The organism is Pseudomonas sp. SJZ079, from assembly GCF_007993865.1.
Classification (GTDB): Bacteria; Pseudomonadota; Gammaproteobacteria; order Pseudomonadales; family Pseudomonadaceae; genus Aquipseudomonas.
Genome location: NZ_VIUH01000007.1, coordinates 1 through 55,847, shown reverse-complemented (window position 1 = coordinate 55,847; position 55,847 = coordinate 1). Strand labels below are relative to the sequence as shown.

The window sequence follows — 55,847 nt, the reverse complement described above, 5'->3', positions numbered from 1 at the left end:
CGTAACGGCCAGGTGCAGGCGGACCTGTCCCTGAATGGCCCGCTGGCCGCGGCGATCCCCGGCCTGCCCGCCGCGCTGGTGGAACTGGCGCAGCGTTTCGGTCGCCTGCCCCTGAAAGACAGCCTGACGCCCGCCATACGCCTGGCGCGTGACGGCGTGGCCATCGACCGGGTCTACCGTGAACGGGCCAGCTGGCGCCTGGCCGCGCTGCGCGACGATCCCGAAAGCGCACGGCTGTTCCTCGACCAGGGCGAAATCCCCGAGGAATTCAGCCTGCTACGCCAGCCAGAACTGGCGCACACCCTGCAGCTGCTGGCTCGCGAGGGTCATGCCGGTTTCTACGCCGGGGAGGTCGCCGAACGACTGGTCAGCGGCGTGCGCAAGGCTGGGGGCATCTGGTCGCTGCGCGACCTCAGCGAATATCGCATCGTCGAGCGCCAACCCCTGCGCATCGGCCTGGACGAAGGCCGCGAGCTGATCAGCGCGCCGCCGCCCTCGGCCGGTGGCCTGGCCATCGCGCAAAGCCTGCTGATGCTGCAACGCCTGCCCTGGCGTCAGGCCGAGCCGGTGCAGCGCACGCATTTCGTGGTCGAATCGCTGCGCCGCGCCTATCGTGATCGCGGCCTGCTCGGCGACCCCGATTTCGTGGCGAACCCGACGGCGCAGCTGCTGGAGCCCGACTATTTAAAGCGCCTGGCGCTCAGCATCGACCCGCAACAGGCCACGCCCAGCGCCAGCCTGCCGCCCGCCGGCAGCTGGAAAGAAGGCAATCACACCACGCATTTCTCGGTGCTCGACGCCGCCGGCAACGCGGTGGCCGCCACCCTGTCGGTCAATCTGCCGTTCGGCGCGGCCTTTACCGTGCCCGGCACCGGGGTGCTGCTCAACGATGAAATGGACGATTTCGCCGCCGACGTGCAGGGCGCCAACGCCTACGGCCTGGCCGGCAGTCATGCCAACGCCATCGCCGCCGGCAAACGCCCGCTGTCGAGCATGAGCCCGACCTTTATCGAAAGCCCCGGCGAGTTCGCCAGCTTCGGCACCCCTGGCGGCAGCCGCATCCCGAGCATGGTGCTGCTGGCCATCCTCGAATACCTCGACGGCCAGCCCATCGCACGCTGGCCCAGCGTCCCGCGCTATCACCACCAGTACCTGCCGGACCAGATCCAGCACGAGCCCGACACCTTCAGCCCGGCGCAAATCGCCGACTTGCAGGCTCGCGGCCACCAGCTCAAGGCCCTCGACCGGAGCTACGGCAACCAACAGGTGCTGTTCTGGAACAAGCAGAATAAGCGGGTCGAGGCGGCCAGCGACCCACGCGGCATTGGCACCAGCGCGATCCTTCCCGAATGAGCCAACAGACCCTGCAGAACAGTTTCCGCGCCATCACAGCGTCTGCCAGATAGGGCGCTCAGCCAATTTTCAGCCACAAAAAAGCCGGCGTCGTAGCCGGCTCTTTTGTTCAGGTGTTGCCTCAGTCGCGGTTATAACCGCTGCTGGTGCAGCCCAGGCAGCGCACGAACGCGGCTTTTCCAGGCTCGACCACCAGAGACTGGGCGGCCTCTTCGACGTTCCCGCCCAAGGCGCTGAACGGCAGGCTGACGACGAAGGCCACGACACCCAGCGCGGTGGCACCAATCAGCAACGGGCGGGCGATAATCAGGTCGCCGATCATGGCGTAACCCTTGGGTGCATTGGCGGTGTATAGCGGGTCGCCACTGGTGTTCTGCTGCACCATTTCCGCCTGCGCCGGCAGCGCCAGCAGGCCAGTGGTCAGCGCCAGGACAACAGCGGTTGAGCGAAACAGTTTCATGGGGCGATCCTTCAGCTATTCGAAGTCGGTGGCAGTAACTATAACAGCGCTCCGGCAATTGTCAGCGTGACGGCCGTCAATCGCTATAAAAGACGCACCACAGTGTTTTGCAGTGGCCAGCGCGGAAAAGGCCCTCGGTTTCTCGTCGATCGCGACCAGTCCCCCACGCACAATGGCAAGCATGCGAAGGCGGCACGAGCTCAGCGTTGGCAGCGTGGACAGTAGACGCTGGCGCGCTGGCCCAGCTTGACCTCGCGCAGGGTGCTCCCGCAGTTCTTACAGAACTCGCCGCCGCGCCCGTAGACGAACAGCTCCTGCTGGAAATAACCGGGCTGGCCATCGCCGCCGACGAAATCGCGCAGGGTGGTGCCGCCGCGCTCGATGGCATGGGCGAGGATGCGCTTGATCGCCGCTGTCAGCTTCAGGTAACGCGCCCGGGAAATCGTCCCGGCCTCGCGGCGCGGGTCGATGCCGGCGGCAAACAGCGCCTCGGTCGCGTAGATATTGCCGACCCCGACCACCACCGCGTTGTCCATGATGAACGGCTTGACCGCCATGCTCCGCCCGCGCGACAGCTGGTACAGGCGCTCGCCATCGAACAGCTCGGTCAGGGGCTCGGGGCCGAGTTTGCTGAGCAGCACGTGCTGCAGGGGGTCGACGCTCCACAGCAGCGCGCCGAAGCGGCGTGGGTCGGTGTAGCGCAGGGCCAGGCCGGACTCCAGCTCGATGTCCACGTGCTCGTGCTTGGCCGCCGGCAGACCGCACTCGACCAGACGCAGGCTGCCGGACATGCCCAGGTGGCTGATCAGGCTGCCGGTCTCGGCCTTGATCAACAAGTACTTGGCGCGCCGTTCGACACACTCGATAACCTGGCCGGACAGCCGCACATCGAGGTCTTCCGGAATCGGCCAGCGCAAACGCCGCTCGCGCACTATGACCCGGCTGACCCGTTGGCCTTCGAGATAGGGGGCGATACCGCGGCGGGTGGTTTCAACTTCTGGCAGTTCGGGCATGGGTCATCAATCGAGCGGAGGAAGCGGGACGTCAAGGCATTACCTTAGCAGCAATGCGCTCGGCTTCGTTAGACCGTACCCAGCTCGCGGATGCTCTCGCGCAGGTTCTCGAAGTCGTATTCGGACAGGCCGACATACTCCAGCACCAGCCGCTCGATGCTCTGCCATTCATGGTCATCGGCCTGATTGCCGAGCACCCGATGGCTCTCGCAGATGTGCTCGGCCATCTTCAGAATCGCCAACAGGGTTTTCAACGGCGCGTCGCGACCGGAGTCGTCGCTGAAGATCGACAAGGCGTTGTGATGACTGGCGATGGCCTCGCACAGGTGCAGTGGCAGGTTCCACGACTTGGCGGTGAAGTAGCCGACCACCGCGTGATTGGTGTTGAGCAGACGGTTCTCGGTGTCGACCACGCGGTGCTCGGCACTGGCGCTGTAATAGGCTTCTTCCAGCACCGTCATGTAATCGGGGAAGCGCTTGACCATCAGCGGAATGCCGCAGTTGTGGAACAAGCCCAGGGTGTAGGCCTCGTCCGGCGCCTGGTGGCCGATGCGCTTGGCCAGGGTCAGGCAGGTCATGGCCACATCCTGGGCACTGTCCCAGAAGCGGCTGAGGGTGACTATGGCCTCATCGCTCAACTCGCCCTTGATCGACTGCGCATTGATCAGGTTGATCACCGTGTCGCAGCCGAGCAGGTTGACCGCCTGCTGAATCGAGACAATACGGTTGGCCAGGTCATAGAACGGCGAGTTGACGAGCTTCAGCAGCGCCCCGGACAGGCCCGGGTCCTGGCTGATCAGCTTGGCAATGCTGCGCAGGTCCGGGTTGGGCATGACCTGCTCCATCTGCAGGTCGACCATGATTTGCGGTTGTGGCGGAACACTGATGCCTTGCAGGACTTTTTGAATCTGTGCGGCGCTGAGTTCTTGGGCCATGGCGAGTCGACAAGGTGGATGGCAGAAGGCCAGAGTGTAGCCGGAATGGGCCTTGGGTCGCGCCCCTGCCCTGCAAGAAAACGGGTGCGGCGCCAGGCGTGACACCTTTGGTGGATTACGCCACTGCGTGGCTAATCCACCCTACGCTATAATCCCGGCCCTTTTCCGGAGAGCGCCCCCATGTCCCTGCCCAGCCTGCGCCTGAAAGCCAACGCCGATCGACGCCTGCGCGCCGGTCACCTGTGGGTCTACAGCAATGAAATCGATGTCGCCGCCACCCCGCTGAACGGCTTTGCCGCCGGCGACCAGGCGATTCTCGAGGCCGCTGGCGGCAAACCGCTGGGCGTGGTCGCCATGAGCCCGAACAACCTGATCTGCGCCCGCCTGCTGTCGCGCGACGTCAAGCACGTGCTCGACAAGTCGCTGCTGGTGCACCGCATCAACGTCGCCCTGAGCCTGCGCGAGCGCCTGTTCGACCAGCCCTGCTACCGCCTGGTGTATGGCGACTCCGACCTGTTGCCGGGCCTGGTGGTCGACCGTTTCTTCGACATCCTGGTGGTGCAGTTGGCCTCGGCGACCATGGAGCGGCACAAGGACGAGGTACTCGCCGCGCTGGTCCAGGTGTGCAAGCCGAGCGGCATCCTGCTCAAGAACGACTCCGCCGCGCGCGACGCCGAAGGCCTCGAGCGCTACGTGACCACCGCCTTCGGTGTGGTGCCGGAGTGGGTGGCGCTGGAAGAGAACGGGGTGAAGTTCGAGGCGCCGGTAATCGAGGGCCAGAAGACCGGCTGGTTCTATGACCACCGCATGAACCGCGCGCGTCTGGCGCCCTACGTCAAAGGCAAGCGCGTGCTCGACCTGTTCAGCTACATCGGCGGCTGGGGCGTGCAGGCCGCGGCCTTCGGCGCCACTGAAGTGATGTGCGTCGATGCCTCCGGTTTCGCCCTGGACGGTGTGGAGCGCAACGCCACCCTGAACGGTGTGGCCGAGCAGGTGGTGTGCGTGGAAGGCGACGTGTTCGCCGCGCTGAAAGAGCTGAAATCCGCCGAGGAGCGCTTCGACGTGGTGATCGTCGATCCACCCGCCTTCATCAAGCGCAAGAAGGACATGAAGAACGGCGAAGCCGCCTACCGTCGCCTCAATGAACAGGCCATGCGCCTGCTCAACAAGGACGGCATCCTGGTCAGCGCGTCGTGCTCCATGCACCTACCGGAAGACGACCTGCAGAACATCCTGCTGACCAGCGCCCGTCATCTGGACCGCAACATCCAGCTGCTCGAGCGCGGTGCCCAGGGCCCGGATCATCCGATCCACCCGGCGATCGCCGAGACCCGTTACATCAAGAGCCTGACCTGCCGCCTGCTGCCCAACAGCTAACCGGCCGCCATCAACTCAGTGCAGGATCTGGGTCAGAAAAGCCTGCGCCCGCGGGCTTTTCGGCGCATTGAAGAAGGTCTCGGGCGGGCTGTCCTCGACGATCCGTCCGCCATCGAGGAACAGCACACGCTGCGCCACCTGCCGGGCGAAGCCCATCTCGTGGGTGACGCAGAGCATGGTCATGCCGCTGTCGGCCAGCTTGACCAAGACATCCAGCACCTCGCTGACCATCTCCGGGTCAAGCGCCGAGGTCGGCTCATCGAACAGCATGATCCGCGGCTGCATGCACAGCGCCCGGGCGATGGCCACCCGCTGCTGCTGGCCGCCTGAGAGCTGGCTGGGGTACTTGTCCGCCTGGTTTTCGATACCCACCTTGGCCAGGTAGTGCCGCGCCCGTTCCTCGGCGGCCTTGCGGCTCAGGCCATGCACGCTGATCGGCGCCAGGCTGCAGTTGTCCAGCACGCTCATGTGCGGGAACAGGTTGAAATGCTGGAAGACCATGCCGATCTCCCGCCGCACCTTGATCGCCTGGGTGGTGGCCTTAGACAGATCGCTGCCTTCGACCAGGATGCGCCCCTGCTCGGCGATTTCCAGCCGGTTGATGCAACGGATCAAGGTCGACTTGCCCGAGCCCGAGGGCCCGCACAGCACGATGCGCTCGCCCGGCTGCACGCTGAGGTCGATATCGTGCAGCGCCTGAAAAGCCCCGTACCACTTGCTCATGCCCTGAATCTCAACGGCTGGCTGACTGCGGGACGCTGCCTGGGCCAAGGCTGGGGTGGACGCCAATGCGCCGGGCTGACTGCTGGTCGAAAGCATGCGAGTTCGCTCCCATCGCGGCCCGTTGGGCGCCGGCCTCCCGGGCGGGAGAGCGGCGTTCGGCGGGCGCTTATTGTTGTGGTGTTCGGGTTTAAGAGAAACGTTCGGCGCGGAAAGCGGCCGGGTCGGTAAAGGGCTGTTCGCCGGTCATCATCTCGGCCAGCAAGCGGCCACTGACCGGGCCCAGGGTCAGGCCGTGGTGGGCATGACCGAAGTTCAGCCAGAGCCCGGGATGGTTAGGCGCCGGCCCTATGACCGGCAGCATGTCCGGCAGGCAGGGGCGCTTGCCCAGCCAGGGTTGCGGGTCGAGGCGCTCGCCCAGGGGAAACACCTGGCGGGCCAGTGCCTCGGCGCGGCGCAACTGGATCTCGTTGACCGGCGCATCGGCGGCGGCGAACTCGATACCGGTGGTCAGGCGAATGCCCTGATCCATGGGTGCCAACACGTAACCGCCCTGGGTGTCGCACAGCGAATGCTTGAGCTCGCGATTGGCCGCGTAGTGCATGTGGTAACCACGCTTGACCGCCAGGGGCAGCCGGTAACCCAAGGGTTTCAACACCTCGTTGGACTCCGGCCCCAGGGCCACCACCACCTCGCGCGCGCTCAGCAGGCCCTGTGCGGTCATCAGCTGCCAAGCGCCGGCCTCAGTGCGCAGCGAGCGCGCGTCGCCCTTGAGCACCCGCCCGCCGCGCCGGCTGAACAGTGCCGCGTAACCCTTGGTCAGGTTGCCCGGATCGGTGACCGTCTTCGGGTCCAGCCAGTGCACGCCGCCGCACACGGCAGGCGATAGATTGGCTTCGCGGGCATGCAGCTGTGCGGCGTCCAGCAGCTCGAAATGCAGGCCATAGGCGCTCATCGCCTGCGCCTCCTGCTGCGCGCGGTGTAAGGCGCGCGGGCAGCGGAATATCTCGATCCAGCCATTGGCGCGAATCAGATGCTCGAGACCGGCCTGCTCGACCAGCGCGTCATGCTCCAGCACGCAACGCTCGATCAACGGGCGCAGGGCCTGGGTCGCCGCGGCCAACGGCTTGGGCGCCGAGTGCCGCCAGAAACTCAGCAACCAGGGCGCCGCCTTGGGTAAATGACTGAGGCTGTAACGCACGTCCGACTCACGGTTCAGCCCATAACGCAGCAGGCGCAGAAACTCGCGGGGAAAGGCGTAGGGCACCACGCTGGAACGCTCGATCAGCCCGGCATTGCCGTAACTGGTGCCCTCGCCTGGGTCCTTGAGGTCAACCAGCGTCACCTGGCGGCCGCGCGCCTGCAGGTGGAGGGCGGTACACACGCCGACGATGCCGGCGCCCAGAACGATAGTGTCGCAGTTCATGCACAGATCCTTGAATCACGCGCACCGGTCAGGGCGCGACTGTTAGCGAAAGTGGCCCGACTCAGGTGTCGAGATGCCGGCCCAGGCGCGTCTCGATACGCCGCAGCAAGCGCCGAATACACTCGACGATCAGCAGGTACAACAGCGCAGCCCAGAGGTAGAGCTGGAAGTCGAAGGTGCGCGAGAAGGCCAGTTTGGTGATGCCCATCAGGTCGTAGATGGTCACCAGGGAGGCGATCGCACTGGCCTTGACCATCAGGATCAGCTCATTACCCAGCGGACCGACGGCCAGCAGCAGCGATTGCGGCAGTACCACCTTGAAGAAGGTGGTACGCCGGCTCAGCCCCAGTGCCGCAGCGGCTTCGTGCTGACCCCGGGCGACGGCCTGCAGGCTGCCGCGCAGGATCTCCGCCTGGTAGGCCGCGGTATTCAGGGTGAAGGCCAGCAGCGAGCAATACCAGGCGTCGCGGAAGAACCACCACAGGCCCAGGTCCTGCCACAGCTCGCGAAACGAACCCAGGCCGTAATAGAGCATGAACAACTGCGCCAGCAACGGCGAGCCGCGGAAGAAGTAGATATAGGCCCCGGTCGCCCCGCGCAGCACGGAGTTGCGCGACAGACGCCCGAGCGCCAGCAGCAGCCCGAGCACCAGCCCCAGGCTGAAGGAGATGGCCACCAGCTTGGCGGTGATTAGCAAACCGTCGAGCATGCGTACACCGTAGCGTTCGAACAGCTCGGGATCGAAGAACAGCTGCAGCAGTTCCGTGGCGCTCATGACTGCGCACTCCTGTGTCCGAGGCTGTAGCGTTTCTCGGCGAAGCTGAACACCCGGCCGGACAGCGCCGAGAAGAACAGGTACAGCAGGCAGGCGGCGAAATAGAACAGCATCGGCTCCTTGGTCGCGCTCACCGCCAGGTTGGTCTGGCGCATCAGGTCGACCAGCGAGATGGTCGAGACCAGCGAGGTGTCCTTGAGCAGGGTCAGCCAGTTATTCGACAACCCCGGCAGGGCGACCCGCACCAGCTGCGGCAGTACCACCTTGCGGAAGGTCTGCCAGCGCGACAGGCCCAACACGCTGGCCGCCTCATACTGGCCCTTGCCCAGGGTCTTGAAGGCCGCCAGCCAGACCTGGCTGGAAAACGCGGCGAACACCAGGCCGAAGGCGATCACCGCAGTGAAGAAGGCATTGATGCTGACTTCGCTGCTGTAGCCCCAATAGGCCAGCAGCTTCTGCACCCCGATCTGACAACCGTAGTAGACGATCAGCAGGGTGAGCAGCTCCGGCAGGCCGCGAAACACCGTGGAGAACAACGTGGACAACGCGCGCGGCAGGCGCTTGTTCGAGCGCGCCGCCACCGCTACCGCCAGGCCCAGCGGCAGCCCCAGGGGCAGGCAGCAGAGTGCCAGGGAAATAGTCACCAGGGCGCCGGCCAGCAGGGTCAGGCCCCAGCCACCGTCGCCGAATAAAAGTAGGGAGAAGGGTTCCGGCATCTTGGTAACCTCTGAATGTCCTGCCTATGCTGGCAAGTCACGAAGCCGAGGGGCTCGCCCGCCCGCGCCCCCAAGGGTCACGGGCGGACGAGCCGTACTGGGTTCAGGCAAGCGCCTGACAGCCACGCTCGATCAATAGATGTCGAAGGGGAAATACTGGCTGACGATCTGCGCATAGGTGCCGTTGGCACGAATCTCCGCCAGGGCCTTGTTCAGCTGCTCACGCAGGGCCTGATCGTCCTTGCGCACGGCGATGGCCACATCGTCGTCGCTGCCCTGGATGTCGCCAAGCAGCTTGCAGCAGTCCTTGCCACTCTTGGCCAACCAATCGAGCAGCGGGAACTTGTCATTGACCACCGCATCCAGGCGGCCGTTGGCCAGGTCGCTGTTGGCGTCGTCCTGGGTCGGATAGAGTTTGACCTCGGCACCGGCCGCGCCATAGATGTCCTCGGCGTAGATGCTCTGGGTCGAGGAGGACTGGGCGCCGACGACCTTGCCGTCCAGCGCAGCCGGCGTGGTATCGGCCAGCGTGGAGTCACTCTGCACCGCCACGGCCAGACGGGTGCGGTAGTAGCGATCGGTGAAGCCGATCTGCTTCTGGCGCTCCTCGGTCACCACCATGGACGCCACCACGGCGTCGTATTTCTTGGCCATCAGGGCCGGGATGATGCCGTCCCAGTCCTGCGCGACCAGGGTGCACTCCACCTGCATCTGGCTGCACAGCGCCCTGGCGATATCCACATCGAAGCCATGCAGCTCATTGTTCGAGTCGACGTAGTTGAACGGCGGATAGGCCCCCTCGGTGGCGATACGCAGCGGTTCTGCCTGCGCGGCGCTCATGGCGCTGAAGGTCAATACGCACGCAGTTGCCAAACCCATGACTCGATTCATGCTTCACCTCTAGTTGTTGTTATGGCTTTTTTTGCTGAATCCCGGCGACGTGGTGTAGCCGACAAATTCGTTATGCAGCGCGGCGGTGGCGTCCAACCGCGCTTCGACCTCTGGGCCCAGGTTGCGGAACACCTCGTTGACCAGCAGATGGACCAGCGACAGCATCGACGCCGTCGACTCCCAGAACAGGTTCATCTCGGTGGGCACACGGAATACCTCGTCGGCATGGCTGTCGGCCCACTCGCAATAGGGGTCGGTCACCAGGGTCACCGCGATGCCCGCCTCGCGTGCCTTGCGACACAGCAGCTGGGCGTGCTGCGAATAGCGACGGGCCTCGAACACCAGCAGCGCGGCCTGCCCCGGCGGACTCAGCAACACTTCGCCAAAATGCCCGGACGCGCCATCGACCAGCTGCACCCCATCGCGCAGGTACTGCAGCAGATGCACGGCCGACACGGCGATGCCGCGCTCGGTCTGAAAACCGGCGACGAATACCCGCGGGGCAGTCGCCAGGCGCCGCGCCACAGCCTGCCACTGGGGGCTGCGGCTATGCTCGTAGACTTGCACCAGCGAGGCGATTTCCAGTTCGAGACTGCGCGAGGCGCTCTGCGAGTCCTCGCCACTGTGCCGATGGAACTCCTTGAGGCGATCGCCGATCAACCAGGGGCTATCGCCCAGGTCATCCTTCAGGTCATTCTTCAGGGCCTTGAAGTGGCTATAGCCCAGGGAACGGCAGAAGCGACCGACCGTGGACTCGCTCAAGCCGAGCTTGTCGGCGATGGCGGCAGAAGTCTGGAAAGGCAGCTCGTGCAGATTGGCCAGCATGTAATTGGCAATCGCACGCCCCGACGCGGCCGAATGTTCCAGGCTGTTCTCGAGACGCTGCTTGATCGATTGATTCATGAGTGACTCCCCGTTCACGATTAAAATGAATGTTTTCTGTCATGCAGTCAATATTTGACAGATAACTGGCATATCCAGATAGTGACCACTACCCAGCATGCGCACCCAGGCGCGCCCCAACCACCGCTCAGAACACCCAGGAGAAGCCTCCCATGACACCCGACGCCCCGATGGAAAGCATCAGCTTCGCCGAACTGAGCGCGCTGCTCGCCGCCATCTTCGAGCACCACGGCACCTCGCCCCAGGTCGCCCGCTGCCTGGCGGAAAACTGCGCCAGCGCTCAGCGCGACGGTTCCGACAGCCATGGCATCTTCCGCATTCCCGGCTACCTGTCGAGCCTGGCCAGCGGCTGGGTGGATGGTCAGGCCGAGCCCCTGGTGGAAGACCTGGCGCCGGCCTTCGTCCGCGTCGACGCGCGTGGCGGCTTCGCCCAGCCAGCCCTGGCCGCCGCCCGGCCACTGCTGGAAGCAAAGGCCAGAACGGCGGGTATCGCCCTGCTGGCGATCCGCAACTCGCACCACTTCGCCGCGCTCTGGCCGGATGTCGAGCCTTTCGCCCAGCGAGGATTGGTCGCCCTGTCCTTCGTCAACAGCTTCGCCTGCGTGGTGCCCCACGGCGGCCATAGCGCGCTGTTCGGCACCAACCCGATCGCCTTCGCCGCGCCGCGCGCACAGGGCCAGCCGCTGGTGTTCGACCTGGCCACCAGCGCCATCGCCAACGGCGACGTGCAGATCGCCGCCCGCGAGGGCCACCAGTTGCCGGAAGGCTACGGCGTCGACCGGCAGGGTCTGCCCACCCGCGACCCCAAGGCGATTCTCGACGGCGGCGCCCTGCTCCCCTTCGGCGGCTACAAGGGCTCGGCCCTGTCGATGATGGTCGAACTGCTGGCCGCCGCGCTGACCGGCGGACACTTCTCCTTCGAGTTCGACTGGTCGGGCCACCCCGGCGCGCAGACGCCCTGGACCGGCCAGCTGCTGATCGTCATCGACCCCAGCCATGGCGCCGGCAACAACTTCGCCGAGCGCTGCGAGCAGCTGATCGGCCGCATGCACCAGGCCGGTCAACAGCGGCAACCGGGTGACCGCCGCTACCAGCAACGCGCCCAGGCCGAACTGCACGGCATCCAGCTGCCGGCGGCCGAGCTGAGCAAGTTGCGCCAACTGGCAGGCTAACGCCGAGCCCGCTCTCTGGACCCACGGCAACCGCGCAACGACCGAGCGCCGATGGGCCGCGCGACTGACGCAGCGCCTTACCCCCTCAACGCCGAGGGCCTGGCCTGCGTCAGCTCGACCTTTCGCCGCAGCGCCCGCAGGGATTAGAATCGGTCATCTCCTGCCCCACCCTGGGCGGACTTGTAAGCCCCGGCCGAGCCAGCGCTGATCCCGCGCCACCTCGCCGCCAGCCCCGCAACCGGTCACTTCCGTTTGCCTTGGGCCTGAACCCGGCTCACCATACGCAGCAACAGCCCTTTGCAAACGTAGCGCAGCCGTTTTCAGCCGCCGCTACCTGATTAGCCTCCGCAGGACTTATCGCCATGCCTGATTATCGTTCGAAAACCTCTACCCACGGCCGCAACATGGCCGGCGCCCGCGCCCTGTGGCGCGCCACAGGGATGAAGGACGAAGACTTCAAGAAGCCGATCATCGCCATCGCCAACTCCTTCACCCAGTTCGTGCCCGGCCACGTACACCTGAAGGACATGGGCCAGCTGGTCGCCCGCGAGATCGAGAAGGCCGGCGGCGTGGCCAAGGAGTTCAACACCATCGCCGTCGACGACGGCATCGCCATGGGCCACGACGGCATGCTCTATTCGCTGCCGAGCCGCGAGATCATCGCCGACTCCGTCGAATACATGGTCAACGCCCACTGCGCCGACGCCATCGTGTGCATCTCCAACTGCGACAAGATCACCCCCGGCATGCTGCTGGCCAGCCTGCGCCTGAACATTCCGGTGGTATTCGTTTCCGGCGGGCCGATGGAAGCCGGCAAGACCAAGCTGGCCAGCCACGGCCTGGATCTGGTCGACGCCATGGTGATCGCCGCCGACGACAGCGCCAGCGATGAGAAAGTCGCCGAGTACGAGCGCAGCGCCTGTCCGACCTGCGGCAGCTGCTCCGGCATGTTCACCGCCAACTCGATGAACTGCCTGATGGAAGCCCTCGGCCTGGCCCTGCCCGGCAACGGCTCGACCCTGGCCACTCACAGCGACCGCGAGCAACTGTTCCTGCAAGCCGGACGTACCGCCGTCGAGCTGTGCAAGCGCTACTATCAGGACGGCGACGAGTCGGCCCTGCCGCGCAACATCGCCAGCTTCAAGGCGTTCGAAAACGCCATGACCCTGGACATCGCCATGGGCGGTTCGACCAACACCATCCTGCACCTGCTGGCCGCGGCCCAGGAAGGCGAAGTCGACTTCGACCTGCGCGACATCGACCGCCTGTCACGCCGCGTACCGCAGCTGTGCAAGGTGGCGCCGAACATCCAGAAATACCACATGGAAGACGTGCACCGCGCCGGCGGCATCTTCAGCATTCTCGGTTCGCTGGCCCGCGGCGGCCTGCTGCACACCGACCTGCCGACCGTGCACAGCGCGACCATGGCCGATGCCATCGCCCAGTGGGACATCACCCAGACCGACGATGAAGCCGTGCACACCTTCTTCCGTGCCGGCCCGGCCGGCATCCCGACCCAGACCGCATTCAGCCAGAGCACCCGCTGGGACACGGTCGACGACGACCGCGAGAACGGCTGCATCCGCAGCGTCGAACACGCCTACTCGCAGGAAGGCGGCCTCGCCGTGCTGTACGGCAACATCGCCCTGGACGGCTGCGTGGTGAAGACCGCAGGGGTAGATGAGTCGATCCACGTATTCGAAGGCACCGCGAAGATCTTCGAGAGCCAGGACAGCGCGGTGCGCGGCATCCTCAATGACGAAGTCAAGGAAGGCGACATCGTCATCATCCGCTACGAAGGCCCGAAGGGCGGCCCGGGCATGCAGGAAATGCTCTACCCGACCTCGTACCTGAAGTCCAAGGGACTGGGCAAGGCCTGCGCCCTGCTCACCGACGGTCGCTTCTCCGGCGGTACCTCGGGCCTGTCGATCGGTCACGCCTCGCCGGAAGCCGCTGCCGGTGGCGCCATCGGCCTGGTGCGCGAAGGCGACAAGATCCTCATCAACATCCACGAGCGTTCGATCAACCTGTTGGTCAGCGACGAGGAAATTGCCCACCGCCGTCACGAACAGGACAAGAAAGGCTGGAAGCCGGTCGAAGTGCGCCCGCGCAAGGTCACCACCGCGCTCAAGGCCTACGCCCTGCTGGCCACCAGCGCCGACAAGGGTGCGGTACGCGATAAAGAGCTGCTCGAGCGCCTGGTTAAATAAACCTCGGCGACAACGCAAAAGCCCGGCGCACTGCCGGGCTTTTGCATTTCTAGATGCTGATGGTGGCGGGCGCCATCAGCGCCGCTGCCAGACCTCGAAGGTATAGGCAGGCGTCTCGTCGACCGCCTCATGGGCGACGCTGGACGCCAACTGCCAATCGCTCTCGGCATAGCGCGGAAACCAGGCATCGCCCTCGGGGCTGAGCTCGACACGGGTCAGATACAGCCGCTCGGCCTGCATCAGACCTTGCTCGTACAGCTGCGCGCCACCGATCAGCATCAGCTCGTCGACACCCTGTTCGCGCGCCCATTGATCGGCGCGGACGATGGCCGCCGGCAGCGAAGCAAAGACCTCGGCGCCCTCCAGGGTCAGCCCGGGCTGGCGGCTGACCACCAGATTGAGCCGCCCCGGCAATGGCCGGCCGAGCGAGTCCCAGGTCTTGCGACCCATGATGATCGGCTTACCCAGGGTCATGGCCTTGAAGTGCTTGAGGTCCGCCGGCAGGTGCCAGGGCATTTGGTTGTCGCGGCCGATCACGCGGTTCTGCGCGAGGGCGGCGATCAGGCAGAGGGGGAGAGTCGTGTTCATGGCCGCGAGCATAGCAGAGCGACCGGCACCACCGCAGCCAGGCGCCCATCTGTTGAACCGGTCGCAATCGAAGCCCAACACATGCCTTTCCTGGCTGGGCTTAGCCCAACCCGGCTGCAACGGTTATGCTCAGACCCTGACCTAGCCAATGAGACGCCGCGTGACTGCCGCCACCGCTCCGAACAAGCTGCATCGTCTGTGGTTGACCGAAGCGATTCGCCTGCGCGAAGAACACGCCGGCCTGCTCGAGGACAACGAGGCCAACCGCCGCGCCCGAGCGGATGGTGGCACGCTGGCGCAGCGCATCCAGGCTCGCGCCCTGTTCCTCGCCCAGCGCGACGGCCAGTGGCAGGCGCTGTTGCATTGGCGCCAGGGCGCGCAACTTGCGCTTGCCGCCTTACTGCTGCTGGCCCTGCTCAGCGGCATCGGCCTCGCGCTCGCGGCCCTGGGTGACGGCCAGCGCCCGGTCAATGTGTTCTGGGCCCTGGGCAGCCTGCTGGGCCTCAACCTGCTGTTGCTGCTCGGCTGGGTCCTCGGCCTGCTCCTGACGCGCGACAACGCCGGCGCCCTGGGCCGGTTGTGGCTATGGCTCAGCGAAAAACTCGCCCGTGACGCCAGCGCCGCACAACTGGCGCCGGCGCTGCTGGTACTGTTGCAGCGCCAACGCTTGAGCCGTTGGGGCCTGGGTGTGCTGGTGCATGGCTTGTGGCTGCTGGCCTCGCTCGCGGCCCTGGCGACCCTGCTACTGCTGCTCTCCACCCGCCGCTATGGCTTCGTCTGGGAAAGCACGATTCTCGGCAGCCAGACCTTTATCGTCCTGACCCAGGCCATCGGCACGCTGCCGGCGCTGCTCGGGTTCGCCCTGCCGGATGCCGAGCTGATCCGCGCCAGCGGCGACAGCGCCCTGCTCAGCGAAGCGGCACGCCACAGCTGGGCCGGCTGGCTGGTCGGCGTGCTACTGGTCTATGGCCTGCTGCCGCGCCTGCTGCTGGCACTGCTGTGCCTGTGGCGCTGGCGCCGGGGATGCGCGGCCCTGCAACTGGATACCGAGCTGCCCGGCTACGGCCTGCTGCGTGAACGCCTGCAGCCAAGCAGCGAACGCCTGGGCATCTGCGATGCGGCACCGGCGCAGCTGCATCAGCCGCAAACCGGCGCCGGGCCTCTGCAGAGCCAGGGCGCGCTGCTGGTCGCCATTGAACTGGACACCCGCCGCGCGTGGCCGCCAGCACTGCCCAAGAGCATCGCCAACGCCGGGGTGATCGACAGCCGCGAGCAGCGCCAGCGCCTGCTCGAACAACTCAGCCGCTTCCCTCCGGCGCGCCTGGCCATTGCCTGCGACCCGCGGCGTTCACCGGATCGCGGCAGCCTGGCGCTGCTCGCCGAGCTGGCCCGTTGCGCTGGCGCCACGCGTATCTGGTTATTGCCGCCGCCACCGGGCGAAGCCCTCGACAGCGCGCGCCTGGGCGATTGGCATCAAGCCCTGGAGCAGTTGCAACTGGTGCACAGCGACAGCGCGCCGCTGAACTGGCTGGAGCAGGGTCATGACTGAAACCGTAGCCCGGATGCAATCCGGGAACATCAGCGCCTGCTTGTCCCGGATTGCATCCGGGCTACGGAGCACTATCTCGTGAGTCAGCCCCTCAAATTGGCCGTGGTCGGTCACACCAATGTCGGCAAGACCTCGCTGCTGCGCACCCTGACCCGCGATGTCGGCTTCGGCGAAGTCTCCCATCGGCCCAGCACCACCCAGCATGTCGAAGGGGCGCGGCTGTCGGTGGACGGCCAGGCGCTGCTGGAACTGTACGATACCCCTGGTTTGGAAGACGCCATCGCCCTGCTCGACTACCTGGAACGTCAGGATCGCCCCGGCGAACGCCTGGACGGCCCGGCCCGGCTGGCACGTTTTCTCGACAGCAGCGAAGCGCGTCAGCGTTTCGAGCAAGAGGCCAAGGTCCTGCGCCAGCTGCAGGCCTCGGACGCTGGCCTCTACGTGATCGACGCCCGCGAACCGGTGCTGGCCAAGTACCGCGACGAACTGGCGGTGCTGAGCCTGTGCGGCCGGCCGCTGCTGCCGGTGCTGAACTTCGTCGCCAGTGCCCATCACCGTGAAGACGAGTGGCGCGAGACCCTGGCCCGGCTCGGCCTGCATGCGCTGGTGCGCTTCGACAGCGTGGCGCCGCCAGTGGATGGCGAACGGCGCCTGTATGAGAGCCTGGCCCTACTGCAGGAAAAAGCCCGCGAGCCCCTGCAACGGCTGATCGACGACCATGAACGCCAACGCCTGGCCCGTCAGCACAGCGGTGCCCGCCTGATCGCCGAACTGCTGCTCGACTGCGCCGCCTACCGCTGCAGCGTGGCCAGCGACGCCACGCATGAACAAGGCGCGATCCGCGCACTGCGCGAGACCATCCGCCAGCGCGAACAACGCTGTGTCGATGCCCTGCTGCGCCTCTACGCCTTTCGCCCGGAAGACGCCAAGGCCGGCGAGCTGCCGCTGCTCGACGGGCGCTGGGGTGATGACCTGTTCAACCCGGAAACCCTCAAGCAGCTCGGGGTCAAGGTCGGTGGTGGCATGGCCGCCGGTGCCGCCACCGGAGTCGGCATCGACCTGCTGGTGGGCGGCCTCACCCTCGGCGCCGCGGCCGTCCTCGGCGCCCTGATCGGCGGCAGCGCGCAGACCCTGCGCGGCTACGGCTCCCGCCTGAGAGGCAAGCTCAAGGGCCAACGCGAACTGACCGTGGACGACGCCGTGCTGCGCCTGCTCGCCCTGCGCCAACAATTACTCCTGCAAACCCTGGAAGCCCGCGGCCATGCGGCGGTGCAGGCCATCGAACTGGCCGCGCCTCAGGAGGCACTATGGCGGGAGGGTAAGCTGCCAGAGGCGCTGCACAGGGCGCGCGCCCATCCCGAATGGTCCTCACTCAACCCAGGCGCCCGCCTGCAACAGGCAGAGCGTCAGGAGCAGGTCGACGTGCTGAGCGCCACGCTGACAGCCACATCGTAGCCGGATAAAAACCGGGGGATCCAATGGCCCGTACAGTCCGCCCCGTATTACATCCGTATGGGTTGTTGCAAGCCAGGCGCCGGTTGGGGGCGGGCTTGTTGAGCAGCAGGCCCTTGCTCGGCGTCCAGTGGGCAGACAGGTGGATATAGCTCGCCCATAGCTGGCGCTCGTCATCGGTGGTCAGCCGGTAGGGGCTGCCCAAGGAGTAGGCCATGATCTTTCCGCTAATCGGTTTGCAGGCTGGAGTCGTGTTACCAGGAGCCGTATGGCACGCCATGGGTCTCGATATAAGCCTTGGACTCCGGCGTTAGCGGCAAGGCGTACTGCCCGTTACTTCTCCCCAGATCAGGCCCGACCTTGCTGATGACACCTTCGAAACGGCCGATTTCGATGGGCTCCAGGCAAGGGCCCAGCACCCAGGCTTTGGCTATACCTCCGGGCGCCAAGCCGATGGCAATGTTCTTTCGATAAAGACCATCGATCCATTTACCATCCCAATTGCAGTAGGCTCGCGCCGGCTTGAGCATTTCCTCACGAACCCACCCCGGAATATTGATGCGCACGTTGTAGGTCTGCGGCTCCACCAGCGATTGCCAGCGCACGAAGATGATTTCCGGCAGGTCGATGCCGGGCAGGTTCTTGCCAGCACCACCGCCCACCCGCTTTGGCCACCCTGCAGGCTTGCCCTGATTGTTGCGGGGAGTCTGGATGGCTGAGATGCCCTGGTAGACCTGCTCATAAGCCAGCCCGCGCCGGTCGATCACATCCACGCTCTCGATCCAGACCTCCATGTAGTTAGGCGCTAACAAGCCGACAAACCAGGCATCGAATGGAAGTTTTGGTTTGCCCTGGCCGCTGGCGCAGCCGCTCAGCAGCAGGGCCAGGCTGAGCAGTAATAGGCGGGTCATTGCGGATAGTCCCCCTGGGGTTTGTTGTTATAGGCCAGGCGCCGGTTGGGGGCGGGCTTGTTCAGCAGCAGGCCGTTGCTCGGCGTCCAGTGGGCAGACAGGTGGATATAGCGCGCCCAGAGCAGGCGCTCGTCATCGGTGGTCAGCCGGTAGGGGCTGCCCAGGGCGTAGGCCATGACCTTTTCGCTAATCGCTTGCCGGACACGTCGTGTTACCAGGAGCCGTATGGCACGCCATGCACGTCGATATAGGCTTTTGATGTTGCCGAAAGCGGGCGATGCTTGCCGCCCGACTGCCCACCATAAGGCCCGACCTTGCTGATGACACCTTCGAAGCGGCCGATTTCGATGGGGTCGAGGCAGGGGCCGCCGACCCAGGCCTTGGCAATGCCACCGGGAGCCAGGCCTATGGTGATGTCATGCCTGTACAGGCCGTCGACCACCTTTCCATCCCAGCGGCAATAGGGCGAGTGTGGTTTAAGCATTTCCTCGCGCACCCACTCTGGAATATTGATGCGCACGTTGTAGGTCTGCGGCTCCACCAACGATTGCCAGCGCACGAAGATGATTTCCGGCAGGTCGATGCCGGGCAGGTTCTTGCCCTTGCCTCCGCCCACCCGAGGCGGCCAGCCCTCCACCGTGCTGGAATAAGAAGGGATGCCACCAATGACGCGCTCATACGCCAGCCCGCGCCGGTCAATCACATCCACACTTTCCACCCAGAGCTCCATATGGTCTGGTGCAAACACCCCGACAAACCAGGTATCGAAGGGCAGCTTGGGCTTGCCCTGGCCGCTGGCGCAGCCGCTCAGCAGCAGGGCCAGGCTGAGCAGTACTAGGCGGGTCATTGCGGGTAGCCCCCTTGGGGTTTGTTGTTGTAGGCCAGGCGCCGGTTGGGCGCTGGCTTGTTGAGCAGCAGGCCGTTGCTCGGCGTCCAGTGGGCGGACAGGTGGATATAACGTGCCCAGAGCTGGCGCTCGTCATCGGTCGTCAGCCGGTAGCGGCTGCCCAAGGCGTAGGCCAGGAGTTTTTCGCGGATGGCTTGCAGGTCTGCCCTCCTCACCAGGAGCCGTAGGGAATGCCGTGCTGCTCGATATATGCTTTGGACTCGGATGAAAGGGGCAAGGCATAGCGCCCTTCGTTTTGCCCTAGGCTGGGCCCAACCTTGCTGATAACACCTTCAAAACGTCCGATTTCGATGGGTTCCAGACAGCTCCCACTCAGCCACACCTTGGCGATGCCGCCCGGAGCCAAGCCTATGGTGATGGCGTATCGATAGCCATTAAGCACCTCCTTGCCCCAGTCGCCTTTCCAGGGGCAGACGGGTTGCTCCTTGGTCACCATGGCTTTACGTACTGACTCGGGAATATTGATACGTACGTTGTAAGTCTTCGGCTCTACCAGCGACTGCCAGCGCACGAAGAGGATTTCCGGCAAATCGATACCGGGCAGGCTTTTGCCCCCCCCCCCGCCTTTAGCCTTAGGCCAGCCTGCAACGATCCCAGTATAAGAAGGGATGCCGCCACTGACCCGTTCATAGACCAATCCCCGCCGGTCGATAACGTCCACGCTTTCTATCCACACCTCCATATGTTCAGGGGCTAATACGCCAACACTCCACGCATCGAATGGCAGCTTGGGCTTGCCCTGACCGCTGGCGCAGCCGCTCAACAGCAGGGCCAGGCCAAGCAGTAATAGGCGCTTCATTGCGGGTAGCCCTCCTGGGGTTTGTTGTTATAGGCCAGCCGCCGGTTGGGTGCGGGCTTGTTCAGCAGCAGGCCGTTGCTCGGCGTCCAGTGGGCGGACAGGTGGATATAGCGCGCCCAGAGCAGGCGCTCGTCATCGGCAGTTAGATGGGGGGAACTGCCCAGGGCATAGGCCAGAAGCTTGTCGGCGATAGCCCCAAGATCAGCAGGAATGGCGAATTGCGGCGTGTCTGGAATGGACAACAACGGCACGTTATGTTGCACCGCCAACTCACGCATTACCCGCAGGTAAACCAACGACAGCTCACCACGCACCCGCCGTTCGATAGGCAGGGTGGCGTATACCGCGTCTTCCCGCTCGCCACCGCTGCGCCGGTCATAGGGCAGCGCCTTGCGCCAAATACGCGGGCGCATCAGGCCCTGACCGGGTAGACCGCGCGCCTCCCAGGCATGGTAATCACGCCAGGTTTCCCGCGCGGCGACTGTGTGATCATTGGCCACACCGGTATGCACGATGGAACGACGCGGGCGACTGAGCAGGCAGCGCTCCAGCATCAGCGGGCGATAGCCGCCGCCGATATCCGAGTGCACGCCGGGCAGGCTGATTTCCTGATGCGCGGGGGCTACGCTGTTGAGGGCGAAGTTCCAACGCTGCTCGTCACGAGCGACTAGTTGCAACACCTTGCGTGCGCAGCCGGGTGGCAGGTAGAGGTTGACCCCAGGGTTGTGGTTGTTGGCTGGGCTGAGATCGCCCTGGGCCGGATCGACCACGGCCGCCACCGTATCGAACAGGCCGATAAAATTGATGGCGCTATGGGCCGCCCAGTCAAACTGCTCGCTCAGGCCGGCTGCGCCAGCCTGGAATAGTTGCGCCAGCAGGCCACCCTCCGGCTTGAGCAGCTCGTTAGCGAAGTGCCGGGCCGCCGCCGCGCCCCGGCTAAAGCCGAAGATATCGAACTCGATACTGTCGACTTGCAGAATAGGGTTGTTGCTGAGCAGGAGAACCAGTTGTTTCTGGATTTCTGCCGGGCTTTGCTCGACCCGTGCGACAACCCCGGTATCACCCTGGCCGGTGGCCTGGCTGTACAGCGAGTCGGCTTCACCGCTGCTGGTGCCGATACCCTCTAGATACGCCTTGAGATAGCCCGTTGCCGTGCTTGGCTCCAAGGCTCTTCCCGAATCATCCCTATATAAATCATAAAGCCGCGCCACATTGCTCGGCGCATTGCCGTAGCTGTTATCGGGGGCCTGGTCGAACAAGCTATCCCCGCCGCTGCTGGTAAAACCGTGGGCTTCGCAGTATTCGACGATTTCCCGCAAGGTGCTCTCGTCCAGCAGCTCGCGGTCGTCGCGGCGGCATTGCTCGGTCACGGCGGCGTTGGCCAGGTTGTTGCCGGTGCCGTCGAAGAACACGCCGATGCGCAGGGTGATGCCCTGTTGCACTTGTTCTTCCAGTTCTTCTTCCTCGTCCTCTTCCTCCAGGCCCAGCGGTGCCGGGTCGCCGGGCTCTTCTTGCCAAGTGCGCGCGAGGGTATCGGCGGGGCCTTGCGGTAAAGAGGGCGTGCTGGGGGCCAAGGCCTGGGTGGCACTCGCAGCGCTGGCCAATGGCGTGGGCGGGGTAAACGGCGCGGGCGTATGGCTGTTGCCGACGACCACGCTACCGGAGCCACCGATCACCACGTTGCCGTGGCTGCCTATGCTGCCGAGGGTGGTGGCCGGCATGCCGTTGATCAGTACATTGGGCATCACATTGCCGGCCAGGGCACTGCCGCAGGCCGTGGGGTCGCCCTGGCGGGCGACGGGTAAGTTGTCGAACAGCACATCCGGCGAGCCGGCAGTAATGGGGTTAGTGCCGTGCCCTGGAACGGGGCAGGCGGTAGGGTCGGTGACCCGGGCAGCAGGTTTGCCAGACATGACCAATCTCCTTATCGGTTACGGCAGGGCCAAGACCTTGCCGCAATGGGACGGCGTGGCGCAATCGGAAGCTTCCGATCTATGCAGTGTTTCGCAATCAAAGCCCCGATTGCGCAGCAACTTGCGCACGTTAGATCGGGCGGCCTCACCGCAGCCGCCAAGTGTTGGCGTATTGCCTGCGGCGAGTAACGCCCTACATGTTCAGAGCTGCAGGCAGGTTTTCCGGGCCTGGTGACTGCCACCGTATGGCGAACACAAACGCTGGTGCACCCGGCTAAGGAAACCGACCTCGAAGGCGCGGCGCTGCACCCCTGCGGGCAAGACATCGCGCTCGAGAATCAGGTTGGCCCACAGCCAGCCGGTGTCGTCGTGGCTCAGCCAGGTCTGGGCGCAGGCCACACCCCTGTCGAAAGCCTGCTCGCAATCCACCGACCACTTGATCACCGCGCTGCACTGGCCGTCATGGCTGGCCAGGTAGCTGGTAAAGGGCTTATTCATCGCCAGCCCTCCCCTGAGCCTGCGCCAACGAACTGCGGTACAGCACCACCAAGTCGTTGAGCATCTCGCGGGCGTTCTGGCAGAGCTTGTGCAATTCCTTTGCAGCGGACGTATTCACCTCCGAGCGAGCCAAAACCGAGAACAACTTGTGCAACATCGCCACCCTCAACTCGGCCGCCGCCTGAAAGTGACAGGCCGTTGCAGCGCTGCAGTCGAGCGGACCAACACGTTTCGGGAAGGGGATAACAGTAGGGTTGGATCTAGTCATGACGCACCTCCAGGCTGGAGATAGACGACAGGACGGACAGCCCAGGGCGGAGCCCTTGGGTAAAAGGGGGATAGCGCATTTTCCTTATGCTCCTTGGTTCGATTAAGGAGCCGCCAACCGACCTTCCTACGGGTAAGGGTGGCGGACCGTACAAGGGTAGGAAACCGGCAACCAAGGACACCGGCCAGGCCGAAGCCTGCCTTGCACGGCCCGCCATAACTGCACGAAAACAGCGGGCATAAAAAAAGCGCCTGCTGCTTACGGCTATGGCGCTACGCGCCTTGGTTTGGATCGGGTTCCTACACCCGGCCACGGGATTGACCGTGACCAGCGCACTCTAGCCCGGCAAAGAGCGATGGGCAAGATCCAAAGAATTAATGACCACTCGCCAAAGGAAGGCCGCAACTGCGGCCATCGTCGGTCGAACTCAACCAATGTCGCTATGGCCGACAGGCCAGTCACCAACTATCGTCCGCTCTGCCAGATGTCGGAGCGGCACTGTGGATGTCCACTTTGGAGTAGGCCGCCCGGTAATCCCCCCATTTTTAGTGCTCGCCAGAAGTAGATGTTAGGCCGCGAGGGCCAACTTCTGTTTGGGGGTGATGCCTCCCAGGGCCATGTTTGGCCGTTCGTGATTGTATGTCCACACCCAGCGAGTTGCATGCTCCTGCACTTCGTCGATGGACGCGAACAAGTAATGCCCCAGCCAGTCGTAACGCACCGTGCGGTTGTAGCGCTCAACATAGGCATTCTGCTGTGGGTTTCCAGGCTGGATATGCTCCAAACGAATGCCGTGCTTTTCAGCCCACAGCAGTAGCTTGCTGCTGATGTACTCCGGGCCGTTATCGCTGCGGATGACTTGCGGCTTGCCGCGCCACTCGATGACCTGATCCAGTGCACGCACCACGCGCTCAGCGGGCAGTGACAGGTCGATATCCATGGTCAGGGCTTCGCGGTTGAAGTCGTCGATCAGATTGAACAGGCGGAAGCTGCGGCCATCGGCCAACTGATCGTGCATGAAGTCCATCGACCAGCAGTGATTGATCGCCTCTGGCACCGCCAGGGGCTCGGGCTTCTCCCGCACGATGCGTTTGCGCGGTTTGATCCGCAGGTTAAGCTCCAGCTCCCGATAGATCCGATACACCCGCTTGTGATTCCAGCGATAGCCTTTCACGTTGCGTAGGTACAGGAAGCACAAGCCAAAACCCCAGTTGCGCTGGTTGTGCGTAAGCCGGATCAGGTGATCGGCGATCTCGGCATTCTCCGAGGACAACCGAGGCTGGTAGCGATAGCAGGTAACGCTGACACCGAAGACCAGGCATGCCTGTTTGATACTGACCCGGCCGGAGTGAACGGCCTGCTGCGCCATCTCTCGCCGCCGAGATGGCTTCACCACTTTTTTGCCATCGCCTCCTGGATGATTTCGGCCTTCAGGCGCTCTTCGGCATACATCTTCTTGAGGCGACGGTTCTCCTCCTCCAACTCTCGCAGCCGAGCCATCAACGAGGCGTCCATACCGCCGAACTTGGCGCGCCACTTGTAGAAGGTCGCCGAGCTAATGCCATGCTCGCGGCACAGCTCCGGGACTGGGCTGCCGACTTCGGCCTGCTTGAGGATGGCGATGATTTGGCTGTCCGAAAAACGCGATGTCTTCACGCAAAATTTCCTTGATCCGATTAGGAGAAAATTCTACTTCTGACGAGTACTGATTTCAGGGGGGATTACCGCCCCATTTATGACTTGCTCAGGATGATCAGGCGCGGGTGTAAGCGAGAGACGGCCAACGGCCATTCTCGACCGGCTGATACCGACCCAATCCGGACGGGCGGGAAATTGGGGAAACGTACGTTCGGTTCGTAGGATGCTAAAGCCTTGCCAGTTAGAGCTCTGGATTTAGCGCCTCATTTAAGGCTTCAGCAATAGCGGCTGATCGTTTGTTAATGAACTTATTGTAGTCGTCATCAAGAACACCAAAATTCCGCTGATTACCAATAAGATGTGACCTCAAGGATGAGGCCAGTTTGGAATTGGAGCCTTTAAACTCACCAACATAAAAGCTCGGAGCCTTTGCCCGAATTTTATTGTTTGAGGCCGCATCAATCAGCGTAATATTGGCAACCATATTTGGCTCGAAGCCCTTGAAGTGCTTATTCACGTAAGCCTTCGGGAAAAAGTGATGATAATTTCGACTTGAGGCAATCTTCAAGTTTGAGTTATCAAGAATCACATCACTATCATCATCAAGATTTCGGGGCTTTTGCGAGGCTAATAGACACAGGATTGCTTTGACGTTGGAGTTACCTGCCGAGAACCAAGTCTCGGCAATATCCTCAGCAGATACCGATAGCTCCTCCGCAGGATACTTGGGAGATTTTTCCTTGATGATGGCAATCATTTTCTTCAGATCTTCAGCTATCTTTGTCTCGGTAGATCCACTGTACCGCCAGTTCAATCCAACCCAGTAGAAAAACTGCTTTAGCAACTTTGCCTGAATCTCGGAGGGTCGTTTGTTGCCGTTTTTATGGAAAAAATATGTAAATGGAACCAGTAGAGCAGCGTAAGGAAGAAGCTGGGAAACGGGCACGTGCAGCTTCGTTCTGATGAAATCCACCGCCGTAAACATAGAGGACACCATAGCCCCCCAGTTTCCAATGAACTTATCACGGCGAATTTTCAGAATATCTTTTGCCCTGACGCTATCTGTAGTGATAGCAGCAACTGCCTGAAGAACCGTCGCGGCTGGAACAGTGTCAAATTTTGCCTTAGCGAGACTCTTGTCTAACTCATCGCTCCCATTAATAAGCTCATCGTACTTCAAAGCCAAATCAAAACCCTTCGCTTCATCATAGGTCATGGCAACCATAATTTCGAAAAGGGTCAATGGCTTGCCGCCCGTATTGATGCGAGAGAAGACATCGCAAGCAATGTCTATCGGATAGTCCTTAATGGTGATAGTGGCAAAGTCGTATGTAGTCAGCTTGGTCTTGTATTCTTCAACAAGATCCGCCTTATTGGCGCCTACTTGCTTGAACAACTCACCCATTTTCTGCGTGAGAAGCTCGTGCACCGAAACGTAGACCTTGTCATCTTCTTTATGACTTGTGACGATCTGCTCATCATTCAATGGATCATAGTCGAGATTCACATAGATATCTCGGTAATTGATTTCCTTGCCATCTTTTGAAATACGAATGCCCTTGCGAATTGCATAGAGAGAGGTGATCCGCTGCTGCCCGTCAAGAATATATTGAGCGTAGTCCCCCTTGGGGGTCTCAGGCAGCTTATGGTTGCCGATATCCTTAACAGACCTCAAAGCTTCTTTGGTCTTCCAGAAAATGAAAGTTCCTATCGGATAACCTTTGAGGACACTATCAATCAGCTTGGCACTTTGCTCCTTATCCCAGACGAACTCCCGCTGAAACATCGGCAGCTTGGTCTGACCGGAGTCAATCTCCAAGAACAAGGCTTCGTACTTTTTATTGGTGTTCTCAGGGCGCAGAAGAACAACTGGCTCTTCATTATCAGCTTTCTCTTTAATTGACACCAGTCATTTTCCTCTTCATAGATGAAGCCCTTAGGTCTCAGATAAAGTTGAGCATGAGGCGACCAATGGAGTTGGTCAGATCCCGAGCAAAGAGGGCAAGCCACCTTTGGGAATTATCCCCAAAGTGAGATTCACTGAAACCGTTGCGTGAGTTCGCTATCGCATTTGTCAGTGTCGGCATGGCATTGACGATCTCAATGGGAAACGGGCCTTGGGCTTGAAGCTTTTTGCTGATGTCGTCCTTCACCACTTTACATAACGGCATGAGATCGGTCAGCCCTTCTTGCTGAGGAACATGCTTGCGAACGTACGCTTTGTAAAGTCCTTCAAGACAGGTGTAACTCAGTGTCGTAGCCCGGTTGTAGTGGTGGGCGTCAATGGCCCGATCAATGTCGGTGAGGCTGTTATTCAACTTTTCCGAGTTCCATAGATCAACGGGCACAACAGTAGTGGGCACAGCGCGGCCACCACCGAAAACAAGGTCTCTGATCGCATCCGCCTGTGCCTTGTCATGTGACTCAATGTGATCGACGAACAAGCGATAGAGACTGAACCGCTGAGGCTCTGAAAGCCCCTGTATGAGATCCCAGTAGAAGTCCTTGCGAGAACTGGACTTGCCTTGACTTTGCCTCAATGGCAAGAGTTGTTGGTAACTGGGTGAGCCAGGGTCGATCTGCTGGACCATCCGGCAAAACGTGGCACCGCCGACGTACAACGCCTTGTTCTCGCTGTTCAATGTCGAAAAAAGGTAGTTGTAGGCAGCGATCCAATTGACGGAAGTAGTCACTTTGCCACCATTAATTCCGCTTCCAGCAGCCCAATCTGCTGCACGGCAATGGGCTCAATGAACTTGCTCAACTCTTCCTGCTGCGCCACAAGGAATGGAGCTTCTTTTACCTTGTCATAGAGCTTCAGAAGGCGCTGTTCGGCCCGATTCAAGATAATGCTATACAGTAATGGTTGAATCTTAACCCTGTCGTTGTCTTCGGTGCGGGTGCCACCCTCACCACTCTCAATCTGATCCCCAAGAACAAAGCCATCAACCCGCGTCTCAGGCTGGATATACCCCTTCTTCTTCAATTCTTTCACATACTTCCAAATCTGCTCCTTTTCCTTGGACCCGAGTGAAAGTTTGGTGGTCTTCAGATCAACAATGACAAGGTGACCCACGCCCACCTCTTGGTGATCTTCGTTGTAGGATGGAAGGGAGTAGAAGCCAGTGCTGCCATCACCGCGAATCACAAAATCTGGCCGATTCAATGAAGCCTTGTCGGCCTTACCGTCAAACAACTCGCGGATGACCGTCGTCATTCCTTTGTTGGACGTGAAGTGGATAGATTCAAACTTGTCTCCGAACATCCACAGGCCTTTGGCAAAGAGCGGCTGGAGCTCCTTGACCTCATCGATGCCTGCAACCTGAATCTTGATACGAAGTTCATTAATGACCTTCAGACGGCCCTGAATTTCGTCAAGGACGACCTTCGCCATGCCAATGGTCCACTGGCTCAGGACTTCGTGAAGGGCATCCAGATCATGCGGGTCTTGGTTGTGCAGGATTTCTAGCAAACCATACTGCGACTTGCTCTTTTCCAGCTTCGCCAGAATGCCTGCCAGTTGCACGATCTCCTGCTCACCGAAATTCGGGCAGGTATCCACAACTTCATTGACGAACGTGGTGACACGATCCTTGCCCAAAAGAGGAAGGGCGTTGACCGACTGCCCCACCCTCTCAAGGACAGCACTACGCTTGTCTTCGCGTTCGGCCGCACTGGTGTTGTCAATGATCTCCCGAATCTTGTCTTGGACGATTGGCCTGGTCACGTCCCATGCCAAGTTCTTTTCAACGAAGCCTGACCAGTCTTCCTTGACGGCGTTTTCCTTATTGAGGAAGTCAGCCTGAACGATAAAGGTGAAACGCTTGGCCTTTTCGGTCCTACCGTCAAGAATGCGTTCAACATCAGCACCTCGCCAACGGCATTCACCCACAGCACGATTCATGACCCACCACGCGATGCCGTGCTGCTTCGTCGTCTTGTCGGCCTTGCGGGTGTCAATGTGATAGATCTTGACCGTGCCGTAATCGGGCACCTCAACGTCCACGATAGAAAGGGACGACTTGCTGATGTCGGCAAACGAAATGGGAGTGCCGTTCAAGATCACCTTGAAAGAAGGATTTGCAAGAAACCGACCACCCAAAAGCTCACGTACCTGCTCTACGGACAGGTTGATCTGACGGATTTCACCTTCACCCGTGATTGTTGTTCCATGTCCCTCTACACCGTTATCAACGAACTCCACGAGCTCAGTGATAAGAGGCTTGTTGGGTGTCCTGCTGACCTTGTAGACGAATTTCTGACCTTCTTTGATCGAAGTAATCTGGTAGTTTTGGGTGAGGCAAAAGCTTGCGAATCGGCCCTTGCCATTCTTGCCGAATACGTAGCGCGGAATACCTTCTACACCTGGTGGCGGTGCCGTTGTGGCGCCCCCCTTGGTGATACGGTTATAGGACATGGCCCGCCAGATGTAATCAAACTCTTCGCGGGTCATACCCTTTCCATTGTCAGAGATGGAAAATTTCTTGTTCTTCTTCGGGTCGGGCCAACTTATGCTGACTTCGGTGGCGTATGCATCCCAGCAGTTGGCGACAAGTTCAACAATGGCCGTGCTGGGATTGGTGATGATAGAGCCGGCCCAACTCTCAAGAAATCTGTCTTCATAGAAGAGATCTTCTTGCTGCAAGTTTTGAGTATTTGAAGAATCAGTCATCGCCCCTCCCAAGGCATCGCCTAATTTATCGTCGGCTTCCTTATCCCACTTCATCAGCACTGCGTATAGCGCACTCTGAAAAATTGGCACAACTTGTAGATATTCAACTAAAGCAGCGAATTGCGCCGTATAAACGAGCGCGCCGATATTACTCTATCCGAAGCAAATCCGCCTCGCGTCCCTATCCCTGCGGAGCCCTATCAATGCCCCACTTTCGGCATCGCCATTGACGGTCTTTTCCTGGCCGGTTCCTGCCGGTCACAACTGACTGGTTCCAGCCACAAACGGACCGCCCGCCCTATAAATAAATCCGTCCCCGCTCCTGCTTTCCCTCTTTAAGCGCGGGCGCCGGAGCCGCGAGCGTTCTTCTTCTGCAGGATCATCGACGCTTCGTTGTAGGCATTCTGGAAGGCGTCGCCGCCGATCCATTCCACTGCCGTGTCTTCGTCTTCATCGTGGAAGATCCCGCGATAGGTAATCAGCAGGCCCATCATGAAGTCGGTGGCCGCGTCTTCGGCCTCCTCAGCGACCACCAGCTCCAACACCGGGTATTGCAGGAACACTAGGCACATCGCTAGCAGGCTGATGCCTTCGCCGACTTTCATCGCCTGGAACAGGTCGTCGAAGTGCGCCGGGTCGAAACCGTTCTCTTCGATGTCTTTGAAATCGAAGGTGCTCAGGTCGATTTCGACATCATCGAACGGTTCGTTGATCAGCGGGTTGGCCAGCAGCGGGTGTACGACATGGGCTTGGGACTTGCCCGAACGGTTCTGCTTGGCCTTGGTCTTGGCCCGCTGGGCGCGTTTTTTCTGTTTATCTGGGGAGGCCATGGAGGCGAGTTCCTTGTCCGGTGCAGCCATATTCATGGCCCGGGATAATCGTGCACACATTGTATTCAGTCTTGGCTGGGTTCGTCGGCCAAAGGGGGCAGAATTATTTTCTGTTCTAAACGTCCGCCCTATTTAAGTCCGTCCACTTTTCAGCGTTTGGTATGGCTCCGAGTGCGTTCAGGAAGGAGTCGAACCGGCAGACCTGGCATTTGGTGTTCGTCACCCCTCAGTTTTCCAGGACCATCATCATGCAAGTACAGATCGTAGAATTCTCCGAAGTCCGGGTCGCAGCGCTTGAGCATTGCGGGGCAACGAAGCTTGTCGATAAGAGCGTGGGCCAATTTATCCAGCTGCGTATGCAGAGCTGACCGTCGCCGGGGGCATCGAGCCGCACCTTCGGCATTCCCTACGGCTATGTCCCAGTAACGTGTTGGCCGCAGCTTTTGTAGATCCTATGCAAAAGGTCATCCGCACGTCGATTCTTAAAGGCGATAGAAGTGGTTGGCCTTTTCCCAGAGGAGGAATCGACATGCGGACGACCTACGACGCACAGCATAGAACGGACGACCGGGTTTTGGCAGTGGCCTTGGAGTTGTCCAAGGCCAGTTGGAAAGTGGCGCTGAGCGATGCCCGGCATAACCCACGGATCAAGAATGCCGATGCGCAACAGCCGCTGGCTCGCCTGGGGCAGGTGCTGGCCTTGCTCGAAGACGCCCGGGCGCGGTGGGCGCTATCCGAGGACGTGCGGGTGGTGGTGCTGTACGAGTCCGGGCAGGACGGTTTCTGGATCCAGCGGGCGTTGGCGGCGCAGGGTATCGAGACGCTGATCATCGATGCGGCGAGCTTGCCGGTGGAACGCAAGGCGCGGCGGGCGAAGACCGACCGACTGGATGCGTGCCGCCTGGTGGAGGCTCTGCTGGGCTGGTTGCGGGGCGAGCAGCAACGCTTTCGGGTGGTTCGCCAGCCCAGTGTCGCCCAGGAAGACAGCCGGCACTGGGGGCGCGAGCGGGAGCAGCTGCAGCGCGAGATGCAGCAGCACCGCGACCGCATGGTGAAGCTCCTGGTCACACAAGGCTGCTGGGAGAAGTTGGACAGGCGGTTTGCCCAGCGTCTGGCGAACGGTGAGTTGCGCGACTGGGAAGGCGAGCCATTGGGCGCCACCCTGCTGGTGCGGCTGCAACGCGAATTGACGCGTTGGCAGCAAGCCCGCGACCAGCTAAAGCAGCTGGAGCAGGAACGGGCAGAACGCTTCAGCGTCCAGCAGCAGGCGCAGCTCACACAGCTGGTGCAACTGCGCGGCGTGGGTCCGGTGAGCGCCCAGTGCCTGGTGCTGGAACTGTTCTGGCGCCACTTCGCCAATGCTCGCCAGTTGGGTGCCTGTGTCGGGCTGGTTCCGCAGCCCTACGACAGCGGAACGATGCGCAAGGATCAGGGCATCAGCAAGCAGGGCAACCGCCGGGTGCGCGCCTTGCTGGTCGAACTGGCCTGGATGTGGCTGCGTTACCAGCCGGGCAGCGCGCTGAGTCGCTGGTTTGCCAGCAAGGTTCAGGGCGACAGCAAGCGCAGCCGACGGGTGGCCATCGTTGCGCTGGCCAGGCGCTTGCTGATTACCCTGTGGCGTTATCTGGAACGGGGGGTTCCGCCAGAAGGCTCGCAGCTAAAAGCGGTTGCTTAGAACGCGGTTCGGGATCAACGAGACAACAACGCTGAACGAGTCAACGCAGTTAACACGCCCGTAGCCCACCCGGGTAGCACAAGGCGACCGATTCAGTAGATGGGGCGTGTTTTTAAACGGCACTCCTGAGCACAGCGCGCATGCAGGATATGGTTGGCCAGAGACGCCAACGGATAGAAGGTGGTGAGACGCCAGGTCTCACGCAAAGAGTGCCCAGCTACATTGGCTCAACGTTCAGTGGTTGGAGGAATATGAATCGAATTGTGGAAGATGCTTGACAACAAATCATTCATAGAAGGGTGGGTTAGCGGTGCAGGTCATAGGGCTGAAAATCAACTGCATCTTTGGCGCACCGCGTAACCCACCAAGTGGCGGTCGGCGTGCTGATCATGGTGGGTTACGGCGCAACTGACCGGGTAACAGCCAATAGCCTTGTGCCAGGCGCCTAACCCACGGATCTTCACGAGGGCGTGGCGCCGAATGAGTTCGGTATGCGCGAGATGGTCATCCCGGGCGGTCGCTAGCTAGTCGTGCGCCACGCGGGGGCAATCTGATGTGCTGCCATTTTTTGCGTAGCGCATTGTCAGCAGCGGGCCGCCGGAGACGGTCGCAGTGGCCGAGGCTTTTTTCACCTCATCTCAGAGGCTGATTTCAACGCAGCATGGCCGAGCGCAGTAATTTGTAAATACCCGCTCAGGGCCTTCCCAGGTACAACTCCAGCAGCTTGCCCCAGTCGTCGCTGCCGGTGACCCGCAGGATCTCCTGACTGAGAGGCTCGCGATAGGGGCTGCCGCTGGCTACGGCGAAGGCATAGGCCTGATTCTCGAAGGTGCCCGAGAGCACCCGCAGACCGCCCCCCTCCAGTTCGGCATTGCGATACTGCAAAATCGGCAGGTCGTAGACCACCGCATCCGACTCACCTTGCTGCACCGCCTGCATGGCGCTGAGCAGGTTCGGATAGCTGCTGTGGCGAATCCGCCGGCCCTCCAGATAACGCGCGCTGACGGTTTTGTCGATGGTCGCCACGTTGGCCCGACGCAGGTCATCGACGCCCTGGATACCGCCCTGCAGATTGCCCACGGTCAGGGCGCTGGCGACCGCCGCGGTAAAGGTCGACACCATGATCAAGCCGGCAAACATCCAGACCAAGGCGATCAGCCGGCCGCCCAGGGTGACCGGGGCCTTGTCGCCATAACCCACAGTGGTCATGGTCACCGCCGCCCACCAGAAGCTCGAACCCAAACCCTGCGCCGGGGTGCCGCCAAACTGCTCGCGATTGTGTCGCCGCTCGAACATCCAGAGCACTGCGCCGACTAGCAGCATCAACGCCGCGAGGCCCAGCACCAGGCTGACGAACTGCCAGGAGAGCAGCCCCTTGACTGTATTCCAGCCACTGCCATCACCGCCCCTGGGCACCGCGATGGCCAGCCCGGTTTGATAGAACGGATGGGTGAAGTCGAAGCGCTCCTCGCGTTCGGCGGTCATGGTCAGGGCACCGACCACCACGTCCAGCGTGCCGGCCTCCAGAGCGGGCAGCAACTGCTCGAACGGCAGCGGCTGCAGCTCATAGCGGTAACCGGCCTTCTCGGCGATATCCTTCCACAGGTCGATGCTGATGCCGCGCCAGTTGCCACTTTCTTCATGGATCACGAACGGCGGCACTTCGGTGATGCCCACCCGCAACAACGGTGCCTGCGAGTCGACGGCCCAGCTCGGCAGCGCCAGCAACAACAGCAGCAAAACGCTCAGAATTCTCGGCATAAGCAACGATCTCCCCGGTACACAAAGACCCCAGGGTAACAAAGATCAGCCTAAGGTCTGGCCCGAGCCTCTCTATCCATAGCACCTGGGCGCGCGATCGCGCCTAGGCGACTGTCGGGCTCAGACCGCCACGGGCGCGGGGATATGCGGGTGCGCCTGGTAACCGACCAATTCGAAGTCTTCGAACTTGAAGGCGAAGATGTCCTTTACTGCCGGGTTGAGTTGCATGCGCGGCAGCGGCAGCGGCTCGCGCGTCAGTTGCAGGTCGGCCTGTTCGAGGTGGTTGGCGTACAGGTGGCAGTCGCCGCCGGTCCAGATGAACTCGCCCGGCTGCAGGCCGCAGACCTGGGCGACCATCAGGGTCAGCAGCGCATAGCTGGCGATGTTGAAGGGCACGCCGAGGAAGATATCCGCCGAGCGCTGGTACAGCTGACAGCTCAGCTTGCCGTCCGCCACGTAGAACTGAAACAGCGCGTGGCACGGCGGCAGGGCCATCTGCTCGACCAGTGCCGGGTTCCAGGCGGAGACGATCAGGCGACGTGAATCCGGGTTCTTCTTGATCATCTCGATCAGCTTGGCGATCTGGTCGACCGACTCGCCGTTGGGCGCCGGCCAGTTGCGCCACTGGTAGCCGTAGACCGGGCCGAGGTCGCCGTTCTCGTCGGCCCACTCGTCCCAGATTCTGACGCCGTTATCCTTCAGGTACTTGATGTTGGTGTCGCCCTGGAGGAACCACAGCAGCTCGTGAATGATCGATTTCAGGTGACACTTCTTGGTGGTGACCAAGGGAAAGCCCGCCGCCAGGTCGAAGCGCATCTGCTGGGCGAACAGGCTGTAGGTGCCGGTGCCGGTGCGGTCGCTCTTGAAGGTGCCGGTGTCGCGCACCAGGCGCATCAGGTCGAGGTACTGCTTCATTGCGCGGCTCCCTCGGCGGTTTGCCGGCGATAGGCCCAGGCGATCAGGCCGATGCCGACCAAGACCATCGGCAGGCTGAGTACCTGGCCCATGGTCAGCCAGCCCCAGGCCAGGTAGCCGAGCTGGGCGTCCGGCACTCGGACGAACTCGACGATAAAGCGGAAGATCCCGTAACTCAGGGCGAACATGCCCGAGACCGCCATGGTCGGGCGTGGTTTGCGCGAATAGAACCAGAGGATGGCGAACAGCGCCAGGCCTTCCAGGGCGAACTGATACAGCTGCGACGGATGCCGCGCCAACTGTTGCGGGTCAGTCGGGAAGACCATGGCCCAGGGCAGGTCGGTGGCCTTGCCCCAGAGTTCGGCATTGATGAAGTTGCCGATGCGCCCGGCGCCCAGGCCGATGGGCACCAGTGGCGCGATAAAGTCCATCAGCTGGAAGAAGCTCTTGTCGTTGCGACTGCCGAACCACCAGGTCGCCAGCATCACCCCGATAAAGCCGCCATGGAACGACATGCCGCCCTTCCACACCTGCAGGATCAGGCTGGGCTGGGCCAGATAGGCTTCCAGGTCGTAGAACAGCACATAGCCCAGACGGCCGCCGAGTATCACCCCCATGGCCACCCAGAACACCAGGTCGGAGAGCTTTTCCTTGTTCCAGTGTGGGTCGAACGCCTGCAGGCGGCGCGACGCCAGCAGCCAGGCCCCGCCGATGCCGACCAGGTACATCAGCCCATACCAATGAATCTGCAACGGGCCGAGGGCGATGGCCACCGGGTCTATCTGCGGGTAGGGCAGCATTTCACTTCCTCAAATCAAAAAATTCAGGCCCACGCTGAACAACAGCAGGGCGAACAGACGCTTGAGCACGCGCGGCGACAGGCGGTGCGCCAGGCGGGCGCCGAAACGTGCGAAAAACATGCTGGTGGTGGCAATACCGGCCAGCGCCGGCAGGTATACGAACCCCAGGCTCCAGCTCGGCAGTTGCGGATTGTCCCAGCCCAGCAGCATGAAGCTCAATGCCCCGGCCACGGCAATGGGCAGGCCGCAGGCCGCCGAGGTGGCCACCGCCTGCTGGATTGGCACGCTGCGCCAGGTCAGAAAGGGCACGCTGAGCGAGCCACCGCCGATACCGAAAATCGCCGAAGCCCAGCCGATTACCCCGCCGGCGGCGGTCAAGCCGAGCTTGCCAGGCACCGCGCTGCTGGCCTTGGGTTTCAGTTCCAAGGTCATTTGCAGGGCGATGATGATGGCGAATACGCCGATGATTTTTTGCAGCATGGGCCCTTGGATCAGCGCTGCAGTCGCCGAGCCCAGCGCAGCGCCAACAAGAATACCCAACGCCATCCAGGCGAAGATCGGCCAGCGCACCGCGCCTTTGCGCTGATGCTCCAGCACCGAATTGATCGAGGTGAAGATAATGGTCGCCAACGAAGTACCTACCGCCAAATGCGTGAGCACTTCAGGCGCGACGCCCTGAGCGGCAAAACTCAGCACCAGCACCGGCACGATGATCAGCCCGCCGCCGACGCCAAACAACCCGGCCAGCACACCGGCCGCAGCACCCAGCAGCAAATACAGCAGCAGCTCCATCTACACCCCCCGAGATAAAGGCGCATGGTAACGGAAGCGCACGCCGGCCTCTACCGGACGGCGATGGTTGCTCATGGCGCCGAACGGTAAAGCTCCGCCGCCGCTCCTGGGTCCTTGGCGCATGCGCGCCGCCCCGTACCTGAAACGCGCCGGCAACCACCAGCACCTGAGCCGCCTTAGTAGTGCTCACAGCCCGGCACTCTGGGCCGACTGACCCTTCAGTAACTCATGCCTGCCGCCGGCCGATTTCGGCATTGCCGCACAGTTGCTCAAGTCAGCACTCGGTGAGTCGCCCCCAAGTGCTTTCTGCGTCTAAGCTTATTCCCAGGTTGCTGACCCAACCACTGGAGCGCCTCGACGGCGGTCTGTCCCGGTGGCGGAACGGATTCTCTTGGAGCTTGGCCTAAGCCGTAGCGCACGTAGCGCTTGCCTGCATATTGGCGCCGAACGGGATGCTGGTGCTATACAGGAGAAATTCGACACCCAAGGAGCTAACCATGTGTCTGATCGTCTTCGCCTGGCGCCCCACCCACGACATCCCCCTGGTCCTCGCCGCCAACCGCGACGAGTTCTATGACCGCCCGAGCCGGCCGCTGGCTGCCTGGGAAGACGCAGCGGATATCTATGGAGGGCGCGACCTACAGGCTGGGGGAACCTGGCTGGGCATCGGCCCAGGTGGACGTTTCGCCGCCCTGACCAATATTCGTGACCCGCGCCAACCGCCGTTCGGCCGCTCACGCGGCGAGTTGCCGGTGCAGTTCCTCCGCGGATCGCTGGGGCCCGAGGCCTTCCTGCACGACCTTGCAACGCGGGCTGGCGAGTACTCGGCCTTCAACCTGCTGATTGGCGACGCCCAGGAGTTGTGGCTGTTGAGTTCTCGCACCGGTGTGCCTGAGCAACTCAGTGAAGGGCTTTACGGCCTCTCCAACGCCGACTTGGACACGCCCTGGCCGAAAGTCGAAAAGGGCAAGGCGCTGCTCAGCGAGTGCCTGATAGAGCCGCAGGCATCCTCCCTGCTCGACTTGCTCCACGACGGCCAGCAGGCGCCGGACGCGATCCTGCCCGACACCGGCGTCGGCATGAACACCGAGCGGCTACTCTCGAGCATTTTTATCGCCACCCGCAGCTACGGCACGCTCGCCAGCACCGCGTTGCTGGTCAAGGCCGACGGCTCGCGGCAACTGGTCGAGCGCAGATATGGGCCCTACGGCAAGCACCTGGGCGATGTCAGCTTGGACCTGGATGGCTGATCCAGGCCTGAGCCAGGAGCCTGTCGGACTTCACACTGCTCTACTGCGGAAAAGCCGGAGCTGCCCATTTTTGCCGCTCTTTCTCGTTAAATAGCTCGCTATTCGCCGCGAAAGATCAGCAAAACTGACTCAAACCGGACTTTCCCTCGCTACGGACGGTCAAGTCCGACAGGCTCCTAGGCCTGGATATCCGAGGCGGGGTTAATCATTCGACCCAGCCCGAGATTGCGCAGGGCCAGTTGCAGGATGCTGTGGTTCACCTGCGGGGTGTCATTGCACATCAGCTGAGCCAGAAGCTCCTTGGCCTTGCTCAGGCTGATCTGCCGCAGCAGCCATTTCACCTTCGGCAAATTGGTCGCGTTCATCGACAGGCTGTCGAAGCCCATGGCCATCAACAGCACCGCCGCAGCCGGATCGCCCGCCATTTCGCCACAGATGCTCACCGGCTTGCCTTCGGCATGGGCGTCGTCGACCACCTTGCGCAAGGCTTGCAGCACTGCCGGGTGGAGGAAGTCGTAGAGGTCGGCAACCCGTGGATTGTTGCGATCCACAGCCAGCAGGTACTGCGTCAGGTCATTCGAGCCGACCGAGAGAAAATCCACCTGGCGCGCCAGTTCACGGGTCTGATAGACCGCCGCGGGAATCTCGATCATCACCCCGATGGGCGGCAACGGGATGTCCACCCCCTCGTCACGCACCTCACCCCAGGCGCGATGGATCAGGTGCTGCGCCTCTTCCAGTTCCTGAACACCGGAAATCATCGGCAGCAGGATGCGCAGGTTGTTCAGCCCCTCGCTGGCCTTGAGCATGGCACGGGTCTGCACCAGGAAGATTTCCGGGTGATCGAGGGTCACGCGGATACCACGCCAGCCGAGGAAGGGGTTCTCCTCCTTGATCGGGAAGTAGGACAAGGCCTTGTCACCGCCGATATCCAGACTGCGCATGGTCACCGGCAGCGGGTGGAAGGCCGCCAGCTGCTCGCGGTAGATCGCCAGCTGCTCCTTCTCGCTGGGGAAGCGCTCTTTGATCATGAACGGCACTTCGGTGCGGTACAGGCCGACGCCTTCGGCACCACGCTCCTGCGCCCGCACCACATCGGCGAGCAGGCCGGTGTTGACCCACAGCGGCATGCGGTGGCCGTCCAGAGTTTCGCAAGGCAAGGCGCGCAGGGCGTCGAGGCCCTGACTCAGTTGGCGCTCTTCCTCGACCACCTCGGCGTACTGCTTGCGCAGAATCTCGCTGGGGTTGGTGAACACCTCGCCGTGATAGCCGTCGATGATCAGTTGAATGCCGTCGATCTTCGAATAGGGCAGATCGACCGCGCCCATCACCGTGGGAATGCCCATGGCGCGGGCGAAGATCGCCACATGCGAGTTGCCCGAGCCAAGCACCGAGACCAGGCCGACCAGCTTGCCTTCCGGCACTTCGCCGAGCATCGCGGGCGACAGTTCCTCGCTGACCAGAATGCAGTTATCCGGGTATTCCAGGGTCTGCTGACGAGCCTTCTGCAGGTAGGCGAGCAGGCGCCGGCCGAGATCCTTGACGTCGGACGCCCGCTCGCGCAGGTAGGCGTCGTCCATCAACTCGAAGCGATTGACGTGTTCGCTGACCACCTGGCACAAGGCGCCCTGAGCCCACTGCCCGGTCTTGATGATCTTGACCACTTCGTTGCCCAGGGCGGCGTCTTCCAACATCATCAGGTAGACGTCGAACAGCGCCCGTTCCTCTGGACGCAGTTGGGTGGCCATCTTCGCCGAGAGGTTGCGCATATCCTCGCGCACCCCTTCCAGGGCAGTCTGGAACAGCGCCAGTTCGGCGTCGATGTCGGTGACTGTCTTGTCCGGCACCACATCCAGATCGGCCGGTGGCAAGACCACCACCGCCGTACCGATGGCCGCACCGGGCGAACCCGGTACGCCGATGAACTTGGCTTCTTGAATGCCCTTGCCCTGCTTACCCAGACCGCGGATCGAGCCGGTCGCCTCGGCATGCGCGATGACCCCGGCGAGCTGGGCGCTCATGGTTACCAGGAAGGCTTCCTCGCCCTCGTCGAACTGGCGACGCTCCTTCTGCTGAATGACCAGCACCCCCATCACCCGGCGGTGGTGGATGATCGGTGAGCCGAGGAAGGAGGCGTAACGCTCCTCGCCGGTTTCGGCGAAGTAACGGAAGCGTGGGTGGCTGGCGGCATCTTCCAGGTTGAGCGGTTCTTCGCGCGTACCGACCAGGCCGACCAGGCCTTCGTTCGGCGCCATGCTGACCTTGCCGATCGAGCGTTTGTTCAGGCCATCGGTGGCCATCAGGACGAAGCGATTGGTCTCAGGATCGAGCAGGTAGACCGAGCAGACCTGGCTGTTCATGGCGGCCTTGACCCGCTGCACGATGATGCCCAACGCCGCATTGAGGTCCTTGGCGGCATTTACTTCCTGGACGATCTTGCGCAGCGTATTGAGCATGGTTCGGCTCTAGTCCGTGTCAGTCCGACGCCAGCAGGCGCGGAGCGAGTTCCTTGAGGGCGCGACGGTAAACCTCGCGCTTGAATGTGACCACCTGGCCCAGCGGATACCAGTAACTGACCCAGCGCCAACCATCGAATTCGGGCTTGTTGGTCAGGTCCATGCGCACGCGCTGCTCATCCGAGGTCAGGCGCAACAGGAACCACTTCTGCTTCTGGCCGATGCACAGCGGTTGGCTGTGGGTCCGCACCAGGCGCTGGGGCAGACGATAGCGCAACCAGCCGCGGGTGCAGGCGAGAATTTTCACATCCTGCTGTTCCAGGCCGACTTCTTCGTTCAACTCGCGGTACAACGCCTCTTCCGGCGACTCATGGTCGTTGATTCCGCCTTGCGGAAACTGCCAGGCCTCCTGGTTTATCCGACGCGCCCACAGCACCTGGCCGGCCTCATTGGTCAGGATGATGCCGACATTGGGGCGAAAACCATCTGGATCGATCACGGCGCACAACCTCGTAAACGCATGTTTCGGCATTGTTCCACAAAGGCCGCAACAGCGGCAACGCGACGGACAAGCCCAGGCTCTGTTGACCTAAGGTTGTCGGCCGCGGCGGATGCACTGCTCGTAACCCTAGGTCAACAGAGCCTAATGGGAATGACCGATAAAAGCCGCTATTCTGGCCGCCTTTCGATGTTTTTGATTAAAGGTGTCCCGTGCGTTTGGCTCTATTCGATCTCGACAACACCCTGCTCGGCGGCGATAGCGACCACGCCTGGGGCGATTATCTGTGCGCGCGCGGCATTCTCGACGGCGTCGCCTACAAGGCGCGCAACGACGCCTTCTACCAGGATTACCTGGCCGGGCGACTGGATATCACCGACTACCTGAATTTCAGCCTGGAAATCCTCGGCCGTAGCGAAATGGCCCAGCTCGAGCAGTGGCACCGCGAGTTCATGCGCGACTGCGTGGAGCCGATCATCCTGAGCAAGGGCGAGGCGCTGCTGGCCGAACACCGCGCCGCCGGCGACAAGCTGCTGATCATCACCGCCACCAACCGCTTCGTCACCGCGCCGATTGTCGCGCGCCTGGGGGTCGACACCCTGCTGGCCACCGAGTGCGAGATGCACAATGGCCGCTACACCGGTCGCACCACCGACGTGCCCTGCTTCCGCGAAGGCAAGGTCACCCGCCTCGATCGCTGGCTGCAGGAAACCGGCCACAATCTGGACGACAGCTGCTTTTACAGCGACTCGATGAATGACCTGCCGCTGCTCGAGCAGGTGACCCGCCCAGTGGCGGTCGACCCCGACCCGAGCCTGCGCGCCGAAGCACAGAAACGCGGCTGGCCGGTAATTTCGCTGCGCTGAGGCAAGGCCGCCTGCGCAATGAAAAACGCCGCCTGAGCAGGCGGCGTTTCCGTGTGTGCCCGCCGGCCTCAGGCTGGCTTGGCGCCCATCAGCCCCATGATCAGCACTATCAGCAGCAGCATCAGCCCGGCATAAGCAGCCGTGAAACGCAGCAAGCGCGCGGGCGCTGGAGTGTCGCCCAGGGCCTGCCAAGCCGACAGGCGGGCAGCCAGCAACAGGAACACAACCGCCAGCACCCCGAACAACAGACTGCTCGCCAGCAGCCAGGTCTGCCCCAGCGAAAAAGCGGCCAGGTTCACCAGCCACCAACCGCTGACCGGCAGACTCAAGGCCAACAGGCCGAGCAGCGGCAAACTGAGCAGCCGGGTACGCCTGAGTTTGCGCTGCAACACGGCCGTATCGCCGCCGCGCCAGGCCTTCCATAGCATCGCCACATGGGCCACCAGGCCGAGCAGCAGCAGAATGCCGGGCAGGCTGTGGGCGATTTTCAGCAGCTGGTAGTGTTCCACGGACTTACCCCAGAAAAAGTTTGTAGGCCGGGTTGTCGGTCTCATCCCAATAGGGATAACCGATGGCATCCAGCGCGGCGGGAATCAACTGGCGTTCCTCGTGTGGTACCTGCAATGCCGCCAGTACTCGACCATCGGCGGCGCCGTGGTTACGGTAGTGGAACATCGAGATATTCCAGCGCCCGCCGAGCTTTTGCAGGAAGTTGAACAGGGCGCCTGGCCGCTCGGGAAACTCGAAGCGGAATACCACTTCATCGCTGACCCGCGCCGCATGGCCGCCGACCATGTGACGGATATGCAGCTTGGCCAGTTCGTTGTCGGTCAGGTCCTGTACCGGGAAGCCCTGACTGCGTAGGCTTGCCACCAACGCCGCACGCGGGTCGCTGTCCGGGTGGGTCTGCACGCCGACGAAGATGTGCGCCTCGGTGGCGGTGTGGTAGCGGTAGTTGAACTCGGTGATCTGGCGTTTGCCGATCGCTTCGCAGAAGGCCTTGAAGCTGCCCGGCCGTTCCGGGATGGTCACGGCGATGATCGCTTCGCGTTTCTCGCCCAACTCGGCCCGCTCGGCGACATGCCGCAGGCGGTCGAAGTTGACGTTGGCGCCCGAGTCGATGCCGACCAGCACCTGCCCGCTGCAGCCTTCGCGCTCGACATACTTCTTGATCCCGGCCACACCCAGAGCGCCGGCCGGCTCGGTGATCGAGCGGGTGTCGTCGTAGATGTCCTTGATCGCCGCACAGATCTCGTCGGTGCTGACGGTGATGACTTCGTCGACATAGTCCTTGCAGATGTCGAAGCCGTGCGCGCCTATCTGCGCCACCGCCACACCGTCGGCGAACAACCCGACCTGGCTCAGCACCACGCGCTCGCCCGCGGCCATGGCGGCCTGCAGGCAATTGGAGTCGTCCGGCTCGACGCCGATGACCTTGATCTCGGGACGCAGGTACTTCACATAGGCGGCGATCCCGGCGATCAGCCCACCGCCGCCGACCGGCACGAAAATCGCGTCCAGCTGGCCGGGATGTTGACGAAGAATCTCCATGGCCACGGTGCCCTGGCCGGCGATGGTGTGCGGATCGTCATAGGGGTGGACATAGGTATAACCCTTTTCCTCCACCAATTTCAGCGAATGGGCCAGCGCCTCGGGGAAGCTGTCGCCATGCAACACCACCTTGCCGCCGCGCGAGCGTACGCCGTGCACCTTGATCTCCGGGGTGGTCTTGGGCATCACGATGGTCGCCTTGACCCCCAGCACCTTGGCCGCCAGGGCCAGGCCCTGGGCATGGTTACCGGCCGAGGCGGTGACCACGCCGCGCGCCAGCTCCTCGGGCGTGAGCTGCGCCAGCTTGTTGTAGGCTCCGCGAATCTTGAACGAGTACACCGGCTGCAGGTCTTCGCGCTTGAGCAAAATCTGGTTACCCAGACGCTCGGAAAGCTGGTTGGCGGTTTGCAGAGGGGTTTCCACCGCCACGTCATAAACGCGCGAGGTGAGGATCTTCTTGACGTACTGTTCGAGCATGGGCGGCATCGCTGGCGGGTTTCCGGGGAACCACCGAGTCTACCCCAGGCGTCCGCCGAACGACCACCGACAATCCAAGGGGGCTCGCGGGCCTTTGCCACCCTGACCGCCAACGCATACAGCTTTGCCAGCGAGTGGGCGGACACGGCGCTTGATCCAGGGCGAGGTTTGCCTGCGCTTGCGGCTATAATCCGCAGCCTCAGTTTCTCTTCTCTATGCGTGGACCCCGGCATGAATCAGGATCAACTCAAGCAAGCGGTCGCCCAGGCGGCGGTCGACTTCATCCTTCCCCAGCTCGACGCCAAGAGCATAGTCGGGGTCGGCACCGGCTCCACCGCCAATTGCTTTATCGATGCCCTGGCCCAGCACAAAATGGCATTCGACGGCGCAGTGGCCAGCTCGGAAGCCACCGCCGCACGCCTGAAAGGCCACGGCATCCCGGTCTATGAACTGACCACCGTCAGCGACCTGGAGTTCTATGTCGATGGCGCCGACGAGAGCGACGAGCACCTCAACCTGATCAAGGGCGGCGGCGCCGCGCTGACCCGCGAGAAAATCGTCGCGGCCGTGGCCAAGACCTTTGTCTGCATTGCCGACGCCAGCAAGCTGGTGCCAGTCCTCGGCGCCTTCCCGCTGCCGGTGGAAGTGATCCCGATGGCGCGCAGCCATGTGGCCCGCGAGCTAGTCAAGCTGGGCGGCGATCCGGTGTACCGCGACGGCGTGATCACCGATAACGGCAACCAGATTCTCGACGTGCACAACCTGAGCATCGTCAACCCGCGCGAGCTGGAAGCGCAGATCAACAATATCGTCGGCGTAGTCTGCAATGGCCTGTTCGCCGCCCGCCCGGCAGACTTGCTGTTGCTCGGCACCGCCGAGGGCGTCAGGCAGCTCAAGCGCTAGCCATCCAGACTGGGCAACTGCGCGAGGGAGGGGATCAGGCTCTAATGTGGTGAGTTAGAAATATCCATCAGCGTCGTAGGTTCGGTGAGGCGCATGCGTGGTGGTCCACTCAATTTGCGGAACTTGGTGTGACGCGAGCGGAGACCCAGCGAGCTGCCGAACGCCCCCTTAGCCGGCTTTCCTCTTGAACACGTACAGCAGGTTGGGCTCGCTGACGATATAGATATTGCCCGCCGCATCCATGGTCACCCCCTCCCCCTGCTTGATGCTGCTGCGCAGGCCATGCAGGCCTGCGTTGAGGCTGATGAAACTGACCGGCTCACCGCTGCCATCCAGCTCAAGCAGCAATTGCGACTCGTCGGACAGCAGCAGCGAGTGCCCGGTGCGCGCGTCATAGCTCAGGGAGGAGATGTCGCGGACGAACAAGTTACCCGCGGGCATGGCTTGCAGGCCACTCGACACACCGTCCTCGCCAGGAAACGGCAGGCTGAACAGCCCCAGAGGGCCACGCTCCTTGCCCAGCAAGACCCGCTGTTGGCGGGAGTCCCAGGCAATACCCTCGAAGCCCTTGTTGCCCGCATCGGCAAAGCCCAGGTCGAAGGATGGATAATCCTGCGCATCGAGGCTCAACGCATCGGCAGCCAGACTGAAGGCCGTCAGCGTGCGCCGACGCTCGTCGATGATCGCCAACTGGCCATCCGCGAGCACCTCGACCCCCTCGGGATCGGCGAAGCCGGTGAGGGCGATACGCCGCAGCACAACGCCAGCGAGCGACAGTTCGACCAGCTGCGGATGCTTACCGGTCACGGTGAATAAGGTATCGGTGTCGGCGTTGTAGGTCAGCCCGGAGGTTTCATCGTCCTCCAGGCCGAGCAGCGGCCTACCCTGAACCACCACCCGATAGCCTGGCAGCCAGATGCTCGCCTGCTGATCGGCGCGACTCAGGCGCTGCTCCTTGAACCAGAAATAGGCGCGATCATCCCAGTGCTGGTAGTTGACCAACCCTGACAGCAGCGCAACCAAGGAGATCAGCGCCAGCCAACGCAGGCGCGGCAGACGAAAAGTGGCAGCAGACATCGAACACTACTCGGCAGAACGATGGCCATCAGACTAGAGGTCAGCGATTAAGATTCGATTTCCGGCGAATATCGGCAAGAAGCGCCTCCTGGCGTTTCCAGACTCACAACACGCGACTGGCGAAGCGTGAGTGACCGAGCAACTCTAACACCAGTTCGTCGCCTTTATGCAGCGGCCCGACGCCGGCCGGCGTGCCGGTCAGGATCACATCGCCCGGCTGCAGGCTGAAATGACCGCAGATGTGCTGGATCATCGGCAGGATCGGATTGAGCATGTCGCGACTGTTACCGTTCTGGCGCACCTCGCCGTTGATGCTCAGGCGAATGCCGATGTCGCTCAGGTCTTCCAGCGCGTCACCCGGCACGAAGGGGGCCAGCACACAGGCGCCGTCGAAGGACTTGGCGACCTCCCAGGGGTAGCCTTTTTCCTTGAGCCGAGCCTGCAGGTCGCGCAGGGTCAGATCGAGGGCCGGGGCGAAGCCGGAGATGGCATCCAGCACCTCCTCACTATTGGGTGTACGCGACAGCGGCTTGCCGATCAGCACGGCGATCTCCGCCTCATAATGCACCGCACCGCGATCGCCCGGAATGCTGAAACCATCGTCCAACGGCACCACACAGCTGCCGGCCTTGATGAACAGCAGCGGCTCGCTCGGCACCGGGTTATTCAATTCCTTGGCATGCTCGGCGTAGTTGCGCCCGATGCACACCACCTTGCCCAAGGGGAAGTGGATATGGGTGCCGTCGACATACTGGTGCTGGTAACTCATCACCGACTCCTAGGTCTGATCAATAGTGGACTGGTCATGCTGGCCGAGCGACAGGACGCTGTCGCTGCGACCAAAGGCTTATAGGCTGCTGAGGGTACGTTGCACTCGACCCAGGCACTTCGTAGGCGCCAGCTTGCTGGCGATCCTGCGCAACGCAACAGCATCGCCAGCAAGCTGGCTCCTACAGCGCGCGAAGCCCGCAGTAGCTTTCAGGGGAAGATTTTGCCGGGGTTCATAATGCCGTTCGGATCGAACACCGCCTTGATCGCCTTCATATAGCCGATTTCCGCCTCCGAGCGGCTGTAAGCGAGGTAGTCGCGCTTGGTCATGCCGACGCCGTGCTCGGCGGAGATCGAGCCGTTGTATTTCTGCACGGTCTCGAACACCCATTTGTTCACCGTGGCGCACTTGGCGAAGAATTCGTCCTTGCTCAGCTCATCCGGCTTGAGGATGTTCAGGTGCAGGTTGCCGTCGCCGATATGACCGAACCAGACGATTTCGAAGTCCGGGTAGTGCTCGCCGACGATGGCGTCGATATCGTGCAGGAAGGCCGGCACCTTGGAGACTGTGACCGAGATGTCGTTCTTGTACGGGGTCCAGTGCGAGATGGTTTCGGAGATGTATTCGCGCAGCTTCCACAGGTTCTGCAGCTGCTGCTCGCTCTGGCTCATCACGCCATCGAGCACCCAACCCTGCTCGACGCAGTGTTCGAAGGTGGCCAGGGCGGCGTCGGCCACCTCCTCGGTGGTCGCCTCGAACTCCAGCAGGGCGTAGAACGGACACTCGGTGTCGAAGGCGGCCGGCACATCGCCGCGCGCCAGCACCTTGGCCAGCGCCTTGTCGGAGAAGAACTCGAATGCGGTCAGGTCGAGCTTGTTCTGGAAGGCGTGCAGCACCGGCATGATCGAGTCGAAATCGGCGGCGCCGAGGACCATGGCGGTGAGGTTCTGCGGCGCGCGATCCAGGCGCATGGTGGCCTCGACCACGAAGCCCAGGGTGCCCTCGGCACCGATGAACAGCTGGCGCAGGTCATAGCCGGTGGCGTTCTTGATCAGGTCCTTGTTCAGCTCCAGCAACTCGCCGGTGCCGGTGACCACCTTCAGCCCGGCCACCCAGTTGCGGGTCATGCCGTAGCGAATCACCTTGATCCCGCCGGCATTGGTGCCGATATTGCCGCCAATCTGACTGGAACCGGCCGAGGCGAAGTCCACCGGGTAATACAGCCCCTGCTCTTCGGCGAAGGCCTGCAGCTGCTGGGTAATCACGCCCGGCTGACAGACCACGGTGCGGTCGTAGGCGTTGAAACCGAGAATCTGGTTCATGTAGTCGAAGGCGACTACCACTTCGCCGTGAGCCGCCACCGCTGCGGCAGACAGCCCGGTACGCCCGCCAGACGGCACCAGCGCGACCCTGTGCTGATTGGCCCAGCGGACGATGGCCTGGACCTGTTCGACACTCTTGGGAAAGGCGATGGCCAGCGGCGCCGGCGCGAAATGCTTGGTCCAATCCTTGCCGTAGGCATCGAGGGAAGCGGCGTCGGTGAGCACCTTGCCGGGCTCAACCAGGGTCTTCAGTTCGTCGATCAGGGCAGCAGTAGTCATCAAGTGAACTCTCAAACGATTCATGGTCGCCCTGAGAACCATTCAGGTCGCAACCACGCATGGAAAAAGGAGATCATGCTAGCATATGCCCCCCGCGAATCGAGCCCCTCGTGCCGACTCGCGGGGCCCGCGCAGCATCGCCGCTGACGCTTTCCCTGACACTACTTTGTGGGACAACAGGTACTCCGATGAGCAAGACTTCCCTCGACAAGAGCAAGATCAAGTTCCTTCTCCTCGAAGGCGTCCACCAGAATGCCGTGGACACCCTGAAGGCTGCCGGTTACACCAACATCGAGTACCACACAGGCTCGCTGCCGGAAGCCGAGCTGAAGGAAAAGATCGCCGACGCCCACTTCATCGGTATCCGCTCGCGCACCCAGTTGACCGCAGAGCTCTTCGACGGCGCCCATAAACTGGTCGCGGTGGGTTGTTTCTGCATCGGCACCAACCAGGTCGACCTGGACGCCGCCCGCGAACGCGGCATCGCGGTGTTCAACGCCCCCTACTCGAATACCCGTTCGGTCGCCGAGCTGGTGCTCGCCGAGGCCATCCTGCTGCTGCGCGGCATCCCCGAGAAGAATGCCTCCTGCCACCGCGGCGGCTGGATCAAGAGTGCGGCCAACTCCTTCGAGATCCGTGGCAAGAAGCTCGGCATCGTCGGTTACGGCTCGATCGGCACCCAGCTCTCGGTCCTGGCGGAAAGCCTGGGTATGCAGGTGCTGTTCTTCGATCCGCTGACCAAACTGCCGCTGGGCAATGCCACCCAGATCGCCAGCCTGACCGAATTGCTCGGCATGGCCGACATCGTCTCGCTGCACGTGCCGGAACTGCCGAGCACCAAGTGGATGATCGGTGAGAAAGAAATCCGCGCGATGAAGAAGGGCAGCATCCTGATCAACGCCGCCCGCGGCAGCGTGGTCGAGCTCGACGCCCTGGCCGCCGCGATCAAGGACAAGCACCTGATCGGCGCGGCCATCGACGTATTCCCGGTCGAGCCGCGCTCCAACGACGAAGAGTTCCAGAGCCCGCTACGCGGCCTGGACAACGTCATCCTCACCCCGCACATCGGTGGTTCCACCGCCGAGGCGCAGGCCAATATCGGCCTGGAAGTGGCGGAGAAGCTGGTCAAGTACAGCGACAACGGTACCTCGGTGTCCTCGGTCAACTTCCCCGAAGTGGCCCTGCCGTCGCACCCGGGCAAACACCGTCTGCTGCACATCCACGCCAACATCCCGGGTGTGATGAGCGAGATCAACCAGGTGTTCGCGGAAAACGGCATCAACATCTCCGGCCAGTTCCTGCAGACCAACGACAAGGTCGGCTATGTGGTGATCGACGTCGACGCCGATTACTCCGACCTGGCCCTGGAGAAACTCCAGCACGTCAAAGGCACCATCCGCAGCCGCGTGCTGTTCTAAGCAGCGCACTGCAACGAAAACGGGAGGCTGCGGCCTCCCTTTTTTGTGCCCGCCCTAAGCCTGGCTTGGCGACGTATTGACCGACAGCCACTGACGAGGCGATGTTCAACGCCCGCCCTACTGCGCCTCCAACTCGCGCAACTCCGCCTCGGCTGCGGCCAGCTCGTCTTCATTGAAAACCTGCACCCCGGCGCGCCGCAGCAAGGCCGCGGTCACGCCCTCACCGGCGACTCTCACCCCGCTGAAGTTGCCATCGTAATTCTCACGATTGCCGCACGAGGGGCTGCGCGCCTTGAGCAACGCCAGACGAATGCCGTGCCGCTCGACCAGCGTCAGCGCCTGCGCGGCGCCGGCGAGAAACGCCGCGCTGACATCCTCACCGTCCACAGTGATCACCGCCGCCTGGCCATCGAGCACCTGCGCGCCCTGGCCGCCGGGAATCTCCGCCGGCGGACGCGGGGTCGGCAAGCCGCCGGCGACTTCCGGGCACAGGGCAACCACGCGCCCTTCGGCCTGCCAGCGCTCGAGCAGGTCGAACGGACCGTGCGCACCACCGTCGTAACGCACGCGATGGCCCAACAGACAACGGCTGACCAGAATTTTCTCCACGCTTCCTCCGGCTCAGGTGGTACTTAACAGGGGATTGTCACCGCGCCGACGGAACCAGCCGGTCAACGACAGACGGTCACAGGTGGTCGGCAGTACTTCGTGCGGCATCTCGGCCGAGAGAAACACCACCAGCGTACCCGCCAGCGGGCTGACATCGCGCACCTCGCCATTTTTCAGGTACAGGCGCAGCGCACCGCCGTGCTCAGGCTGCCAGTCCTGGTTGAGGTAGAGCACCACCGACACCGCACGGCGGTCGTCATCGCGGAAGCGATCGAGGTGTTTGAGATAGAACGCCCCCGGTGGATACAGGGCGAAATGGCTTTCGTAGTCTTCCAGGCCCAGATACAAGCCGACATTGAGGGCCTGGCGCAACTCGTCCAGCAGCGCCATGTACTGATCGCAGGCTACGGACTGCCCGGGCTCCAGCCAGTCGATGCGATCCCCGCGCACCCCCTCAATCACCGCCTGGGCAACGCCGCGACCGATGCTGGCCGGCGTCAGCGCACCTTGCGCCGCACGGGTGCGGCACTCCTCGGCCAGTTTCGCGGTCAGAGTCTGTGGAGCGAACAGTGGTTGCAACGACCAGCCGTGTTCGGCCAGGTCGTCGACGATGCACGCTAACCGCGTGTTAGGAGTATCTATAGGCATGTTGGCGATTCTATCAGCAGTGCTGAGTGCGCCTCGACAAGCACTCACTGGCCATTGAAAATAGTCGCCCGCCAGACAGGAGTCTTTATGCGCGCCTTATGTGTTGTTTTTCTGTTGTTGTTCAGTCTGCCCAGTCTGGCTGACGGCCACCTTCAGCTGTATCAGGCGGCCGGCTGGCCGCAGCAACGGGTGCAGTTCAACGACGCCTTGAGCGCCGCCCAACAGCGCTATCGCAGCAGCCTGCCACCGGCGGTCTATCAGGCGCTGCTGGATAACAGCAACCTGCGCTTCGAGCCGCGGGCGATGGATCAGCGCGCCCAGCGCAGTCTGAGGGACAACCTCGCCGACCCGGCACCGGCCCTGCGCTTCTTTCAGTCGCCACTGGGGCGCAAGGTGGTCGCCGCCGAACTGCTCGCCACCCGTCGCGAACAGCTGCAACAGCATGCCAATGGCCTGCCGCGCGTTGACGCCAGCGCCACCCGCCGCCTGCTGATCCGCCACCTGGCTCAGGCGCTACCGGCCAAGGAAGCGGGCGCCGAAGTCAGCCTGGCCCTGGCCGGCGTCGCCGCCGATAGCCTCAGCCAGATGATCCCCGGCCTGCTCGGCGGCGACGCCGCGCAGACCCTGCTGAACAGCCAACGGCAGCGCCTGATGGAGCAGATCGGCGAGGATCTGGACAACACCCTGCTGCACGTTTACCGCGAACTGTCCGACCCCGAACTGGATGAGTTCGTCGACTTCGCCCAGTCCGCAGAAGGCCAGGCCTATTACCAGGCCGCCCTGGCGGCGGTACGCGCCGGCCTGGCCGTGGGCCAGAGCACCTCCAGCCTGGCGCCCGCGCCTCAGGGAATTTGAACAGCAGCTAGGCGTTCAGGCCAGCCGCTGACTGAGGAACTCGAAATAGCGCTGGCGCAAGGCCGGCGCTTCATTGGCCAGATGATGCAGCGCCTGCGGCAGACGGAAAATCTCCGGCGCGGCGAACTTGTCCTGCAGCACCGCCAGGTTGTGTCGCCAATCCACCGTCATGTCCGCCTCGCCCTGGATGATCAAGGGGCTGCGCGCGCTGCGTGGCGCGCCTTCGATACGCGGCACCCAGCGACTCAAGGCGCCGACCCAGGCGGTCGGCAGGCTGCGCGGCTGCAGCGGGTCGCGATGCTGGACGAAGTCGAGAAACTCGGCGTCATGGGAGTTCTCGCTGAAACGCCGGGGGATCTGCGTGACGAAGGGTTTGAGCAGGCGGTAGCTGAGTTGCGACCAGGCCCAGGCACGCGGTCGCACCAAGGGCGCCAGCAAGATGCTTTCGCCGACTTCGGGGCGCGGCGCGCCGGTCAGCAGATAATCGAGCAGGATCGCGCCGCCAGTGCTTTGTCCGCACAGGTGCCAGGGCTGCGGCAGTTCCAGCACCGCCGCCTGGTCGAGCGCGCCTCGCAGCACGGCCTGGTATTCGGCGAAATCGCCGATACTGGCGCGCGCGCCGCTGGACAGGCCATGCCCCGGCAAATCGAAGGTCAGCACCGCGAACCCCAGGCCCAGCGCCCACTCGACCAGATGCCGGTACAGACCGCTGTGATCGTAATAGCCGTGCAGCAACACCAGGGTCGCCCGTGGCGCCTGCGGCCACCAGGCTTGCACGGCGATGCGGTAACCGGCCACGGTAAAACAACCCAGTCGGCTGTGCTGCGCGTCCATCGCCTGGAACCCGTAGAAGTCGCGGTACGCCTGCTCCTGTGGCGACAAGCGGGTCGCTGCGGCTAAGGGTCGCAGGCTGGCGAACAGGCTGGCGGGCTGAAAACGCACAGGCATAAGGCTTTCCATCGATCGGGCGAAGATTCCGCGTGGCCGTCGAGGCCACGCGGTCGGCTGCCGATATTCAGCTGCCAGGCGCGTCGTGGCAAGCTAGGAGCCTGTCGGACTTAACGCTGCCCGGCTGCGGAAAAGCCGGATTTGGCCATTTTCGCTGCTCCTTCTCGTTAAATAGCTCGCTATTCGCCTCGAAAAAATCAGCAAAACTGACTCAACCCGGACTTGCCCTCGCTACGGACGGTCAAGCCCGACAGGCCCCTAAACGACTCTTCATCGACTGATCCGCCATGCCCCGAGCCTCCCGCAAGACCCTGCTCATCAGCCTCAGCGTCATGTTGCTGGCCGCCGCCCTGCTGGTGGCCTACGGCTGGTTCGAGGCGCGTTATGTCCGCCCCTTCAGCGAACGCGCGGCAGTATTCTCCGGCGCCGGGCTGCGCCTGCCGGCCGAACTGGCCGGGCCAGGACCGATTCGCCTGGTGCATTTCTGGGACCCGGCCTGTCCGTGCAACGTGACGAATCAGCAGCACCTGGCCGAACTGATCGAACACTTCGCCCCGCAAGGCGTGGCCTTCTATGCCGTGCAAAAGCCGGGTAGCCGTGGCCAGTTGCCTATGACCCTGGGCGACCTGCAGCCGCTCGCCGACCTGCCCGGTGCCGAGCAGATACCGGCCAGCCCCGCCGTGGCCATCTGGGACCGCAACGGCCAACTGGCCTATTTCGGTCCCTACAGCGAAGGGCTCACCTGCAATTCGAGCAACAGCTTTATCGAACCCATCCTCGACGCGCTGGCCAGCGGCCGCCCGGTCAACGCCAGCAATACCCTGGCGGTGGGCTGTTTCTGCGAGTGGTCAGCCGCGCCGACCAGATGATGCCCCTGACCATCCCGCTCGGCAGCGTTGTTCATCACCCGCAATGGGTCGCTGCGCTGTAGCATTCGTCCCGCACACTGCCAACGCGCCGCCTGAACTGCAGGTTCGCCGATAACAGTAGGCGCCGATAACAAGGAAGACTCGATGAAACGCAGCCTGACCGTCCTCGCCCTGCTCGTCGCCACTGCGGCGGCCGGCACTGCCTGGTACCTCCACAGCAAGCAGCCCCAGCGCGAGGGCGAACTGCCGCTCGATAGGCTGCAAGCCCCGGTCAAGGTGCGTTACGACGAACGCGGCGTGCCGCATATCCAGGCGCAGAACGAGGCCGACCTGTACCGCGCCCTGGGCTTCGTGCAGGCCCAGGATCGGCTGTTTCAGATGGAAATGCTGCGCCGCCTGGCCCGCGGCGAGCTGGCCGAGGTGCTGGGCAGCCAGTTGGTCGACACCGACCGCCTGTTCCGCACCCTGGGCATCCGCGCGCACGCCGACGCCTACGCCCAGAAGATCGACCCCAACAGCCCGGCCACCCAGGCCCTGCAGGCCTACCTGGATGGGATCAATCAGTACCAGGCCAGCCGCCCGGCGCCACTGGAGTTCGACCTGCTGGGTATCACCCCGCGCCCCTTCAGCATCGCCGACACCCTCAGCGTGGGCGGCTATATGGCCTACAGCTTCGCCGCCGCCTTTCGCACCGAACCGATACTGAGCTACGTGCGCGATCGGCTGGGCGCCGATTACCTGCGGGTCTTTGACCTCGACTGGCACCCGCAAGGGGTGATCGGCCAGCCACTGGCAGCCGGCGACTGGCAGGACCTGGCCGCCCTCGCCCAACTCAGCCACGCCGCGCTGACCGACGCCGGCCTGCCGCAGTTCGAGGGCAGCAACGCCTGGGCGCTGTCCGGCAGCCGCACCGCCAGCGGCAAGCCACTGCTGGCCGGCGACCCGCATATCCGTTTTGCCGTGCCGGCGGTGTGGTACGAGGCGCACTTGAGCGCTCCGGGCTTCGAGCTGTACGGTCATCACCAGGCGCTCAACCCGCTCGCCTCGCTCGGGCATAACCGCGACTTCGCCTGGAGCCTGACCATGTTCCAGAACGATGATGTCGACCTGATCGCCGAACGGCTCAACCCGGACAACCCCAACCAGGTCTGGTACCGCGGTCACTGGGTCGAGCTGCAGAGCCGCGAAGAACTGATCGCGGTCAAAGGCGCCGAGCCGGTCAAACTCACTCTGCGCCGCTCGCCACACGGCCCGTTGATTAACGACGCCCTGGGCCAGACCGCCGGCGACACGCCGATTGCCCTGTGGTGGGCCTTCCTCGAGACCGACAACCCGATCCTCGACGGCTTCTACCAGCTCAATCGCGCCGACAGCCTGGCCAAGGCCCGCGCCGCGGTGGAGAAGATCGAAGCGCCCGGTCTCAACATCGTCTGGGCCAACGCCAGCGGCGACATCGGCTGGTGGGCCGCGGCCAAGCTGCCACGCCGCCCGGCCGGGGTTAACCCGAGCTTTATCCTCGACGGCAGCAACGGCGAGGCGGAAAAATCCGGCTATTACCCCTTCACCGATAACCCCCAGGAGGAAAACCCGCCGCGCGGCTATATTGTCTCGGCCAACTATCAACCGCTGTCGCCCAACGGCATCGAGATCCCCGGTTACTACAACCTGCCCGATCGCGGTCAGCGCCTGAATCAGCGCCTGGCCGATGCGTCAGTCAAGTGGGACCTGAACAACAGCCAGGCCCTGCAACTCGACCCTGGCAGTGGCTACGGGCCGCGCCTGCTGGCGCCGATTCTGGATGAGTTGCGCGCAGCCGCCGCCGATGACGGCGAGCGCGCCCTGGTCGAGCAACTGGCCAGCTGGAACGGCGCGCATGAGCTGGACTCAATCGCCGCCAGCCTGTTCAACCAGCTGGTCTATCAGCTGAGCGAACGGGCCATGCGCGATGAGTTGGGCGACGCCTTCTTCGACAACCTGCTGTATACCCGCGTGCTGGACGTCGCCTTGCCGCGCCTGACGGCCGACGCCGCATCGCCCTGGTGGGATGATCGCAGCAGCGCTGCCGTGGAAGGCCGCAGCGAGACCGTCAAGGCAGCCTGGCGGGCGAGCATCGCGCAGCTGCGACAGACCCTCGGCGACGACCCGGCTGACTGGGCCTGGGGTAACGCCCACACCCTGAGCCAGGGTCACCCGCTGGGTCGGCAACAACCACTGGATAAGCTGTTCAACGTCGGCCCCTTCGCCGCGCCGGGCGGCCACGAGACCCCGAACAATCTGTCGCACCGCATCGGTCCGGCGCCCTGGAGCGTGGTCTACGGGCCCTCGACCCGCCGCCTGATCGACCTCGCCGACCCGGAACACGGCCTGGGCATCAACCCGGTCGGGCAGAGCGGTGTGCTGTTCGACCGCCACTACAGCGATCAGGCCGAAGCCTATATTTCCGGCCAGTATCAACCGCAGCACCTGAGCGACACCGATGTCGCGGCCCACAGCCGCAGCACCCTCAATTTGGTGCCGGTGCACTAGGCCGAAGCCGAAGCCGAAGCCGAAGCCAGGCTGTGGCAGAGCCCTCTGCGGAGCGCCATCAGTCGTCGCGGGTCAGCACTTCCAGCAGCTCGATCTCGAAGATCAGGTTCGAATTGGGCTTGATATGCGCGCCGAACTGGTTGTCACCGTAACCGAGACGGGACGGCACGAAGAGCTTGCGCCTGCCACCGACCCGCATGCCCATCAGGCCCTGGTCCCAGCCTTTGATCACCCGTCCGGTGCCTATCACGCACTGGAAGGGCTTGCCGCGATCGTAGGAGGAGTCGAACTTGCTGCCGTCTTCGAGAAAGCCGTTGTACTGGGTGGTGATCAGGGCACCTTTGACCACTTCCTTGCCGTCGCCCAGTTGAAGGTCCTCTACCTGCAATTCGCTGCTCATGCCGTACTCTCGCTCATTCGCTCGCCCGGACAGGGCTGTGGCGCATATGTTTTCTCAAAAAAACTACTGTCGCAAGCGTTCCGCCCCTTAAGGTCGTCGTGGTTCGGTTCACCTAGGGTCTGTTGCCGTTTCATTCGCGGCCGCGCCGTAGCTTGTTTTTGCGCGAGGCAAGGCACGAGGAGCGCGGTTTGGTTGTTCCAAATGAG

52 protein-coding genes and 1 pseudogene (1 of these 53 running past the window's edge) are annotated in these 55,847 nt (G+C 62.7%); 15 read left to right on the top strand and 38 right to left on the bottom strand.

Annotation, left to right across the window (positions count from 1 at the left end):
- Positions 1-1,353: the 3' portion of a gamma-glutamyltransferase gene (gene ggt, locus FBY03_RS08960; RefSeq protein WP_147171851.1), read on the top strand. It extends 345 nt beyond the left edge of the window; the window shows 1,353 of its 1,698 coding nt (coding positions 346-1,698); its start codon lies off the left edge, out of view; its stop codon occupies positions 1,351-1,353.
- 121 nt (positions 1,354-1,474) lie between these two features.
- Here ggt and FBY03_RS08955 read toward each other — a convergent pair whose 3' ends face one another.
- The 3 genes from FBY03_RS08955 to FBY03_RS08945 form a co-directional block, all read right to left on the bottom strand.
- Positions 1,475-1,813: a multidrug transporter gene (locus tag FBY03_RS08955; RefSeq protein WP_147171850.1), complete on the bottom strand. Its 339-nt coding sequence runs from the start codon at positions 1,811-1,813 to the stop codon at positions 1,475-1,477.
- Positions 1,814-2,013: 200 nt separating this feature from the next.
- Entirely contained in the window at positions 2,014-2,826 is an 813-nt protein-coding gene (mutM, locus tag FBY03_RS08950) for a bifunctional DNA-formamidopyrimidine glycosylase/DNA-(apurinic or apyrimidinic site) lyase (RefSeq protein ID WP_147171849.1), read from the bottom strand.
- Positions 2,827-2,894: 68 nt separating this feature from the next.
- Positions 2,895-3,761 (bottom strand): HDOD domain-containing protein, encoded by an 867-nt coding sequence (locus FBY03_RS08945; protein WP_147171848.1) that lies wholly within the window; start codon positions 3,759-3,761, stop codon positions 2,895-2,897.
- Positions 3,762-3,941: 180 nt separating this feature from the next.
- Here FBY03_RS08945 and FBY03_RS08940 point away from each other — a divergent pair, with 180 nt between their 5' ends.
- Positions 3,942-5,138, top strand: coding sequence for a class I SAM-dependent rRNA methyltransferase (locus FBY03_RS08940; protein WP_147171847.1), 1,197 nt, complete (start codon positions 3,942-3,944; stop codon positions 5,136-5,138).
- A 15-nt stretch (positions 5,139-5,153) separates the two neighbouring features.
- Here FBY03_RS08940 and FBY03_RS08935 read toward each other — a convergent pair whose 3' ends face one another.
- The 6 genes from FBY03_RS08935 to FBY03_RS08910 form a co-directional block, all read right to left on the bottom strand.
- Positions 5,154-5,861: an amino acid ABC transporter ATP-binding protein gene (locus FBY03_RS08935; RefSeq protein ID WP_256677899.1), complete on the bottom strand. Its 708-nt coding sequence runs from the start codon at positions 5,859-5,861 to the stop codon at positions 5,154-5,156.
- 187 nt (positions 5,862-6,048) lie between these two features.
- The gene (locus tag FBY03_RS08930; RefSeq protein WP_147171845.1) at positions 6,049-7,284 is read right to left on the bottom strand and encodes an FAD-binding oxidoreductase; all 1,236 of its coding nucleotides are present in this window, start codon (positions 7,282-7,284) and stop codon (positions 6,049-6,051) included.
- A gap of 61 nt (positions 7,285-7,345) precedes the next feature.
- Positions 7,346-8,059, bottom strand: a complete 714-nt coding sequence (locus FBY03_RS08925; RefSeq protein WP_147171844.1) for an ABC transporter permease — start codon at positions 8,057-8,059, stop codon at positions 7,346-7,348.
- Positions 8,056-8,775 (bottom strand): ABC transporter permease, encoded by a 720-nt coding sequence (locus tag FBY03_RS08920; protein WP_147171843.1) that lies wholly within the window; start codon positions 8,773-8,775, stop codon positions 8,056-8,058. The genes FBY03_RS08925 and FBY03_RS08920 overlap by 4 nt, the downstream gene beginning before the upstream one ends.
- Positions 8,776-8,907: 132 nt before the next feature.
- Positions 8,908-9,666, bottom strand: coding sequence for an ABC transporter substrate-binding protein (locus tag FBY03_RS08915; RefSeq protein ID WP_147171842.1), 759 nt, complete (start codon positions 9,664-9,666; stop codon positions 8,908-8,910).
- Positions 9,667-9,675: 9 nt separating this feature from the next.
- Positions 9,676-10,569, bottom strand: a complete 894-nt coding sequence (locus tag FBY03_RS08910; RefSeq protein WP_147171841.1) for a MurR/RpiR family transcriptional regulator — start codon at positions 10,567-10,569, stop codon at positions 9,676-9,678.
- 152 nt (positions 10,570-10,721) lie between these two features.
- Between FBY03_RS08910 and FBY03_RS08905 the strand changes: the two genes are divergently transcribed.
- Both FBY03_RS08905 and ilvD read left to right on the top strand, forming a co-directional pair.
- Positions 10,722-11,741: an Ldh family oxidoreductase gene (locus tag FBY03_RS08905; protein ID WP_147171840.1), complete on the top strand. Its 1,020-nt coding sequence runs from the start codon at positions 10,722-10,724 to the stop codon at positions 11,739-11,741.
- Between the two features lie 362 nt (positions 11,742-12,103).
- A complete protein-coding gene (gene ilvD, locus FBY03_RS08900) occupies positions 12,104-13,951 on the top strand; it encodes a dihydroxy-acid dehydratase (protein ID WP_147171839.1) in 1,848 nt (615 codons plus the stop codon).
- Positions 13,952-14,026: 75 nt separating this feature from the next.
- Here ilvD and FBY03_RS08895 read toward each other — a convergent pair whose 3' ends face one another.
- On the bottom strand, positions 14,027-14,551 hold the full coding sequence (locus tag FBY03_RS08895) for a dihydrofolate reductase (RefSeq protein ID WP_147171838.1): 525 nt from the start codon (positions 14,549-14,551) through the stop codon (positions 14,027-14,029).
- Positions 14,552-14,687: 136 nt separating this feature from the next.
- Between FBY03_RS08895 and FBY03_RS08890 the strand changes: the two genes are divergently transcribed.
- The gene (locus tag FBY03_RS08890) at positions 14,688-16,088 is read left to right on the top strand and encodes a DUF2868 domain-containing protein (protein ID WP_178090606.1); all 1,401 of its coding nucleotides are present in this window, start codon (positions 14,688-14,690) and stop codon (positions 16,086-16,088) included.
- 78 nt (positions 16,089-16,166) lie between these two features.
- On the top strand, positions 16,167-17,543 hold the full coding sequence (locus FBY03_RS08885) for a GTPase/DUF3482 domain-containing protein (protein WP_147171836.1): 1,377 nt from the start codon (positions 16,167-16,169) through the stop codon (positions 17,541-17,543).
- Between the two features lie 251 nt (positions 17,544-17,794).
- On the opposite strand, the gene FBY03_RS08880 is transcribed toward FBY03_RS08885, so the two are convergent.
- From FBY03_RS08880 to FBY03_RS08820, 13 genes are all read right to left on the bottom strand, one after another.
- Complete coding sequence (locus FBY03_RS08880; protein WP_147171835.1) at positions 17,795-18,451, bottom strand: DUF2931 family protein; 657 nt, start codon at positions 18,449-18,451, stop codon at positions 17,795-17,797.
- The gene (locus FBY03_RS08875; protein WP_147171834.1) at positions 18,448-18,627 is read right to left on the bottom strand and encodes a hypothetical protein; all 180 of its coding nucleotides are present in this window, start codon (positions 18,625-18,627) and stop codon (positions 18,448-18,450) included. The genes FBY03_RS08880 and FBY03_RS08875 overlap by 4 nt, the downstream gene beginning before the upstream one ends.
- Positions 18,628-18,662: 35 nt before the next feature.
- On the bottom strand, positions 18,663-19,298 hold the full coding sequence (locus FBY03_RS08870; protein ID WP_147171833.1) for a DUF2931 family protein: 636 nt from the start codon (positions 19,296-19,298) through the stop codon (positions 18,663-18,665).
- Positions 19,295-19,513 (bottom strand): hypothetical protein, encoded by a 219-nt coding sequence (locus FBY03_RS08865; RefSeq protein WP_147171832.1) that lies wholly within the window; start codon positions 19,511-19,513, stop codon positions 19,295-19,297. The genes FBY03_RS08870 and FBY03_RS08865 overlap by 4 nt, the downstream gene beginning before the upstream one ends.
- Positions 19,510-20,157 (bottom strand): DUF2931 family protein, encoded by a 648-nt coding sequence (locus FBY03_RS08860; protein ID WP_147171831.1) that lies wholly within the window; start codon positions 20,155-20,157, stop codon positions 19,510-19,512. The genes FBY03_RS08865 and FBY03_RS08860 overlap by 4 nt, the downstream gene beginning before the upstream one ends.
- Positions 20,154-22,070: a phospholipase effector Tle1 domain-containing protein gene (locus FBY03_RS08855; RefSeq protein ID WP_147171830.1), complete on the bottom strand. Its 1,917-nt coding sequence runs from the start codon at positions 22,068-22,070 to the stop codon at positions 20,154-20,156. The genes FBY03_RS08860 and FBY03_RS08855 overlap by 4 nt, the downstream gene beginning before the upstream one ends.
- 201 nt (positions 22,071-22,271) lie before the next feature.
- Complete coding sequence (locus FBY03_RS08850; protein WP_147171829.1) at positions 22,272-22,568, bottom strand: LasR-specific antiactivator QslA; 297 nt, start codon at positions 22,566-22,568, stop codon at positions 22,272-22,274.
- Positions 22,561-22,836: a hypothetical protein gene (locus FBY03_RS08845; RefSeq protein WP_147171828.1), complete on the bottom strand. Its 276-nt coding sequence runs from the start codon at positions 22,834-22,836 to the stop codon at positions 22,561-22,563. Before FBY03_RS08845 ends, FBY03_RS08850 begins: the two co-directional genes overlap by 8 nt.
- Positions 22,837-23,404: 568 nt before the next feature.
- Positions 23,405-24,492, bottom strand: a protein-coding gene (locus FBY03_RS08840; RefSeq protein WP_147171827.1) for an IS3 family transposase whose coding sequence is annotated in 2 segments (ribosomal slippage) — positions 23,405-24,240 and positions 24,240-24,492 — 1,089 coding nt in all. Because the reading frame shifts where the segments join, the coding sequence is not laid out codon by codon here.
- Positions 24,493-24,715: 223 nt separating this feature from the next.
- Positions 24,716-26,380 (bottom strand): DUF262 domain-containing protein, encoded by a 1,665-nt coding sequence (locus FBY03_RS08835; RefSeq protein WP_147171826.1) that lies wholly within the window; start codon positions 26,378-26,380, stop codon positions 24,716-24,718.
- A gap of 37 nt (positions 26,381-26,417) precedes the next feature.
- Positions 26,418-27,167: a hypothetical protein gene (locus tag FBY03_RS08830; RefSeq protein ID WP_147171825.1), complete on the bottom strand. Its 750-nt coding sequence runs from the start codon at positions 27,165-27,167 to the stop codon at positions 26,418-26,420.
- On the bottom strand, positions 27,164-29,200 hold the full coding sequence (locus FBY03_RS08825; protein WP_256677895.1) for an ATP-binding protein: 2,037 nt from the start codon (positions 29,198-29,200) through the stop codon (positions 27,164-27,166). Before FBY03_RS08825 ends, FBY03_RS08830 begins: the two co-directional genes overlap by 4 nt.
- A 281-nt stretch (positions 29,201-29,481) precedes the next feature.
- Positions 29,482-29,976: a hypothetical protein gene (locus tag FBY03_RS08820; RefSeq protein WP_147171824.1), complete on the bottom strand. Its 495-nt coding sequence runs from the start codon at positions 29,974-29,976 to the stop codon at positions 29,482-29,484.
- Between the two features lie 152 nt (positions 29,977-30,128).
- On the opposite strand from FBY03_RS08820, the pseudogene FBY03_RS23225 reads away from it, so the two are divergent.
- Positions 30,129-30,341, top strand: a pseudogene (locus tag FBY03_RS23225) (AraC family transcriptional regulator); the annotation flags it as partial.
- A gap of 164 nt (positions 30,342-30,505) precedes the next feature.
- Positions 30,506-31,651: an IS110 family transposase gene (locus FBY03_RS08810; protein ID WP_147171823.1), complete on the top strand. Its 1,146-nt coding sequence runs from the start codon at positions 30,506-30,508 to the stop codon at positions 31,649-31,651.
- A 693-nt stretch (positions 31,652-32,344) separates the two neighbouring features.
- Here the strand turns inward: FBY03_RS08810 and FBY03_RS08805 are convergent.
- The 4 genes from FBY03_RS08805 to FBY03_RS08790 all read right to left on the bottom strand — a co-directional run bounded on the left by FBY03_RS08805 (position 32,345) and on the right by FBY03_RS08790 (position 35,919).
- Entirely contained in the window at positions 32,345-33,412 is a 1,068-nt protein-coding gene (locus FBY03_RS08805) for a transporter substrate-binding domain-containing protein (protein WP_147171822.1), read from the bottom strand.
- A gap of 120 nt (positions 33,413-33,532) precedes the next feature.
- Entirely contained in the window at positions 33,533-34,327 is a 795-nt protein-coding gene (locus FBY03_RS08800) for a thymidylate synthase (RefSeq protein ID WP_147171821.1), read from the bottom strand.
- Positions 34,324-35,127 carry a prolipoprotein diacylglyceryl transferase gene (gene lgt / locus FBY03_RS08795; RefSeq protein WP_147171820.1) on the bottom strand — a complete coding sequence of 268 codons (804 nt, stop codon included), beginning with the start codon at positions 35,125-35,127 and terminating at the stop codon, positions 34,324-34,326. The genes FBY03_RS08800 and lgt overlap by 4 nt, the downstream gene beginning before the upstream one ends.
- A 9-nt stretch (positions 35,128-35,136) precedes the next feature.
- The gene (locus tag FBY03_RS08790; RefSeq protein ID WP_147171819.1) at positions 35,137-35,919 is read right to left on the bottom strand and encodes a sulfite exporter TauE/SafE family protein; all 783 of its coding nucleotides are present in this window, start codon (positions 35,917-35,919) and stop codon (positions 35,137-35,139) included.
- Between the two features lie 497 nt (positions 35,920-36,416).
- Here FBY03_RS08790 and FBY03_RS08785 point away from each other — a divergent pair, with 497 nt between their 5' ends.
- A complete protein-coding gene (locus tag FBY03_RS08785; protein WP_147171818.1) occupies positions 36,417-37,169 on the top strand; it encodes an NRDE family protein in 753 nt (250 codons plus the stop codon).
- 176 nt (positions 37,170-37,345) lie between these two features.
- Here the strand turns inward: FBY03_RS08785 and ptsP are convergent, their stop codons facing one another.
- Positions 37,346-39,625 (bottom strand): phosphoenolpyruvate--protein phosphotransferase, encoded by a 2,280-nt coding sequence (ptsP, locus tag FBY03_RS08780; RefSeq protein WP_147171817.1) that lies wholly within the window; start codon positions 39,623-39,625, stop codon positions 37,346-37,348.
- Between the two features lie 19 nt (positions 39,626-39,644).
- Positions 39,645-40,124 (bottom strand): RNA pyrophosphohydrolase, encoded by a 480-nt coding sequence (locus tag FBY03_RS08775; RefSeq protein WP_147171816.1) that lies wholly within the window; start codon positions 40,122-40,124, stop codon positions 39,645-39,647.
- 212 nt (positions 40,125-40,336) lie between these two features.
- Here FBY03_RS08775 and FBY03_RS08770 point away from each other — a divergent pair, with 212 nt between their 5' ends.
- On the top strand, positions 40,337-40,990 hold the full coding sequence (locus FBY03_RS08770; RefSeq protein WP_147171815.1) for an HAD family phosphatase: 654 nt from the start codon (positions 40,337-40,339) through the stop codon (positions 40,988-40,990).
- Between the two features lie 68 nt (positions 40,991-41,058).
- On the opposite strand, the gene FBY03_RS08765 is transcribed toward FBY03_RS08770, so the two are convergent.
- Both FBY03_RS08765 and ilvA read right to left on the bottom strand, forming a co-directional pair.
- Positions 41,059-41,499 carry a DUF2269 family protein gene (locus tag FBY03_RS08765; protein ID WP_147171814.1) on the bottom strand — a complete coding sequence of 147 codons (441 nt, stop codon included), beginning with the start codon at positions 41,497-41,499 and terminating at the stop codon, positions 41,059-41,061.
- A gap of 4 nt (positions 41,500-41,503) precedes the next feature.
- The gene (gene ilvA / locus FBY03_RS08760) at positions 41,504-43,018 is read right to left on the bottom strand and encodes a threonine ammonia-lyase, biosynthetic (RefSeq protein ID WP_147171813.1); all 1,515 of its coding nucleotides are present in this window, start codon (positions 43,016-43,018) and stop codon (positions 41,504-41,506) included.
- A gap of 231 nt (positions 43,019-43,249) precedes the next feature.
- Between ilvA and rpiA the strand changes: the two genes are divergently transcribed.
- Positions 43,250-43,921 (top strand): ribose-5-phosphate isomerase RpiA, encoded by a 672-nt coding sequence (gene rpiA / locus FBY03_RS08755; RefSeq protein ID WP_147171812.1) that lies wholly within the window; start codon positions 43,250-43,252, stop codon positions 43,919-43,921.
- Positions 43,922-44,089: 168 nt separating this feature from the next.
- Here rpiA and FBY03_RS08750 read toward each other — a convergent pair whose 3' ends face one another.
- From FBY03_RS08750 to FBY03_RS08740, 3 genes are all read right to left on the bottom strand, one after another.
- On the bottom strand, positions 44,090-44,998 hold the full coding sequence (locus tag FBY03_RS08750) for an SdiA-regulated domain-containing protein (RefSeq protein ID WP_147171811.1): 909 nt from the start codon (positions 44,996-44,998) through the stop codon (positions 44,090-44,092).
- Positions 44,999-45,101: 103 nt separating this feature from the next.
- Complete coding sequence (locus FBY03_RS08745; protein WP_147171810.1) at positions 45,102-45,767, bottom strand: fumarylacetoacetate hydrolase family protein; 666 nt, start codon at positions 45,765-45,767, stop codon at positions 45,102-45,104.
- Between the two features lie 209 nt (positions 45,768-45,976).
- On the bottom strand, positions 45,977-47,368 hold the full coding sequence (locus tag FBY03_RS08740) for an FAD-binding oxidoreductase (protein WP_147171809.1): 1,392 nt from the start codon (positions 47,366-47,368) through the stop codon (positions 45,977-45,979).
- A gap of 188 nt (positions 47,369-47,556) precedes the next feature.
- On the opposite strand from FBY03_RS08740, the gene serA reads away from it, so the two are divergent.
- Positions 47,557-48,786, top strand: coding sequence for a phosphoglycerate dehydrogenase (gene serA / locus FBY03_RS08735; RefSeq protein WP_147171808.1), 1,230 nt, complete (start codon positions 47,557-47,559; stop codon positions 48,784-48,786).
- 117 nt (positions 48,787-48,903) lie between these two features.
- Here the strand turns inward: serA and FBY03_RS08730 are convergent, their stop codons facing one another.
- Positions 48,904-49,395 carry a DUF523 domain-containing protein gene (locus FBY03_RS08730; protein WP_147171807.1) on the bottom strand — a complete coding sequence of 164 codons (492 nt, stop codon included), beginning with the start codon at positions 49,393-49,395 and terminating at the stop codon, positions 48,904-48,906.
- Positions 49,396-49,407: 12 nt separating this feature from the next.
- Positions 49,408-50,043, bottom strand: coding sequence for a 2OG-Fe(II) oxygenase (locus FBY03_RS08725; RefSeq protein WP_147171806.1), 636 nt, complete (start codon positions 50,041-50,043; stop codon positions 49,408-49,410).
- A gap of 87 nt (positions 50,044-50,130) precedes the next feature.
- On the opposite strand from FBY03_RS08725, the gene FBY03_RS08720 reads away from it, so the two are divergent.
- The gene (locus tag FBY03_RS08720; RefSeq protein ID WP_147171805.1) at positions 50,131-50,898 is read left to right on the top strand and encodes a DUF2059 domain-containing protein; all 768 of its coding nucleotides are present in this window, start codon (positions 50,131-50,133) and stop codon (positions 50,896-50,898) included.
- A gap of 15 nt (positions 50,899-50,913) precedes the next feature.
- Here FBY03_RS08720 and FBY03_RS08715 read toward each other — a convergent pair whose 3' ends face one another.
- Positions 50,914-51,846 carry an alpha/beta hydrolase gene (locus FBY03_RS08715; protein ID WP_147171804.1) on the bottom strand — a complete coding sequence of 311 codons (933 nt, stop codon included), beginning with the start codon at positions 51,844-51,846 and terminating at the stop codon, positions 50,914-50,916.
- A gap of 287 nt (positions 51,847-52,133) precedes the next feature.
- Here FBY03_RS08715 and FBY03_RS08710 point away from each other — a divergent pair, with 287 nt between their 5' ends.
- Both FBY03_RS08710 and FBY03_RS08705 read left to right on the top strand, forming a co-directional pair.
- Positions 52,134-52,715 (top strand): DUF6436 domain-containing protein, encoded by a 582-nt coding sequence (locus tag FBY03_RS08710; protein ID WP_147171803.1) that lies wholly within the window; start codon positions 52,134-52,136, stop codon positions 52,713-52,715.
- A 144-nt stretch (positions 52,716-52,859) separates the two neighbouring features.
- Complete coding sequence (locus tag FBY03_RS08705; RefSeq protein WP_147171802.1) at positions 52,860-55,241, top strand: penicillin acylase family protein; 2,382 nt, start codon at positions 52,860-52,862, stop codon at positions 55,239-55,241.
- Positions 55,242-55,299: 58 nt separating this feature from the next.
- Here the strand turns inward: FBY03_RS08705 and FBY03_RS08700 are convergent, their stop codons facing one another.
- Entirely contained in the window at positions 55,300-55,641 is a 342-nt protein-coding gene (locus FBY03_RS08700; RefSeq protein ID WP_147171801.1) for an FKBP-type peptidyl-prolyl cis-trans isomerase, read from the bottom strand.
- Positions 55,642-55,847: the final 206 nt, after the last annotated feature.

What these genes read in the sequence shown, in the direction of transcription:
- FBY03_RS08750 (WP_147171811.1), bottom strand. Translation starts at nt 44,998, where the DNA reads ATGTCTGCTGCCACTTTTCGTCTGCCGCGCCTGCGTTGGCTGGCGCTG.
- FBY03_RS08805 (WP_147171822.1), bottom strand. Translation starts at nt 33,412, where the DNA reads ATGCCGAGAATTCTGAGCGTTTTGCTGCTGTTGTTGCTGGCGCTGCCG.
- FBY03_RS08910 (WP_147171841.1), bottom strand. Translation starts at nt 10,569, where the DNA reads ATGAATCAATCGATCAAGCAGCGTCTCGAGAACAGCCTGGAACATTCG.
- ilvD (WP_147171839.1), top strand. Translation starts at nt 12,104, where the DNA reads ATGCCTGATTATCGTTCGAAAACCTCTACCCACGGCCGCAACATGGCC.
- FBY03_RS08820 (WP_147171824.1), bottom strand. Translation starts at nt 29,976, where the DNA reads ATGGCCTCCCCAGATAAACAGAAAAAACGCGCCCAGCGGGCCAAGACC.
- FBY03_RS08895 (WP_147171838.1), bottom strand. Translation starts at nt 14,551, where the DNA reads ATGCTCGCGGCCATGAACACGACTCTCCCCCTCTGCCTGATCGCCGCC.
- FBY03_RS08800 (WP_147171821.1), bottom strand. Translation starts at nt 34,327, where the DNA reads ATGAAGCAGTACCTCGACCTGATGCGCCTGGTGCGCGACACCGGCACC.
- FBY03_RS08845 (WP_147171828.1), bottom strand. Translation starts at nt 22,836, where the DNA reads ATGACTAGATCCAACCCTACTGTTATCCCCTTCCCGAAACGTGTTGGT.
- FBY03_RS08935 (WP_256677899.1), bottom strand. Translation starts at nt 5,861, where the DNA reads ATGAGCAAGTGGTACGGGGCTTTTCAGGCGCTGCACGATATCGACCTC.
- FBY03_RS08850 (WP_147171829.1), bottom strand. Translation starts at nt 22,568, where the DNA reads ATGAATAAGCCCTTTACCAGCTACCTGGCCAGCCATGACGGCCAGTGC.
- FBY03_RS08745 (WP_147171810.1), bottom strand. Translation starts at nt 45,767, where the DNA reads ATGAGTTACCAGCACCAGTATGTCGACGGCACCCATATCCACTTCCCC.
- FBY03_RS08790 (WP_147171819.1), bottom strand. Translation starts at nt 35,919, where the DNA reads ATGGAGCTGCTGCTGTATTTGCTGCTGGGTGCTGCGGCCGGTGTGCTG.
- FBY03_RS08715 (WP_147171804.1), bottom strand. Translation starts at nt 51,846, where the DNA reads ATGCCTGTGCGTTTTCAGCCCGCCAGCCTGTTCGCCAGCCTGCGACCC.
- lgt (WP_147171820.1), bottom strand. Translation starts at nt 35,127, where the DNA reads ATGCTGCCCTACCCGCAGATAGACCCGGTGGCCATCGCCCTCGGCCCG.
- ptsP (WP_147171817.1), bottom strand. Translation starts at nt 39,625, where the DNA reads ATGCTCAATACGCTGCGCAAGATCGTCCAGGAAGTAAATGCCGCCAAG.
- FBY03_RS08945 (WP_147171848.1), bottom strand. Translation starts at nt 3,761, where the DNA reads ATGGCCCAAGAACTCAGCGCCGCACAGATTCAAAAAGTCCTGCAAGGC.
- FBY03_RS08810 (WP_147171823.1), top strand. Translation starts at nt 30,506, where the DNA reads ATGCGGACGACCTACGACGCACAGCATAGAACGGACGACCGGGTTTTG.
- FBY03_RS08725 (WP_147171806.1), bottom strand. Translation starts at nt 50,043, where the DNA reads ATGCCTATAGATACTCCTAACACGCGGTTAGCGTGCATCGTCGACGAC.
- FBY03_RS08860 (WP_147171831.1), bottom strand. Translation starts at nt 20,157, where the DNA reads ATGAAGCGCCTATTACTGCTTGGCCTGGCCCTGCTGTTGAGCGGCTGC.
- FBY03_RS08890 (WP_178090606.1), top strand. Translation starts at nt 14,688, where the DNA reads ATGAGACGCCGCGTGACTGCCGCCACCGCTCCGAACAAGCTGCATCGT.
- ilvA (WP_147171813.1), bottom strand. Translation starts at nt 43,018, where the DNA reads ATGCTCGAACAGTACGTCAAGAAGATCCTCACCTCGCGCGTTTATGAC.
- FBY03_RS08785 (WP_147171818.1), top strand. Translation starts at nt 36,417, where the DNA reads ATGTGTCTGATCGTCTTCGCCTGGCGCCCCACCCACGACATCCCCCTG.
- FBY03_RS08870 (WP_147171833.1), bottom strand. Translation starts at nt 19,298, where the DNA reads ATGACCCGCCTAGTACTGCTCAGCCTGGCCCTGCTGCTGAGCGGCTGC.
- FBY03_RS08880 (WP_147171835.1), bottom strand. Translation starts at nt 18,451, where the DNA reads ATGACCCGCCTATTACTGCTCAGCCTGGCCCTGCTGCTGAGCGGCTGC.
- FBY03_RS08710 (WP_147171803.1), top strand. Translation starts at nt 52,134, where the DNA reads ATGCCCCGAGCCTCCCGCAAGACCCTGCTCATCAGCCTCAGCGTCATG.
- FBY03_RS08705 (WP_147171802.1), top strand. Translation starts at nt 52,860, where the DNA reads ATGAAACGCAGCCTGACCGTCCTCGCCCTGCTCGTCGCCACTGCGGCG.
- FBY03_RS08740 (WP_147171809.1), bottom strand. Translation starts at nt 47,368, where the DNA reads ATGACTACTGCTGCCCTGATCGACGAACTGAAGACCCTGGTTGAGCCC.
- mutM (WP_147171849.1), bottom strand. Translation starts at nt 2,826, where the DNA reads ATGCCCGAACTGCCAGAAGTTGAAACCACCCGCCGCGGTATCGCCCCC.
- FBY03_RS08905 (WP_147171840.1), top strand. Translation starts at nt 10,722, where the DNA reads ATGACACCCGACGCCCCGATGGAAAGCATCAGCTTCGCCGAACTGAGC.
- FBY03_RS08875 (WP_147171834.1), bottom strand. Translation starts at nt 18,627, where the DNA reads ATGGCCTACGCCCTGGGCAGCCCCTACCGGCTGACCACCGATGACGAG.
- FBY03_RS08940 (WP_147171847.1), top strand. Translation starts at nt 3,942, where the DNA reads ATGTCCCTGCCCAGCCTGCGCCTGAAAGCCAACGCCGATCGACGCCTG.
- FBY03_RS08825 (WP_256677895.1), bottom strand. Translation starts at nt 29,200, where the DNA reads ATGAAGTGGGATAAGGAAGCCGACGATAAATTAGGCGATGCCTTGGGA.
- FBY03_RS08720 (WP_147171805.1), top strand. Translation starts at nt 50,131, where the DNA reads ATGCGCGCCTTATGTGTTGTTTTTCTGTTGTTGTTCAGTCTGCCCAGT.
- FBY03_RS08855 (WP_147171830.1), bottom strand. Translation starts at nt 22,070, where the DNA reads ATGTCTGGCAAACCTGCTGCCCGGGTCACCGACCCTACCGCCTGCCCC.
- FBY03_RS08930 (WP_147171845.1), bottom strand. Translation starts at nt 7,284, where the DNA reads ATGAACTGCGACACTATCGTTCTGGGCGCCGGCATCGTCGGCGTGTGT.
- FBY03_RS08700 (WP_147171801.1), bottom strand. Translation starts at nt 55,641, where the DNA reads ATGAGCAGCGAATTGCAGGTAGAGGACCTTCAACTGGGCGACGGCAAG.
- FBY03_RS08915 (WP_147171842.1), bottom strand. Translation starts at nt 9,666, where the DNA reads ATGAATCGAGTCATGGGTTTGGCAACTGCGTGCGTATTGACCTTCAGC.
- FBY03_RS08955 (WP_147171850.1), bottom strand. Translation starts at nt 1,813, where the DNA reads ATGAAACTGTTTCGCTCAACCGCTGTTGTCCTGGCGCTGACCACTGGC.
- FBY03_RS08925 (WP_147171844.1), bottom strand. Translation starts at nt 8,059, where the DNA reads ATGAGCGCCACGGAACTGCTGCAGCTGTTCTTCGATCCCGAGCTGTTC.
- serA (WP_147171808.1), top strand. Translation starts at nt 47,557, where the DNA reads ATGAGCAAGACTTCCCTCGACAAGAGCAAGATCAAGTTCCTTCTCCTC.
- FBY03_RS08920 (WP_147171843.1), bottom strand. Translation starts at nt 8,775, where the DNA reads ATGCCGGAACCCTTCTCCCTACTTTTATTCGGCGACGGTGGCTGGGGC.
- rpiA (WP_147171812.1), top strand. Translation starts at nt 43,250, where the DNA reads ATGAATCAGGATCAACTCAAGCAAGCGGTCGCCCAGGCGGCGGTCGAC.